A 56,428-nucleotide genomic window follows, 5' to 3' on the forward strand; every position below is an offset into this window, starting at 1 on the left:
TCGACCAGCTCTGGTCCGAGAACGAGCACTTCGAGTTCTACTGGTTCCCGCACACCGGCAACACCAACACCAAGCGCAACAACCGCAGCGCGGACCCGGCGCGGCCCGTGGGTCGGCTGGCCGGCTGGTTCGAGGACGAGTTCCTCTCCAACGGCCTCTTCCACGGGGTGCAGTTGCTCGGCCGGGCGGTGCCCGCCGTGGTCCCGACGGTCGCCCGCATCTCCAGCACGGCGCTGTCCGCACGGACGTACACGGACATTCCCTACAAGGTCTTCACCTCCCCGCGCCGGGTGCGTTTCGTGGAGATGGAGTACGCCGTGCCGCGCGAGGCCCTGGTGGACACGGTGCGGGAACTGAAGGCGATGGTCGACCGCTCCGGCCTCAGGGTCAACTTCCCGGTCGAGGTCCGCACCGCTCCGGCCGACGACATCGCCCTGTCCACCGCCTCCGCCCGGGACAGCGCCTACGTGGCGGTCCACATGTTCCGGGGCACGCCGTACCAGGCGTACTTCACCGCCGCCGAGCGCATCTTCACCGCGCACGAGGGCCGCCCGCACTGGGGCAAGGTGCACACCAGGGACGCGGAGTACTTCGCCAAGGCCTACCCGAGGTTCGGCGAGTTCACCGCGCTGCGGGATCGGCTCGATCCGGACCGGCTGTTCCAGAACGACTATCTGCGGAGGGTTCTGGGCCAGTAGCCGAGGACGCGGTCGCGGACGGTGCCGGCGCCGCGGCACCCCCGCTCGCGGGCGTCCGGGCCGGATCCGGGGAGGAGGACGGCGTCGGAGTGGGCGAAGTGGCCGTCCCGTCACCGGAGTTCGGGCCGGAAGAGCCCGACCGGCCCGAGGGCTCAGAGGGCTCAGAGGACTTCTCGGGCGCGGTGCCGCCGGTGACGGCGCCGCTGACCGTCGTGGCGGAACCGCCACTGAAGCTGCCGTTCAGGACCAGTTCACAGGTCGTGACGCCGGCCATGGCCACCGCGACCACCGGGCGGCGCCGGCTCCGCACCCGGGCCCGGTGGACGGTGCCCTCGGTGAACTCGCCGGGCGCCGGGGACCCTTGCACCCGGGGCCGGGGAGTCACCGTCGCGTCGCGCAGCTGTTCCCCGGTGCGCTTGAGGAAGTGCTGGAACAGCGTGCCGTCACAGGTGGCGATCACACTGACGACGCCGGCGCCGAGGATCGTGCCCTACACCCCGGCGCAGGACGCGAGTTCGGCGGCCACCACCGCGGCCACCGCGCTGCCCGCGACCTGGGGCACGCTGAGGTCGATCCGCCTCGGACGCCCCGTCACCCCCTCTCCCGCACTCGTCCGGTCGCCGGAACCGGGCCTTTCACGCATTCCCCAACCTTGCCTGCCCTTCCCGTACTTGTTCGACCAACCGCACGAGAAAGGGACGTACGGACGAAACCATTAGTTCCGTTTCTACGGAATGCGTGAAGTACGCCACGTTCAAGATCGCCCCGGAATGGGCAATCGGCGGCCGGGGAAGGCTCGTTGCCAGAAGTTGGGCGGCGCGCCAATCCACGCACGTGGCCCGAATGGAGTACTGTTGCGAGCCCTGGGTCCGGTCTCCCGCCAGGGCGTCCGCGGCCTTACGGGACCGCCGGGAGGGGGCTAGTTGCACAGGGTGACGGAGTTGGTCACTTAGCGTTGCGAATAGGTAACCGTGCCATAACGGCGTACCCGGGCCCGTGCCCGACACGCCGGGCAACTCGGCAAGGTTGTGGCAGGCTGCACCCGGGCAGGCCACACTCGACTAGCGGAAGCAGCGACGCACGTGACGTCGGCAGGCACCACCCGGGAGGTCCCCATGCCCGAACTGCGTGTCGTGGCCGTCTCCAATGACGGCACACGACTGGTGCTCAAGGCTGCCGACTCTACGGAGTACACGCTTCCGATCGACGAACGGCTCCGTGCCGCCGTGCGCGGCGACCGGCCCCGGCTCGGCCAGATCGAGATCGAGGTCGAGAGCCATCTCCGGCCCCGAGACATCCAGGCGCGGATACGGGCGGGCGCGACCGCGGAAGAGGTCGCCCAGCTCGCCGGGATCCCCGTCGACCGGGTGCGGCGCTTCGAGGGTCCGGTACTGGCCGAGCGCGCCTTCATGGCCGAACGAGCCCGCAAGACGCCGGTCCGCCGGCCGGGCGAGAACTCCGGTCCCCTGCTCGGCGAGGCAGTGCAGGAGCGGCTGGTGCTGCGCGGCGCCGACAAGGACACCGTGCAGTGGGACTCCTGGCGGCGCGACGACGGCACCTGGGAGGTCCTCCTCGTCTACCGGGTCGCGAGCGAACCCCACTCGGCGAGCTGGACCTACGACCCGCCCCGGCGGCTCGTGCAGGCCGTCGACGACGAGGCACGCTCGCTGATCGGCGAGTCCGACGACCTCGCCGTACCGGAACCCAGCTTTCCGTTCGTTCCGCGGATCGCGCGGCTGCCGCGCGACCGCCCGCTGGACCGTACCGGCGACCGGGACCGGCCGAGCCTGCCCGCACAGTCGTCCGAACCGGTCGAGGAGACGGCCGGCGAGCGGGACTCGCTGACCAGCCTGCTGGAGGCGGTGCCCAGCTTCCGGGGCGACATGGTGGTCCCGGAGCGCCCCGCCGAGGCCGTCCCGGAGGAGCCGCCCGCACCGGAACCGGCGGCGGAGGAGCCGCCGGCCCCCGCGGCCTCGGCCGGCTCCGCCTACGCGGACGTCCTCATGCCCCGCTCCGTCGGCAGCCACCGCGACCGGCTGATCGGCGCCACCGACCGTCAGGCCGAGGCCGACGGCGTCCGCCCCGGCCGCCGGGCCGCGGTGCCGAGCTGGGACGAGATCGTCTTCGGGACGCGGCGCAAGAAGCAGGAGTAGCAGGACCCGTACGACCGTACGAAGAGGGGGGCACGCGCGCGTGCCCCCCTCTTCGGCTCCCGCTACTGCGGGTCGGGGCCGACCGCGACCGGACGGGACGGGTCCGCGGACCACTCCGACCACGAACCGACGTACAGCGCCGCCGGAATGCCCGCCACGGCCAGCGCCAGTACCTCGTGCGCGGCCGAGACACCCGAGCCGCAGTAGACGCCCACCGGGGCCGCCTCGGAGGCGCCCAGCGCCTTGAAACGGTCACTCAGCTCCCCGGCGGGCAGGAAACGGCCGTCCGGGCCGACGTTCTCGGAGGTCGGCGCGGAGACCGCGCCCGGGATGTGGCCGCCGATCCGGTCGATCGGCTCCACCTCTCCCCGGTACCGCTCCCCCGCGCGGGCGTCGAGCAGCACACCCGTGCGGGCCAGCGCGGCCGCCCCGTCCGCGTCGAGCAACTCCAGCGCACCGGGCGCGGGTTCGAAGTCACCCTCGGCCTCTTCCACCGCGTCAGCCGAGAGAGCACCGCCCCAGGACGGCAACCCGCCGTCCAGGACCCGCACGTCCGGGTGACCCGTCCAGCGCAGCAGCCACCAGGCGCGCGCCGCCGCCCAGCCGTGCCCGCCGTCGTAGACGACCACCGGCCGGTCCGCGGACACACCCGCACGGCGCATCGCGGCTCCGAAGACGGCCAGGTCGGGCAGGGGATGCCGGCCGCGCTCGCCGGGCGCGGCGGCCAGTTCCGCGTCGAGGTCCACGTAGCGGGCGCCCGGCAGGTGCCCGGCGGTGTACTCGGCCCGGCCGTCGAAGGCCGCGCCGCCCTGCGTGGTCAGCTGCCAGCGCACGTCCAGCAGGACGGGCGGATTGGGGCCGGCCAGGTCGTCGGCGAGTTCGCTTGCGGTGATGATGGCTTCCATGACCCCATCCTTACGTCAGGGGTGGCCGCATCGTCCAGGTACGACTACTGTGCTCGGCCGGACGGGCTCGATCACCGGGCGTGCGGGATCGGGCACATGCTGTACGGCCGATGGACACCCGGCAGCAATCAGCCGGAAACGGGCGAGAAACGGCAGACCAGACATCCTCGCGGCGAGGGCCGCCGCTGCCTGGCCGTGGGCCGCCACGGAGGGTGCGAGCATTGGCACGGGGCGTGCCCGCGGCTGCGGCCCAGCCGGTCCGGAGAGCGGAAGCGACACGGCCACCGCGAGGGGCCGGGGAGAGAGTGACGATGACCGAGGTACGGGGATCGGCCGGCCCGAACGGCGGTACACACGTTCTGCGCACGCCCGGCACCCCCTGCTGGGTGAGTCTGATGGTGCACGGCTTGACCGCGACCGAGGAGTTCTACGAGGCCCTGTTCGGCTGGGAGTTCCAGCCCGGGCCGCAACAGCTCGGCCCCTACGTCCGGGCGCTGCTCGACGGACAGGAGGTCGCGGGCATCGGGCAGCTGCCGCCGGATCGCCGGCTGCCGATCGCCTGGACGCCGTACTTCGCCTCGGCGGACGTGGACCTGACGGCCGAGACGGCCCGGCTGTGCGGCGGCACGGTGGGCGTCGGCCCGCTGGACGCGGCAGAGGCCGGGCGGATGGCCATCGGCTCCGACCCGGCGGGCGCGGTCTTCGGCATCTGGCAGGCCTCCGCCCACCTCGGCACGGCCGTCACCGGTGTCCCCGGCACGCCCGCCTGGAACGAGCTGCTCACCTTCGAGACCGCGAGCGTCGCCAAGTTCTACCGGGCGGTCTTCGGTTACGCGGAGGAGCCCGTGGTGTCCGCCGACTTCGACTACGTGACCCTGCACGTCGAGGGCCGCCCGGTGGCCGGCATCCACGGGGTCGGCCTCTCGCTGCCCCGGGACCGGGGGCCGCACTGGCTGACGTACTTCGAGGTGGCAAACGCGGACACGACCCTGCGCGAGGTCGCCGAGCTGGGCGGGCAGGTGCTGAAGCCGGCCCGGGACAGCGCACACGGCCGGGTCGGCACGGTGGCCGACCCGGAGGGCGCGGTCTTCTCGGTGATCGAGAACCCGCGCTGAATCAGGTGGTGACGGGCAGGACGTCCGGGGAGAGGGCCGCCGCGCGGGCCGACGTGGCGGTCATCCGGCGCCGGTGGTGGCGGCGGCACAGCACCTCGTAACCGACCTTCCCGGCCGACTCGTTGACATCGCCCACCACCACCTGGGCGCCCTCGACGACCATCTCGCCGCCGACGGTGCGGGCGTTGTGCGTGGCCCGGGCGCCGCACCAGCACAGGGCCTCCACCTGGAGCACCTCGACCCGGTCGGAAAGTTCCACCAGCCGCTGGGAGCCGGGGAACAGCTTGGAGCGGAAGTCGGTGGTGATGCCGAACGCGTAGACGTCCAGGCCCAGATCGTCCACCACGCGCGCGAGCTGGTCGATCTGCTCCGGCACCAGGAACTGTGCCTCGTCGGCGATGACGTAGTCCGCGCGACCGCCCTGCGAGAGGTGGTCGACCAGGTAGGAGTACAGGTCCTGGCCGTCCTCGACCTCCACGGCGTCGGTGACCAGGCCGAGGCGGGAGGACAGCTTGCCGTGGCCGGCGCGGTCGTCACGGCTGAATATCATGCCGACGAGACCGCGGGCCGACCGGTTGTGCTCGATCTGCAGAGCCAGCGTCGACTTCCCGCAGTCCATCGTTCCGGAGAAGAAGACCAGCTCGGGCATGGGAGGTTGAGCACCTTTCGGGTGGTGGGAGCAAGGGTCGCTAGGAGCGTACTTCGAGCAGTGGGACGAGCTGCTCGACGGGGGTCATCGAACCGTGGTTGCCGACCATCGCCGACTCCTTGGGCTCCCGCTCGGAGGCGATGATCAGGACGTCGTCGTGCGCGGCGGCGACGACGTCGCCGATCCGCCCGTACACCCGTTCGTCGAACCGGTCCGGCGGGCCGAACCAGCCGGCCGCGATCGCCTCGTCCCGGGAGGCCACCCAGAACTGCTCGCCGAGTACCTCGCGCCAGCAGGTCAGGACGTCGTTCGCGGCGCCGGGGACCGCGTACACGTGCCGTGCCCGGCCCTCGCCGCCGAGCAGGGCGACGCCGGCCCGCAGCTCCCAGTCCTCGTCGAAGTCGATGCGGTGCTGCTCGTCGAACGGCACGTCGAGCATGCCGTGGTCGGCGGTGACGTACAGCGCGCTGCGGGCCGGGAGCTGCTCGGCGAGCCGCTGCACCAGCCGGTCCACGTGCATCAGCTGGCCGCGCCAGGTGTCGGAGTCGACGCCGTAGCGGTGCCCGGCGCCGTCCAGTTCGGCGTAGTACGTGTACACGAGCGAGCGGTCGGCGGCGGCCAGTTGCTCCGCCGCGAAGTCCATCCGCTCCTCGCCGGTGAGCCGCCCGTGAAACGTTCCGCCGCTCAGCGCGACCTTGGTGAGCGGGGTGTGTTCGAAGTGCGGGGAGGACACCTGGGCGGAGTGCACACCGGCGTCGGCGGCGAGCTGGAAGACGGTGGGGTACGGCTGCCAGGCGGCCGGGTCGGTCCACGGCTGCCAGCGCAGCTGGTTCATCAGCTCGTCCGTGGCCGGGTTGCGGACGGTGTAGCCGGGCAGGCCGTGCGCTCCGGGCGGCAGGCCGGTGCCGACGGAGGCGAGGGAGGTGGCGGTGGTCGCCGGGTAGCCGGCGGTGATCGGCCGCCCGGTGCCGCCGCGTGAACTGCCGAGCAGCGAGGCCAGGAAGGGCGCCTCGTCCGGGTGGGCCAGCAGCTGCTCCCAGCCCAGACCGTCGACCAGGAAGACGCAGTTGCGGTCGGCCGCGGTCAGTTCCGTGATCGACGCGGTCATTCCGGGTACGGCCATGCCGGCGGCCAGGGTGGGCAGCAGGTCGGCGAGGGAACCACTGCCGTACTCGGGCAGCGGTGCGGAGCCGAGGGCCAGCGGTTCCGGGTGATCCCAGGCGGCGTACGCCATCAGTGCGCGACGTCCGCGGTCGCCTCGGAGATGGCCTGGGCGAAGGCGAGCGCCTGGCGCACCGTCTCCGGGCCGTCCCCCGCCTCGCTGACGCGCAGGCTCAGGTCGTCCGCCGTGGAGCTGCCCGTGTAGCCGTGGTCGGCCTCGCAGTTGGGGTCGCCGCAGGCCGCGGGCTCCAGGTCGATGCGGGAGACGGCGCCCCAGCCGATGGTCAGCACGATCTCGCGGGGCAGGGTGCCCGGCGTGTACTGCTCCGGGTTGGCCACCACCCGGCTGACCACGACCGACGAGATCCGGCCGAGCTTGACCGACTCGGTGGAGGTGGTGGCGTACGGCGTCGGGGAGGTGGTGTCGGCGGCCTGCTCGTCGGTGTGGCTGACGATGAAGCGGTTCCCGGTGAGGACGAGCACGGTCACATGGCGCCGCACCTCGTTCTGGTCGAACGTCGTCTCCTGGTGGACCAGATACGACCGGATCGGCTCACCGCCCACGGCGGCCTCCACCGCCTCGGCCACGAGGGCCGGGTAGTAGCCGCTGCGCTCGATCGCGACGCGCAGCCCCTGGGTCGTCGTACTGGTCTTGGCCATGGCGTCCATCCTAATCCGTGGGCAAGGGGGGTCCGGGCCAGTCGGCGCACCCTGGTGCGAAGCCACCACGGAGCGGGGTTCGAGCGGTCAGTAGGCCGGCAGGGTGCGCGGGCCCAGGTCGTCGCGGGCGGGCGGGGGCGCCAGGCGGACGGTGGCACCGAGCACGCTGACGCCGTGCCGGGCGACCACGACCGGTTCCAGGGTGACCGCGACCACCTCGGGATGGTCGTCGACCAGTCTGGATACGCGCAGCAGCAGCTCCTCCAGGGCGGGCGTGTCGACGGGGGCCGAGCCCCGCCAGCCGAACAGCAGGGGTGCGGTCCGGATCGACCGCACCAGCGAGGTCGCGTCCCGGTCCGTCACCGGGACCAGCCGGTGGGCCGTGTCCCCGAGCAGCTGTGAGGCGGCTCCGGCCAGCCCGAAGGAGAGCACGGCCCCGGCCGCCGGGTCGATCACGGCCCGTACGACGGTGTCGACGCCCCGGGGGGCCATCCGCTGCACCACCGGGCGCAGTTCCGCCGGCGACCCGAACAGCTCGGTCAACTCGGTGTACGCCCGGCGCAGTTGCTCCTCGTCCGCCAGGTCGAGCCGTACTCCGCCCAGGTCGGCGCGGTGCCGCAGGTGCGGGGCGGTGGCCTTGAGGGCGACCGGGTAGCCGAGGTCGGCGGCGGCCCGGGCGGCGGCCTCCGGAGTGCGGGCCGGCAGGGCCCGGTGCACGGCGACGCCGTACTTGCCGAGGAGCGCGCAGGTCTCCTCGGTCCCGAGGGTGAGTCCCTCCCCGCGCTCCAGCAGCGTGCCGATCAGTCCGGCGGCTCCCCTCTCGTCGATGTCGTCGTACTCGGGCACCTTGCCGGGATCGGTGGCCTCCCGCCGCCACTGCGCGTACTTCACGGCTTCGGCGAGCGCCCGCACGGCACGCTCGGCGGCGGGGTAGGCGGGAATCAGCCGGGAGCAGGAGTGCGGGGCACGCGGCCGGGCGGTCTCGGTGACGGCGGCGGGCGGTGTCCGGCCGGCTCCCGCGGACGGCGTCCGGGCCGCCGTCTGCGTCGGTGCGGGGCGCAACCGGTGGGTGCCGCCGGAGGCGCCGGGTGCCATGACAGGTGCCTGCGGTGCGGTGCGGCCCGCGGCCGAAAGCGCCTCCGCCAGCCCCCCGAGCTCCACGTGCACGACCAGGACCGGCTTCCCGTGCGCCCCCTCGGCCGCCGACCGCAGGGCCTCCGCCAGTTCACCGTCCCCGACCGCCCCCTCACCGATCGTCGGGATGGCGGTGACGACCACCGCGTCGCACGACTCGTCGGCCAGCGCCTCCGCCAGCGCCCGGTGGAAGTCGGCGGGGGTCGCCGTGGTCGTCAGGTCCAGCGGCGGCGCGGGCCGCAGCCCCTCCGCCAGGCACCGGTCGTAGGTCAGCAGCCCCAGCGACTCGGAGTTCCCGAGGATCGCCACCCGGGGCCCGGCCGGCAGCGGCTGCCGGGCGAGCAGCAGCCCCGCGTCGACCAGCTCCGTGATCGTGTCTACGCGGATCACCCCGGCCTGCCGGAGCAGCGCGGACACCGTGGCGTGCGGCAGCCGGGTGGCCCGTACCGCGTGCCCCTGCGGCGCCGAACCGGCGCTCTGCACCACGACCAGCGGCTTCGCCGCCGCCGTGCGCCGCGAGAGGCGGGTGAACTTGCGCGGGTTGCCGATGGACTCCAGGTACATGAGGACGACATCGGTCTCGGCGTCGTCGTACCAGTACTGAAGGACGTCGTTGCCGGAGACGTCCGCGCGGTTGCCGGCCGAGACGAAGGTCGACACGCCCGTGGTGCCGGTGACGCCGCCGCCGCGTCGGTGCAGCCGGGACAGCAGGGCGATCCCGATGGCACCCGACTGGGCGAAGAGGCCGATGCGGCCGGGGCGGGGCATCTCGGGGGCGAGCGAGGCGTTCAGCCGGACGTCGGCGGCGGTGTTGATGATTCCGAAGGCGTTCGGCCCGATGATCCGCATGCCGTACGTGCGCGCGTGCCGGACGAGTTCGCGCTGGCGTTCACGGCCGTCCGGGCCGCTCTCCGCGTATCCGGCGGCCAGCACGACGAGCCCCTGGACGCCGTGTTCACCGCAGTCGGTGACGACGTCCGGGACCTGCTCGGCGGGTACGGCGACCACGGCCAGGTCGACCGGTCCGTCGATGTCGCGCACGGAGCGGTGCGCGGGTACCCCGTCGACCTCCTTGAGATCGTCGGGGAAGGCCTGGTTCACGGCGTGCAGGCGGCCGGTGAAGCCGGCGTCCCGGAGGTTGCCGAGGACGCTGCGGCCGACGCCGCCGGGCGCCCGGCCGACGCCGATCACGGCCACGGAACCGGGGGTCAGCAGGCGCCGTACCGAACGGGCCTCCGCCCGCTGCTCGCGCGCGCGTTGGACGGCGACGGAGCGGTCCGTGGGCTCCAGGTCGAACTCCAGGCGGACCACGCCGTCCTCGAAGCTGCGCTGCTGGGTGTACCCGGCGTCCGTGAACACCTTGATCATCTTGCTGTTGGCGGGCAGCACCTCGGCGGCGAACCGGCGGATGCCGCGCTCCCGCGCGACGGCCGCGATGTGCTCCAGGAGGGCGGAGGCGACGCCCCGGCCCTGATGGGCGTCCTGGACGAGGAAGGCGACCTCCGCCTCGTCGGCGGGCGCGGAGGCGGGCATCCCGTCGGCGCCAATGCGGTCATAGCGTACGGTTGCGATGAACTCGCCGCCGATGGTGGCCGCGAGTCCCACCCTGTCCACGAAGTCGTGGTGCGTGAAGCGGTGGACGTCCTTGGCGGAGAGCCTGGGGTAGGGCGCGAAGAAGCGGTAGTACTTCGACTCGTCCGAGACCTGCTCGTAGAAGCTGACCAGGCGGCCGGCGTCATCGACGGTGATGGGCCGGACGCGCGCGGTACCACCGTCGCGCAGCACGACGTCCGCCTCCCAGTGGGAGGGGTACGCGTGCCGGTCGTGTCGGTCCGCCGGGGTCTGCATGGGCCCCAGAGTACGGCTCGCGTCCGACAGTGGCGCGAGGCAGTCTGTGGAGGACGGAAGCCGGACCGAGGCCGCGGTCCGACGACACACCCGCGGGGACTCACGTCCGCTCCGGGCATGCTTCACGATATGGGAAACTGGTCTAGACAACCCTGAACACCGAAGGGCAGCATCACATGGCTGAGCGCCGCGTCAACGTCGGCTGGGCCGAGGGCCTCCACGCCCGCCCCGCTTCCATCTTCGTCCGAGCCGCCACGGCCACAGGCGTCCCGGTGACGATCGCCAAGGCCGGGGGCGACCCCGTCAACGCGGCCTCCATGCTGGCTGTCCTGGGCCTGGGTGCCCAGGGCGGCGAGGAGATCGTCCTCGCCTCCGACGCCGAGGGCGCGGACGCCGCGCTCGAGCGCCTGGCCAAGCTGGTCGGCGAAGGTCTCGAGGAGCTCCCCGAGACCGTCTGAGCGTCACCGCACCCGCACGAACGAGGCCGCGCCGCCCCCGCCAGGGCGGCGCGGCCTCGCCGTTCCCGCCGCGCGGCGGGAAACCGAGCCGCCTCGGCCACCTTTTGCGAACGGGGCGTTTATGCGGAACCCGGCCGCGCACCGGGCGCGGTTAATTCCCCGCCGGGCACGGCGATGACACGCTCCGGAAATTCCGGGCGCGCGCGAAATAAAGGCGGCGGAGTCCGGCCGAGGGCGTCGGAAATACTGCTCCACCGAATAACATCTCTTTGTATACGGCGCCCGTGTTAATGCCGCAGGCCCGACATGTTTACGGGATGTTGCGAAGTCCTCACACCGGCCGCCCGGTCCGTGCCGCCGGAAAAGCGCGGCCGGTGGGAGACCGTGGACCGCTCGGCGTGCAGCGCGGTGATCGCCCGCGCGCGTTCGCCGTCGCCGCGTGTCACCGCGTCCACGATGGCGCCGTGCTCGGCCCAGGACTCCACGGGGTTGGCGGGTGAGTCGACGACGTACATCCAGGCGATCTTGTGCCGCAGCTGGGTGAGCGTCGAGGTCAGGGCGTGGCTGCCGGTGGCCTGGGCGAGCGTCTCGTGGAACCAGCCGCCCAGGGAGCGCAGGTCCTCGCTGCCACCCCTGCGGGCGCGTTCCTGGCCCAGCCTGACCAGTCCGCGGAGCACCTTGAGGTGGGCCTCGGTACGGCGCTGGGCGGCCCGGGATGCGCCGAGCGGCTCCAGGAGCAGGCGCATCTCCAGCAGGTCGGCGGCCTCCTGCTCGGTCGGTTCCGCCACGCACGCGCCCGCGTGCCGGCGCGTCACGACGAAGCCCTCGGCCTCCAGGGTGCGCAGGGCCTCGCGGACGGGGACGCGCGAGACACCGTAGCGGCGGGCCAGGAGTTCCTCGGTGAGCCGGCTGCCGCGCTCGTAGACACCCGCGACGATGTCGTCCCGGATCGCCGTGCATACCGAGTGCGCCGGAATACGCATGTCCGACCTCCGCCTTAATCCCCGTGAAACGCCGCCGAGTGGCGTCCGTTCCGTGACTCTATTGCAATGAGCGGGAATTTCCGACGGCGGCCCTGAATCCATGCATATTTTTTGGACATCGGGTTCACGAAAACGACGAAAGCCCCGGCTCGGGAGCCGGGGCTTCGGCACACTCGCCGCGTGACGTCACACGGTCGTCGCCGCGTTCGGGTCAGACGTCGACACCGTGCTTGCGGAGGTAGGAGACCGGGTCGACGTCCGAGCCGTACTCCGGGGTCGTGCGGGCCTCGAAGTGGAGGTGCGGGCCGGTCACGTTGCCGGTCGCGCCGGAGAGGCCGATCCGCTCGCCCGGGGTGACCTTCTGCCCCACCGAGACTCCTATCGACGACAGGTGGCCGTACTGGGTGTACATGCCGTCGGCCATCTTGATGACGATCTGGTTGCCGTACGAGCCGCCCCATCCGGTGGAGACGACCGTGCCGGTACCGACCGCGTGCACCACCGTGCCGGTGGCGGCGTGGAAGTCGATGCCGGTGTGGGCGCCGGAGGACCACAGGGAGCCGCCGGTCCGGTAGCCGGTGGAGACGTACGAGTCGGAGATCGGCGCGACGAAGGCGTTGAGACGCTTGCGCTCGGCCTCCCGCGCGGCACGCACCTCGGCCTCGCGCTCCTTCTTGGCCTTGGCCGCCGCCTTCTTGCGCGCGGCCTCCTCGGCCGCCTTGCGCTCGGCGGCCGCCGTCTGCGCGGCGGCCTGGGCGTCGATCTGCTCGGCGACCGAGTCGCTGACCGTGATCACCGGAGTGAGGCCGGTCTGCTCGACCGAGTTCTCCGCGGCGAGCGCCGGGGCTGCCGAGACGGTGCCGATGACACCTGTGGTGGTGAGGGCCGCGATACCGGCGGCCTGCGCGGTGGTGCGCTTCACCCGGCCGGGACGACGGTGCTTCCCGGAGGCGCACATGAACGCCATGTAGAGGCTGGTCCTTTCCTTCCCTCTCGCCTACCGGGTTAGCTGACGGGTTCGGAGCAGGAAGGTCTCCTACGGGCGCCCTCGCGGCTCGCGCGGGCGTCCGATTCACCCCAGGGACTGCATGGGTCCCCGGCTCCCCTGGCTCGCGCCGTACGGGGACTCGGCGATGACTGTCCGGTGCCGCGGGCGCGGCTCGGTGCCTGGCGGACAGTCCGGAAGAACCTATGAGGGCGTCCTCGCAATCCTCAAACGGATCGCGGTTTTTGTCGCGCATCCCACAGGGCAGACAGGCAACCTCCGCCCCAATTCGGACATTTCAGAGCCCCGGTGACCCGAGGGTCACCAGGGCTCCGGGCGCACGCGTCCCGCTACTCCGCGGCGACGACCGTCACTTCGCCGATGCCGAGGGCCTCGACGGGCTCCTTGATCTGCGCCGCGTCGCCGACCAGGACCGTCACCAGGTGGTCGACCGGGAAGGCGCTCACGACCGCCGCGGTGGCCTCCACGGTGCCGGTGGCGGCCAGTTGCCGGTAGAGGGTGGCCTGGAAGTCGTCCGGCAGATGCTGCTCGACCTGGTCGGCCAGGGTGCCGGCGACGGCCGCCGCCGTCTCGTACTTGAGCGGCGCCACGCCGACCAGGTTCTGCACGGCGACGTCACGCTCGGCGTCCGTGAGGCCCCCGGAGGCGAGGGTGCGCAGCACCGTCCACAGGTCCTGGAGCGCCGGGCCGGTGTTCGGGGTGTCCACGGAGCCGCTGATGGCGAGCATCGAGGCGCCGCTGCCGTCGGGGGCGGAGCGCAGCACCTGCCCGAAGGCACGGACGCCGTAGGTGTAGCCCTTCTCCTCGCGCAGGACGCGGTCCAGGCGGGAGGTGAGGGTGCCGCCCAGGCAGTAGGTGCCGAGCACCTGGGCGGGCCAGACGCGGTCGTGCCGGTCGGCGCCGACGCGGCCGATGAGCAGCTGCGTCTGGACGGCCCCGGGGCGGTCCACGATGACGACACGGCCGGTGTCGTCCGCGGTGACCGGGGGCACCGGCCGGGGCTGGGCGGCCGTGCCGCGCCAGGCGCCCAGGGTCTCGCCGAGCAGTTCGTCCAGGTCGATGCCGGTCAGGTCGCCGACGACGACCGCGGTGGCGGTGGCGGGCCGCACATGCCGGTCGTAGAAGGCGCGTACGGCGGCCGCGTCGATCTTCTCGACGGTGTCCTCGGTGCCCTGGCGCGGCCGGGACATCCGCGCGGCCGACGGGAAGAGCTCCTTGTAGAGCTGCTTGGCGGCCCGGCGGCTGGGGTTGGCCAGCTCGTGCGGGATCTCGTCGAGGCGGTTGCGGACCAGCCGCTCGACCTCGCTGTCGGCGAAGGCGGGTGCCCGGAGCGCGTCGGAGAGCAGCCCGAGGCCCTTGCCCAGACGGGAGGCCGGGACCTCCAGGCTGAGCCGGACGCCCGGGTGGTCGGCGTGCGCGTCGAGGGTGGCGCCGGCCCGCTCCAGCTCGGCGGCGTACTCCTCGGCGGAGTGCTTGTCGGTGCCCTCGGAGAAGGCGCGCGCCATGATCGTGGCGACGCCGTCCAGGCCGGCCGGCTCGGCGTCCAGGGGTGCGTCCAGGAGCACCTCCACGGCGACGACCTGCTGTCCGGGGCGGTGGCAGCGCAGCACGGTGAGCCCGTTGTCCAGGGTGGAGCGCTCGGGGGCCGGGAAGGCCCAGGGCCGGGCCTCGCCGGCCTGGGGCTGCGGGTGGAAGTCCATGGTGGCGAGCTCGCTCACTTCGCCGCCTCCTCGTTGTTGTCGCCGGCTTCGACCGTGGCCTCGGCCTCGGGGTCCTCGGGTACGTCGGCGTCCTCGACCGTCTCGGGGGACTTGGGCTCATAGACGAGCACCGCGCGGTTCTCGGGCCGCAGGCGGGCCTTGGCGACCTCCTGGACCTCCTCCGGGGTCACCGTGAGGACGCGCTGGACGGCGGTCAGGGCAAGCTGCGGGTCGCCGAACAGGACGGCGAACCGGCACAGTTCGTCGGCGCGGCCGGCGACGGTGCCCAGCCGGTCCAGCCACTCGCGCTCCAACTGGGCCTGGGCGCGTTCCATCTCCTCGGGCGTGGGGCCCTCCTCCGCGAAGCGGGCCAGCTCCTCGTCGATGGCGGCCTCGATGACCGGGACCTCGACGTCACCGGAGGTCTTCACGTCCAGCCAGCCCAGGGAGGGCGCACCGGCCAGGCGCAGCAGCCCGAAGCCGGCGGCGACGGCCGTACGGTCGCGCCGTACGAGGCGGTTGTACAGACGCGAGGACTCGCCGCCGCCGAGGACGGTGAGAGCCAGGTCGGCCGCGTCGGAGGCGCGCGTGCCGTCCTCCGGGAGCCGGTAGGCGGCCATCAACGCGCGCGCGGGCACCTCCTCCACGACGACCTCGCGCAGCTGCTCGCCCATGATGTCGGGCAGCGAGCCGTCACGCGGGGCGGGCTTGCCGTCGTGCGCCTGGATGGAGCCGAAGTACTTCTCGATCCAGGCGAGGGTCTCCTGGGGGTCGATGTCGCCGACCACCGAGAGCACCGCGTTGTTGGGCGCGTAGTAGGTACGGAAGAACGCCCGCGCGTCCTCCAGGGTGGCCGCGTCCAGGTCCGCCATCGAGCCGATCGGCGTGTGGTGGTAGGGGTGGCCCTCCGGGTAGGCGAGCGCGGTGAGCTTCTCGAAGGCGGTGCCGTAGGGGACGTTGTCGTAGCGCTGGCGGCGCTCGTTCTTGACGACGTCCCGCTGGTTCTCCATCGACTCGTCGTCGAGGGCGGCGAGCAGCGAGCCCATACGGTCGGCCTCCAGCCAGAGGGCGAGCTCCAGCTGGTGGGCGGGCATGGTCTCGAAGTAGTTGGTGCGCTCGAAGCTGGTGGTGCCGTTGAGCGAGCCGCCGGCGCCCTGTACGAGCTCGAAGTGGCCGTTGCCCTTCACCTGGGCGGAGCCCTGGAACATCAAGTGCTCGAAAAGGTGAGCCAGGCCGGTACGTCCCTTGACTTCGTGCCGGGAACCGACGTCGTACCAGAGGCAGACCGCCGCGACCGGGGTCAGGTGGTCCTCGGAGAGCACCACGCGCAGACCGTTGGCCAAGCGGTGCTCGGTCGCTGTCAGGCCTCCGGAGCCTGTCTCGGCCGTGGTCGTGTGACCCATGGGCATGTACGTCCCTTCGCTCGCGTCACTCACTCGCGGAAGCCGTCTCGAACCGCGGTTTTTCTGCCAGTCCTGCCACTGTATGCAAGCGTGCCGGAACCCGGCGAAGTTCCCGCACCACGTACGCCCACAGCGGATCGCGTAGCCTGCGTCCGACCCGCTCCCGAAAGCCTCCGTGGCACCGGGGCGGGCCGCGGAGACCGGGTCCTGGCCCGGGTTGTCAGTACCGCGGTCCACAATGGTCAGCGTCAGATCCCGTTCACGCATGAGCAAGGAGCCGGCAGCGATGGCCCGCCGCAGCACGAAGACCCCGCCGCCCGACGACTCGTACGAGGAGAGGATCCTCGACATCGACGTCGTGGACGAGATGCGCGGCTCCTACCTCGAGTACGCGTACTCGGTCATCTACTCGCGCGCCCTGCCGGACGCCCGCGACGGCCTGAAGCCGGTGCACCGCCGGATCGTCTACCAGATGAACGAGATGGGCCTGCGCCCCGAGCGCGGCTACGTGAAGTGCGCGCGCGTGGTCGGCGAGGTGATGGGCAAGCTGCACCCGCACGGCGACGCGTCGATCTACGACGCGCTGGTGCGCATGGCCCAGCCGTTCTCGATGCGTGTCCCGCTGGTCGACGGCCACGGCAACTTCGGCTCCCTGGGCAACGACGACCCGCCGGCCGCCATGCGGTACACCGAGTGCCGGATGGCCGAGGCGACCAGCCTGATGACCGAGTCGATCGACGAGGACACGGTCGATTTCACGCCGAACTACGACGGGCAGGAGCAGGAGCCGGTGGCGCTGCCCGCCGCGTTCCCGAACCTGCTGGTCAACGGCTCGTCGGGAATCGCGGTCGGCATGGCCACGAACATGCCGCCGCACAACCTCGGCGAGGTCATCTCGGCCGCCCGGCATCTGATCCGGTACCCGAACGCGGACCTGGACACGCTGATGAAGCACGTCCCGGGCCCCGATCTGCCCACCGGCGGCCGCATCGTCGGCCTGGAGGGCGTGCGGGACGCGTACGAGACGGGCCGCGGCACCTTCAAGATCCGCGCCACGGTGGCGGTGGAGACGGTCACCGCCCGCCGCAAGGGCCTGGTCATCACCGAACTGCCCTTCACGGTCGGCCCCGAGAAGGTCATCGCCAAGATCAAGGACCTGGTCAACTCCAAGAAGCTGCAGGGCATCGCCGACGTCAAGGACCTCACCGACCGCGAGCACGGGCTGCGTCTGGTCGTCGAGATCAAGAACGGCTTCGTGCCCGAGGCGGTCCTGGAGCAGCTCTACAAGCTGACGCCGATGGAGGAGTCCTTCGGCATCAACAACGTCGCCCTGGTGGACGGCCAGCCGCTCACGCTCGGCCTGAAGGAGCTGCTCGAGGTCTACCTCGACCACCGCTTCAACGTGGTCCGCCGCCGCAGCGAGTTCCGCCGCACCAAGCGCCGCGACCGCCTCCACCTGGTCGAGGGCCTGCTCACGGCCCTGGTCGACATCGACGAGGTCATCCGGCTGATCCGCTCCAGCGACAACAGCGCGGAGGCCAAGCAGCGCCTGATGGAGCGCTTCTCGCTCTCCGAGATCCAGACGCAGTACATCCTGGACACCCCCCTGCGGCGCCTGACCAAGTACGACCGCATCGAGTTGGAGGCGGAGAAGGAGAAGCTCACCGCGGAGATCGCCGAGCTGACCCGGATCCTGGAGTCGGACGCGGAGCTGCGCAAGCTGGTCTCGGCCGAACTGGCCGCGGTGGCGAAGAAGTTCGGCACCGAGCGGCGCACGGTCCTGCTGGAGGCATCGGGTGTCCCGGCGAGCGTGGTGCCGCTCCAGGTGGCCGACGACCCGTGCCGGGTGCTGCTCTCCTCGACGGGCCTGCTGGCGCGCACGACGAACGGCGAGCCGTTCCCGGAGGACGCCGACGGCAAGCGGGCCAAGCACGACGTGATCGTGTCGGCGGTGCCGGCGACCGCCCGTGGCGAGATCGGCGCGGTGACCTCGTCCGGCCGTCTGCTCCGCGTCAACGTGGTCGACCTGCCCCAGCTCCCGGAGACGGCGAGCGCCCCGACCCTCGCGGGCGGCGCGCCCCTGTCCGAGTTCCTCTCCCTGGTGGACGGCGAGACGGTGGTCTGCCTGATCACGCTGGACGAGTCCTCTCCGGGTCTCGCCCTCGGCACCGAGCAGGGCGTGGTCAAGCGCGTGGTCCCCGACTACCCGTCCAACAAGGACGAGTTGGAGGTCATCACCCTCAAGGAGGGCGACCGGATCGTCGGCGCGGTGGAGCTGCGCACCGGTGAGGAGGACCTGGTGTTCATCGCCGACGACGCGCAGCTGCTGCGCTACCAGGCCTCCCAGGTGCGCCCGCAGGGCCGTCCGGCGGGCGGCATGGCGGGCATCAAGCTCACCGAGGGTGCGAAGGTCATCTCCTTCACGGCGGTGGACCCGGCGGCCGACGCGGTGGTCTTCACGGTGGCCGGCTCCCGCGGCACGCTCGACGACTCGGTGCAGACGACGGCCAAGCTGACCCCGTTCGACCAGTACCCGCGCAAGGGCCGCGCCACCGGCGGGGTGCGCTGCCAGCGGTTCCTGAAGGGCGAGGACTGCCTGGCCTTCGCCTGGGCGGGGCCGGTCCCGGCGAAGGCGGCCCAGAAGAACGGGACGCCGGCCGAACTCCCGGAGATCGACCCGCGCCGGGACGGCTCGGGCGTGTCCCTGCCGAAGACGGTGTCGGTGGTGGCGGGCCCGGTCTAGGGCTGGTAGCCCTGCTCAGGGTCTTCCTCCAGGCCCTGTACGTAGCGCAGGACGCCCCACATGCCGTGCTCGTCGGCGTGTGGGGAGTCGTTCGTGCACGCGTCCAGTTCCTTGCGCAGGGCGTCCGCGTCGATGCCGGAGCCGATGAGCACGACCTGGGTCAGCCGCTCCTCGGCGCGCCCCCAGGGCTCCGGGTAGAACCGCAGGAACCGTCCCACGGCGTGCACGGCGTACCGGTTCCCGGTGTCGTACGGCCCGAAGTCGACGTACCCCTTGATCCGGTAGAGCCCCTCGGGCCGGCTGTCGAGGAAGGGCATGAGGCGACGGGGGTCGAGGGGCCGGCCGGAGACGAAGGACAGACTGTCGTAGCGGTCGTGCAGGTGTCCCGCGTGCTCACCGGCTTCTCGATGCTCGTGCAGGTCGTCGAAGGACAACTGCCCGACGCGCTCCTCGCCGGGCCGGCAGTCGAAGAGGAACTCCGGGTCGACTCGGCCGTAGGTGGCGGGCACGACGGCGGCCCCGTGGTCGCTGAGCGACCGCACGAGGCCGAGGACCCGCTCGCCCCCCTGCTCGGCCCGGTCCAGCTTGTTGACGACGACCAGGTCCGCGAGGGCGAGGTGCCGGTCGATCTCGGGGTGTTTCGCGCGCGTGTCGTCGAACTCGGCGGCGTCCACGACCTCGACGAGACCGCCGTAGACGATGCCGGGGTGCTCGCTGGCGAGCAGCATCCGGACGAGCTCCTCGGGCTCGGCGAGACCGCTCGCCTCGATGACGATCACGTCGATGCCGGTGGCCGGGTCGGCGAGCCGTTCCAGGTACCGGTCCAGTTCGCTGGTGTCGACGGCGCAGCACAGGCAGCCGTTGCCGAGCGAGACGGTGGAGTCGCCGAGGGCGCCGGCCACGGCCATCGCGTCGATCTCGATGGCTCCGAAGTCGTTGACGATCGCCCCGATTCGGCTGCCTCCGCTGCGGTGCAGCAGGTGGTTGAGGAGCGTGGTCTTCCCGGAGCCCAGGAATCCGGCGAGCACGACGACCGGGATCTGCTGGGGGCTGCGGTGGTGCTCCAACGGGGACCTCTTCCGTGCGGGCGGGGGTGTGGGCCGCTCCAGGATAGGAAACGACCCGCCGCAGGGGCCCACCGAGCCGCGGCCGTCACCCCCGGCTCCGGATCCGCGTACCGTGCCACCGTACGGATGATCTTCGAGTCCGCCGCCTGTTCCAGGATGTCGGCGCTCCAGCCGACCGCGCGGGCCGCCGTGAACGTCGGGGTGAACATCTCCCGGGGCAGACCGCAGAGTTCCATGACCACGCCCGCGTAGACCTCGACGTCGGCGTGGGAGCGTGTCACCGATGCCTTCCGGCGCCGTCCGGTCGTCGGCGGCTGGACACCCGTCGTCCCCACGGACCGGTGGACCGGCGTCGAGGCCGTGCGCGGCGGCGAGCGGCTGATCGCCGCGGTGAAGGGCCGCACCCGGGAGAGGGGTATCGACGCCGACACCGCCTACGGCCGGCTGCCGCGCCGCACGACGGCCGGATCCCCGCGCATCCGCGCTACGCGCTGGTCGTGCCGACCGCCGCCCTGTGGCACGCCGCCCGCGTGCCGGCCCGCGTGCCGGCCCGCGTCCAAAGACTGGTGCGGATCGACCTGTACGGGGTGGCGGACGACGGAGAGGTCCACCTCCACCTCGTCCGCCCCGCCGGCACCGGCACTCCTCTGCCGATTCACGGCGCCGGTGGACGGGACGGTGAACCGCGGACGAATTCTGTTCCCGCGTTCGGTCAGGGAGCGGTCGGCGGCCCCGTGGTGGCCTTCCGGCACGCTTAGGATCATCGGCGCCTCGTTCGTACGACTGTCTGGAGGCCCGGCGTGCCCGAAGCCGCACGCGAAGCCGATCCTGGTTCCATATCGGCCCCGCCCTCGCCCGGCCCCGTCGGCCGGCGGCGCGCCGTGCTGCTCGCGGGCGGCGCCCTGGTGGCCGCCGGCGCGGTGGGGGCGGTCCTGCTGGCCGCCGGGGGGTCCGGCGGCAGCGCCCACCGGGAGACGGCGGCCGACGGTCTGCCGCACACCACCGTCGAGATCGCGGCCGCCGGCTGCGGACGCGGCTGGACCCGCCCCGAGCCCGGCCGCCAGGTCTTCGACCTGCGCAACACCTCCAGCTCGGCGGCCGAGGTGTTTCTCACCGACCCGAGGACCGGCGCCGTCTACGGCGAGGTCGAAGGCCTCGCTCCGGGCACCGAGCGCCCGCTGCGGGTGACGTTGGGCAACGGTTCGTACGCCTTCAAGTGCCTGCCCGACGACGCGGACGCCGTCACCGGGCCGACGGTCCGGCTCACCGGCGCGAAGGTGAGGAGCGGTCCGGCGGCCGTGCCCGTGAGCCAGCAGGACCTCATCCCGCCCACGCTCGCCTACCAGAAGTGGATCCAGGCCCGCACAGTCGAACTGGTGCAGAGGACGGACGCGTTGCGCGACGCCGTCGACCGCGGCGACCTCGCGGCCGCCCGTGCCGCGTGGCTGCCCGCGCACCTGGTGTACGAGCGGATGGGCGCCGCCTACGGCACCTTCGGCGACGCCGACGATGAGATCAACGGAACCACGGCCGCGCTGTCCGGCGGGGTGCGCGACAAGGGCTTCACCGGGTTCCACCGGGTCGAGTACGGGCTGTGGCACGGCGAGTCGGCGAGCGGCCTGCGCGGCCCCACCGACCAACTCGCCCAGGCAGTACGAGCGCTGCGTGACAGCTGGCCCACCCAGCGGATGGACCCGGCCGACGTCGGCCTGCGCGCGCACGAGATCCTGGAGAACACCGTGCAGTTCGAGCTGACCGGCCGCACCGACTACGGCAGCGGCACCAACCTGGCCACCGCCCGCGCCAACCTCGACGGCACCCGCACCCTCCTCGGCTTCCTGCGCCCGCTGCTGAAGACCCGGGACACCGGCCTGGCCGGACTCGACTCCTGGCTGGACCGCACCCAGAACATCCTGGACGGCTTCGACCACGACGGCCGCTGGACACCCTTGCACCGGCTGACCCTCGCCGAGCGGGAGAAGGTCGACGCGAACCTCGGTGAACTGGTCGAGCGGCTCGCCGACGTGGCCGCCCTCACGGACGTACGGAGGACCTCGTGAAGCACGTGAACGACGTCGGGCGCCGGGGTTTCCTGGCCGGCGCGGCGGCGGTGGCCGGCGCCGGCCTGGTCGCCGCCGACCACGGCACCGCCTCCGCCGCCGCACCCTCCGGAGCGCCGCAGCGCGTGGCCTTCCACGGTCCGCACCAGGCGGGCATCACCACCCCGGCACCCCGCGCCACGGCGTTCGTGTCCTTCGACACCACCGCCGACAACCGCAGCGAACTGGCCGCGCTGCTGCGCACGCTCACCGACCGGGCCCGCTTCCTCACCGCCGGCGGCACCCCGGACGAACTGGGCATCACCGCGCCGCCCGCCGACTCGGGCACACTCGGCCCGGACATACCCACCGACCAACTGACCGTCACCGTCGGCGTCGGCGCCTCCCTCTTCGACGACCGTTACGGACTCGCCGCCCGCAGGCCCCGCCGGCTGACCGCCATGCCGTCGTTCCCGGACGACGACCTCGACGCCGCCTGGTGTCACGGTGATCTGAGCGTGCAGTTCTGCGCAGCCAACACGGACACGGTGCTGCACGCCCTCCGCGACGTCGCCCGGCACACCCGCGGTGGCATGCAGGTGCGCTGGCGGATGGACGGGTTCGTCAGCCCGTCCCGCCCCTCCGGCGTTCCGCGCAACCACTTCGGATTCAAGGACGGCATCGCCAACCCGGACGTCACCAGCTCCCGGGAGACGGACCGCCTGGTGTGGGTGGGCGCGAGCGACGGCGAACCGGACTGGGCCAGGGGCGGCAGCTACCAGGTCGTACGGCTGATCCGGATGCTGGTGGAGTTCTGGGACCGGGTCCCGATCACCGAGCAGGAACGGATGTTCGGCCGGGCCCGCGACACCGGTGCGCCCCTGGACGGGCGACACGAGAAGGACACGCCCCAGTACGCCCAGGATCCCAAGGGCGACATCATCCCCCTGAGCAGCCACATACGGCTGGCCAACCCGCGCACCACCGCCAGCGCCGACCAGCGGATCCTGCGCCGCGGCTACAACTACGACCGGGGTATGGACGCCAACGGCAACCTGGACATGGGGCTGCTGTTCTGCTGCTACCAGCAGGACCTGGCGCGGCAGTTCGAGACCGTGCAGAAGCGGCTGGCCGGGGAGCCGCTGGTCGACTACGTCTCGCCGTTCGGCGGTGGCTACTTCTTCGCGTTGCCCGGGGTGCGGGACGCCTCCGACTGGCTGGGACGCCGCCTGCTGACGTGACCGGGCGAGCGCACCCGGATCAAAAGAAGGTCAAGAGACCATGAGGATCTCCTGACCATTCGTTCGTGCGCCCTTCATTGCCGCTCCCTCGACCGGTCGTCAGCATTGCCCAGGATCCGGCCATAGACGTCATGGTCACGCATGGGCCAGGCAGTGGAACTCGGTGCTCCCGGAAGGCGACACAGCATGCTCGGCATTGGAAGAACCTTCGGCCCGCGACGTCGGCTGACGCGCATAGGCGCCCTGATCGGCGCGGCCGCCCTCGCCACGGCGGGCGGCGCCGTCCCCGCGGCGGCGGCCTCGGCGCACGGCGGCCACGGCCACGGCGGCACGCACACCGCCACGCCGATCAAGCACGTGGTGGTGATCTACGACGAGAACGTCTCGTTCGACCACTACTTCGCCACCTACCCGCAGGCGGCCAACACCGACGGCACCGCCTTCAAGGCGGCCCGGCACACCCCGAAGGCCGACAACCTGCTCAACTCCGGGCTGCTGACGAAGAACCCGAACCTGTACACGCCCAAGCGGCTCACCCCGGCGCAGGCGATGACCTGCGACCAGAACCACTCCTACGGTCCCGAGCAGTACGCGGCCGACGGCGGCAAGGCCGACAAGTACGTCGAGAACACCGAGGTCAGCAAGTGCACCGGGCTCTACGGCGAGCCCGGCCTGGTGATGGACTACTACGACGGCAACACCGTCACCGCGCTGTGGAACTACGCGCAGCAGTACTCCCTCAACGACCGCTCCTTCAGCTCGGTCTACGGCCCGTCCACGCCCGGCGCGCTCAACCTCGTCTCCGGTCAGACGCACGGTGTCATCTCCACCGACCCGTCCACCGGCACGGAGAACCCGAAGCAGACGTCGACCCCGGACTCGTACACCGTGATCTCGCCCGACGCCAAGGGCGTCGGCACGGTCACCAACGACCCGGACCCGGCCTACGACGACTGCTCCGACAAGGACCACACCAGCACCAACGCCCTCGCGGCAATGCGGGGCAAGAACATCGGTGACCTGCTCAACGCCAAGGGCGTGAGCTGGGGCTGGTTCCAGGGCGGCTTCCGCCCGTCGACCGCGTGGGACGGCACGTCCGGCTCCTACGCCAAGTGCGACACCACGCACAGCAACGTCGGCGGCGCCGCCGTGGTCGACTACAGCCCGCACCACTCGCCGTTCGAGTACTACAAGTCGACGTCCAACCCGCACCACCTGGCCCCGAAGAGCATCGCCGAGATCGGGCACAACGGCCGGGCCAACCACAACTACGACCTCACGGACTTCGACGCCGCCCTGAAGGCCGGCAACCTGCCCGCGGTCAGCTTCCTGAAGGCCGCCGAGTACCAGGACGGTCACGCGGCCTATTCCGACCCGACCGACGAGCAGCAGTTCCTGGTCAAGGAGATCAACGAGCTGCAGCAGTCGCCCGAGTGGAAGTCCACCGCGGTCGTGGTCGCCTACGACGACTCCGACGGCTGGTACGACCACGTGACCTCCGAGGTCCTCAACGGCTCCACGAACTCCACCGTGGGCTCCAACGGCAAGGCCGTCGACGGTCCCGACTGCCAGGCCGGCCCGGCTGCCAAGGGCGGCTACGCGGACCGCTGCGGCCCCGGCACCCGGCAGCCACTGCTCGTCATCTCCCCCTACAGCAAGGTGAACTCGGTCGACCACACCGCCACCGAGCAGACCTCGATCACCCAGTTCATCGAGAACAACTGGCACACCGGCGGCATCGGTGACGCCTCCTTCGACCGGCGCGCGGGCAGCCTGGCCGGCATGTTCGACTTCCGGCACCCCAACGACAAGCAGGTGCTGCTGAACACCGACGGTTCGGTCAGGTCGGTCAAGCCCATCCCGCACCACTACGGCCGTGCGGCGTCCGCCGGATCCACGCACGCCCCTTACCCGGCGTACGTCCAGGACCTCAAGGCCCAGAACGTCGCCGCCAGCAGCTCCACCTCCCCGGCCCTGCCGATCGCCGTCGGCGCCGGTGTCCTGACCGCCGGAGCCATGACCACCGCGTTCGCGCTGCGCCGCCGCAAGGCACGTGCGGGGGCTCCGACGGCCGCCGTGTAGGCGCCGCCCTCCCGCGACGACCCCGACGGTCCCGGCCAGGTACAGGCCGGGACCGTCGCGTCCTGCGTGTCATCTCCTCCCGCTCGTCGGCGATCCGGGGCCCGAGCGCCGTGGCCGGACCGGATCTCGTCCGTCCCCGCCCTCGTCGCCGTCCGCGATCGGATGTGCCGTACGCCCGGCCGGGCACACGCGCCGCGTACGCGGGTGCCCGGGGCCGAGCGCCGTCAGCGGCCCCGGAGGGCCGCGCGAGCGGCGTCCAGGTCGGCGCCGCGCGGGCGGTTGTGCGGGAGCCTGCCGAGCACGGCCGCCATGCCGCAGGTGTTCGTGACGGCGGAGAAGACCAGGCCGCCCGCGACACCGGCCGGGATCAGCAGGAGAGCCGGGTGCACGAACGCCCCGAGGGCGACGCCAAGCAGAACCAGGGTGCCGGCGGTGAAGCGCACCTGGCGTTCCATGCTCCAGCCGGCCCGCGTGTCGCAGGCCGCCGGCATGTGCAGGTCGTGCCCCTCGGCGGCCCAGGCATTGGTGCCGCCGGCGAGGGTGGCCGTGGTGATGCCCTGCTCGGCCAGGAGCTTGCAGGCGTTCTCGGAGCGGGCGCCGGAGGCGCAGACGACGAGGACGTCGCCACGCTCGGCGGCGTGCCGTATCTCCGGCAGTGCCCGCCGGAGGTGGTCGAGGGGGATGTTCACGGCGCCGGGCAGGTGCCCGGAGGCGTACTCGGGGGGCGTACGCACGTCGATGACGGTGAGTTCGTGCAAGCGGGTGCGGGTCTGGTCGGTGCCGAGGGCGACGGGGGCGGGGGAATGTGTCATGGCAGGTGTGATCCTTGGTGGTCGACGCCGTCCCGAACCGGGACGTACAGTACCCGGAGGGGTATTTTTCGAGGAGTGGTCGTGGAACTTGATCTCGCGGGTGCGGAGCTGAAGTCCGTGCTGAACCGGCTGCGCCGGGCACAGGGTCAGATCTCCGGTGTGATCCGGATGATCGAGGAGGGGCGGGACTGCGAGGAGGTCGTCACGCAGCTCGCCGCCGCCTCGCGCGCACTGGACCGCGCCGGGTTCGCGATCATCGCGACGGGCCTTCAGCGCTGTGTGACGGACATGGAGTCCGGCCGTAAGAACGGCGAGGACCCGGAGGCGATGCGGGCCCGGCTGGAGAAGCTGTTCCTGTCCCTGGCGTGAGCGCGCGTCACGGTGTGCCTCACACCAGCGCGTCGACGAGCATGAAGGCGGCCACGGACAGCAGCACCAGGGCGAAGGTCCGCTGAAGCGTGTGGCCCGAGACCTTCGAGGCCAGTCTCTTCCCGTCCCAGGCTCCGAGGATCGCGGCCCCGACGAAGGGGCCGACGACCGTCCAGTCCAGACCCTCGACCGTACCCGCCCGACTCGTCAGCGCGGCCAGCGAGTTGACGGTGATGACCAGCAGGCTGGTGCCCACCGCGTCGCGCATCCGCATGCCGAGCACGCCCACCAGCGCCGGTACGGCGAGGAAACCGCCGCCGACGCCGAGGACACCGGTGACCGCGCCGAGTCCGGCCCCGGCCGCCGCGGCGCGCCCCGGCCGTACGGTCACGGCGCCCTCCGCGGCCTGCCGGGACCGCAGCATCCGCACGGCGGCCGCTCCCGCGACCAGGGAGAAGGCCGCCGTCAGTGCGGCCGCCGGGACGTGGGCGGCGAGCGCGCCGCCGAGCATCGCCGGGCCGATCCCGGCCGCCGCGAACAGCAGCCCCGTCCGCCATCGGACGTGCCCTTCCCGGGCGTGCGCGACCAGCGCGGTGACCGACGTGAGCGTGACGATGACCAGGCTCGCGGTGGTCGCCGCGACGGGGCTGAAGCCGAGCAGGTAGATCAACGCGGGGACGGCCAGGACGCTGCCGCCGCCCCCTAGCGCGCCGAGCGCCACGCCGATGACGGCGCCGGCGGCGAGGGCGAGTACGACCGCGCTCACGCGACGGTGCCGTTCCGGCCGCGCCCGTCGACCACCGGCAGCCCCGCCTCCGCCCAGTCCCGCATCCCGCCGATCACGTCCACGGCCGCCGAGCCGCGGGCGACGAGCAGTTCCACGGCCCGCTGTGAGCGATGCCCGGAACGGCAGATCACGACCAGGGGCCGCGCCTGGGCGCGATCGGGCAGCCCAGCCCCGGCGGCCAGCGCGGACAGTGGCAGGTGCACGGCGTGCGGCGCGTGCCCCGCCTGCCACTCATACGGCTCGCGCACGTCCACCAGGACGGCGCCGTCGGCGCCGTCGGGGCCACCGTGCCCGGTGCGCACGGCCGCCTCCTGCACGCTCACACGCCCGGAGCCACCCCGGGCACGTCGGAATATGCTCATCTCGGTCTCTCGCTCCTGTGTCCCCTGTCGGTACGGAAGTCCGGCCGCCGCGTCAGGGCGTACGGACGGTGAGCCCCGCCTTGCCGGCGGCGTCGAAGGAGTCGTCCACGGCGACGACGTCCCGCCCCGCGGCATCCAGCAGGGAGGCGGCCACGGCGGCGCGCATCCCGCCCGCGCAGTGCACCCACACCTCGCCGTCGGGCACCTCGTCCAGGCGGCGGTGCAGGGCGTGGACGGGGATGTGGACCGAGCCCTCGACGAACCCGCCGGCCCGCTCCGAGGATCGGCGCACGTCCAGGACGACGACGTCCGCGATCCGCCCCGCGAGGTCGGCGAAGGTGCCCCTCGGGAAGGAGGCCGGCACCTCGCCCTCGCGCACCCAGCGGGCCGGCCCGCCCGTGGCCGCCGCTGCCGGGCGGTCGATGCCCACCCTGACCAGCTCGCGCTGGGCCGCCGCGAGTTGCTCGGGCGACTCGGCGAGCAGCGTGACCGGCTTGCCCCACGGAATCAGCCAGGCCAGATAGGTGGCCAGCTGTCCTTCGGCCTCGAAGTTGAAGGAGCCCGCGACATGCCCTTCGGCGTAGGCGACGCGGTTGCGCAGGTCCACCACCCACTCCCCCGCCGCCAGCCGGGCGGCGATCTCGTCGGCGTCGGCGACGGCGGGCGGGGTCAGGTCGACGGGCGTGGGTCCGGCGGCGTTGGCCGGGCCCATGTGCGTGTAGTAGGCGGGGATGTCGTCCAGGCTCGCCAGCAGGTCGGCGACGAAGGTGTCGACGTCTCGGGTGAGGGCCTCGTTGGACGCCTTCTCCTTGCCGATGGTCGTGTCGCTGCCCTCCGCCTGGGAGGACGAGCAGAAGCTGCCGAAGCCGTGGGTCGGCAGCACGGCCGTCTCATCCGGCAGCTCGGCGGCCAGCCGGTGCGCGGAGGCGTGCTGGGCGCGGGCGAGGTGTTCCGTCAGCCGGGGCTCGACCAGGTCGGGGCGGCCGACGCTGCCGATCAGGAGCGAGCCGCCGGTGAACACGGCGACCGCCGTGCCGTTCTCCTCCAGCACGTAGGACGTGTGGTGCGGGGTGTGGCCCGGTGTGGCCAGCGCACGCACCGCCAGGCCGGCATCGGTGTCGACCTCCGCACGGTCGCCGTCGTGCACCGGCACCCGCTCGAACGAGACGCGAGCCCCGGCAGGCACGAGATAGGCGGCGCCCGTGACCCGGGCGAGCTCCAGGCCGCCGGTGACGTAGTCGTTGTGGACGTGCGTCTCGACGACATACGCGATCCGCACCCCGCGCCCGGCCGCGGCCGCGATGACCTGGTCGACGTCGCGGGGCGGGTCGACGGCCACGGCCGTGCGCTCACCACCGGCGAGATAGCTGCGGTTGCCGAGCCCCGACACCTCGATCGTGTCGACGAAGAACATGAGGTACTCCCATCCGACGAAGAATTACCCCCGGGGGTATATGTTCGACGGTAGCACGAGTACCCCGGGGGGTATTTTTGGGAGTAAGGAAACCCCGGCCGCCACCACACGAGCACGTCGTCCACCCGACGGGACGCGCGCCTCGTCCACCCGAGCGGACACGAAGGCAGGCATCACCGCCCTGTGTCACGACCGCACGGCTCGCCTGGACACCGCCTTCGCCACCGCCGCTGCCCGCACCCGATACGCCCTCGCCGCCCAGGACTTTGGCGTCCTCACCGAGATCGACGTCACCGCGACTCCTAGGGCCGAGCCCGCCCGCGCGACTCGCGCGCTCACGCCTGACGTGGTACGGGACGCGCCAGACGGAGAAGTTCGGCCAGGCGTCGGCCACCACGACGGTGACGTCGCTGCCGGCATCCAGCTCGCGGGCGCGCAGGGCCGCGCTGACACCGGCGTCGGTGCCGCTGATGGCGACGACGCGTCTACTGGCCACCGGGTGCCTCCGCCAGAAGAAGGGGACCGCGGGGCTCGCCCTGACAGACGTTCACCGTCGCGATGGACATCACGCCGCGGCGGGCGACGGTGGCGGGGTTCTCGTCGATGTCGAGCTCGACGATCTCGGTCCTGTCGCCGTGCTCGGCGGCGATCGCCTCCGGGGAAGGGGCGAGCTGGCGGCACTTGCCGCGCAGGCGGCCCAGAAGTCGACCAAGACCGGCTTCTCGTTGTCGAGGACGTCTTGTCCGAAGGAGTCATCGGTGACGTTCCTGAGAGCCGTGGTCTTCCTTCGGGACGGCAGACCGCAGCCACGGCCGGCTCGCCCGCGGTGCCGGTGTCGGTCAGTGCGGCGAGGCAGCGCTCGGCGTCCAGTGCGGCCGCGCAGCCGGAGCCGGCCGCGGTGATCGCCTGCCGGTAGGTGTGGTCGACCACGTCGCCCGCGCCGAAGGCGCCCGGGATGTTCGTGCGGGTGGAAGGGGAGGCGGCCTTGAGGCAGCCCTCGCCGTCCAGGTCGAGCCGGCCGGTGACCAGTTCAGTGCGCGGGTCGTGGCCGATCGCGACGAACAGGCCTGTCACGTCCAGGGTGCGGGTCTTACCGGTGAAGACATCCCGCAGCACGACTCCGGTGAGCCTGCCGTCCCGCTCCGTGAGGCCGGCGATCTCGCTGTCGAAAACGAAGGAGATCTTGTCGTCGGAGAACGCCCGGTTCTGCATGACCTGGGAGGCCCGCAGAGTGGAGCGGCGGTGGACGACCGTCACGGAGGCCGCGAAGCGGGAGGGGAAGGTGCCCTCCTCCATGGCCGTGTCGCCGCCACCGACCACCACGATGTGGTGCTCGCGGAAGAAGAAGCCGTCGCAGGCCGCGCAGTACGACACCCCGCGGCCGGAGAACGCGTCCTCACCCGGCAGACCCGGCTTGCGGTGCTACGAGCCGGTCGCCACGATCACGGCCCTCGCCCGGTGGACCGTCCCCCCGCTGCCGGTGACCGTCTTGACGGCGCCGCTCAGGTCCACCTCGGTGACATCGTCGGGGACGAGTTCGGCGCCGAAGCGTTCGGCCTGGGCCGGCATGTCGTCCATCAGGTCCGGGCCCATGATGCCGCCAGGGAAGCCGGGGAAGTTCTCCGCCTCGGCCGTCTGCACCGGCGCGCCGCCGGCCGTGACCGCACCCTCGAAGACCAGCGGCTCGAGCCAGGCACGGGCGGTGTAGAGGGCTGCGGTGTATCCGGCGGGGACGGAGCCGATGACGATGACGTCACGTACGCCGCCGGTTGCGGTGCTCACGCCTGGGGCTCCGGTGCGATCTCCCTGATCAGGCCCTCGACCAGCACCTTGATGTCGTCGCGGATCGGGCGGACGGCCTCGACGCCCTGGCCCGCCGGGTCCTCCAGGTCCCAGTCCAGGTACCGCTTGCCGGGGAAGACGGGGCAGGTGTCGCCGCAGCCCATGGTGATGCAGACGTCGGACTCCTTGACGGCGTCGACGGTGAGCATCTTGGGAACCTCGGCGGAGATGTCGATGCCGACCTCGGCCATGGCCTGGACGGCGGCCGGGTTCACGCCCGCCCCGGGGTCGGAGCCGGCCGAGCGGACCTCGACGCGGTCCCCGGCCAGGTGGGTCAGCCACGCGGCGGCCATCTGGGAACGGCCGGCGTTGTGGACGCAGACGAACAGCACGGAGGGCTTGTCGGACATCAGAGGTCTCTCTTGTCTCGCAACAGAACGGGCACGACATATCAGCGTCCGGTGGTGTCAGTCACCGCTGATGTGACAGTATCAGTGCATGCTGACGTCAGTCGACACTGATCTGATCCGGGTTCTGGCCGACCCGCTCAGGCTCCAGATCGTGACCCTGCTCGCCCAAGAGACGCTGTGCACCACGCATCTCGTGGAGGAGACGGGCGCGAGACAGACCAACCTCTCCAACCACCTGAAGGTGCTGCGCGAGGCCGGGGTCGTGGAGACGGAGCCGTGCGGCCGGTTCACGTACTACAAGCTCCGCCCGGACGTCATCGCCTCACTCGCCGGTCAGTTCGCCGACCTGGCCGAGTCCGCCCGCGCCGCCGCACAGAACAAGAGGGCCTGCCCGTGACTGCCGCCGAAGCCGCCCCTACCGAACAGGCCGCGCGGGCGGCGCCTGCGGCCGGGCCTGCGGCGCCCGCGCCGGGTGCGACCCGGCCCCGTACCCCGCTGGCCGCCCGGGCCGCCGCCGAATTCACCGGCACCGCGGCGCTGGTGGCGGTCGTGGTCGGCTCCGGCATCCAGGCCACCGAGCTGACCGAGGACGTCGGCCTGCAGCTGCTGGCCAACTCCACGGCCACCGTCTTCGGCCTCGGCATCCTGATCCTGTTGCTCGGCCCGGTCTCCGGCGCGCACTTCAATCCCGTGGTCACGCTCGCCGAGTGGTGGACCGCCCGCCGCGGCGGCGCCGGGGTCACCTTGCGCGAGGTGGCCGTGTACCTGCCCGCGCAGATCGCGGGCGCCGTCGCGGGCGCCATCCTGGCCGACGCGATGTTCGGCGAGCCACTGGTGAAGTGGTCCACGCACGACCGGTCGGCGGGTCATCTGCTGCTGGGTGAGGTCGTCGCGACGGCCGGCCTGATTCTGCTGATCTTCGGCCTGTCCCGGGCGGACCAGCTGCGCTTCGCGCCCCTCGCGGTCGCCTCCTACATCGGCGCCGCGTACTGGTTCACCTCGTCCACGTCCTTCGCCAACCCGGCCGTGACGATCGGCCGCGCCTTCACCGACACCTTCGCGGGCATCGCGCCGGGTTCGGTTCTGGGCTTCACCGGCGCGCAACTCGTGGGCGCCGTGGTCGGACTGGCCCTGGTCGCGGTCATCTTCATGCCCGGCCGACCGGCGGAATGAGCCACCGCACACAGGTGGTGGTGATCGGCGGCGGCCAGGCCGGGCTCGCCGCCGGCTACCACCTGCGGCGTCTCGGCCTCGACTTCGTCGTCCTCGACGCCCTGAGCACGCCGGGCGGCGCCTGGCAGCACGCCTGGGACTCCCTGCACCTGTTCTCCCCGGCCGCCTACTCCTCGCTGCCCGGCCGTCTCATGCCACCCCAGCCGGGCGAGACCTGCCCCGACGCACGGCATGTGGTGGAGTACCTCGCCGACTACGAGAAGCGCTACGAGCTGCCCGTCGAGCGCCCCGTACGTGTCCTCGCCGTCCGCCGGGACGGCTCGCTTCTGCGGGTGGAGACCGGTACCGGCACCTGGCATGCCGGTGCGGTGATCAGCGCGACCGGCACCTGGTGGCGGCCCTTCCTCCCCGCCGTCCCCGGCCAAGCGGTGTTCGGGGGACGCCAGTTGCACACGGCCGAGTACCGCAGCCCCGCCGACTTCGCGGGCCGGCGCGTGATCGTGGTCGGCGGCGGCAACTCCGGCGCCCAGATCGCCGCAGATCTCGCCCACGACACGGACCTGACCTGGGTCACCCGGCGTCCGCCCCGCTTCCTCGCCGACGACGTCGACGGACGCGCCCTGTTCGACACGGCCACTGCCCGCCGCCGCGCCCTCGACGAGGGCCGCACCGACACGGGCGGCGTCGCGTCGCTGGGCGACATCGTCGCGGTCCCGCCGGTGCGCGAAGCCCGTGACCGCGGCCTGCTGAAAGCGGCCCCGATGTTCTCCCGGCTGCTTCCCGGCGGCGTCGAATGGGCCGACGGCAGCCGCTCGGATGCCGACACGATCATCTGGTGCACCGGCTTCCGGCCCGTTCTCTCGCATCTCGCCCCGCTCCGGCTCCGGGGGCGGCGCGGCCATATCGCCACCGCCGGGACGCGCGCGGCCGACGAGCCCCGCCTGCACCTGCTCGGCTACGGCGACTGGACCGGCCCCGCCTCCGCCACCCTCATCGGCGTCGGCCGCCCGGCACGCGATGCCGCACGGGCGGTCACCGAACTCCTCCGGCCCTGAACGCAAGCCCCCGAGGCGGGGTCAGGACAGGGCGGCGACGACCTCGCGGGCCCGGGCGGCGATCCCGTCGGGCACCGGCACGCATCCCACCCGGTACGGGAGGTCCTGGCCCGCCTCGCCGACGGGGCCGGCGAGGAAGGAGTCCAACGTCGGCAGGACGGAGGCCCCGTTGCCGCTCTCGCACACGACCTCGTAGGTCACCAGGACGATCCGATACGCCCCGGCCGGGCGCGGCAGTCCGGCGCCCGGCGCCAGGTCGTTGCCCGCGCCGGTCACCCGCGCCCCGGCGATGCCGCCCGGTACGGCTTCGACGGTGGGCACCACGGGTGTGCCCGGGCCCGTCCTGACGGCGGCCACCTGGAGGCGGTGGGCCGTCTCGAACGTCGCGTCCACGTAGCCGATCACCCCCTGGTACGGCTCACCGCGGTCGCGAGCCCGTCCCGACGGTTGCCATGCGTCGGTGGTGGCGGGAGACGGATGCGTGACGGCGGGGCGGCGAGCTCCTTCTCGTGCGTGACCTGAAGGATCAGCGCGGAGCGAGGAGCCGTCCCATCGCGGCGAACACCGACGGCTCGACCCGGTAGTACACCCAGGTGCCGCGCCGCTCGGAGGTCAGCAGGCCGGCGTCCTTGAGCTTCTTCAGGTGGTGAGAGACGGTCGGTTGAGAGACGCCGACGTCGGAGATGTCGCAGACGCACGCCTCGCCGCCCTCGTGGGAGGCGACCGCGGAGAAGAGCCGCAGTCGCACCGGGTCGCCGAGCGCCTTGAACATCCGCGCCGCAACCTCCGCTTCCCCTGCGGTGAACGGACGCTCGGTGAGCGGCGGGCAGCAGGGCGCCACGCCGTCGGAGGCTCCGGACTCGACCAGCGGCAGCACCTGGACATTCGACATGCATCTATGTTGACACATGCCGAAGCAAGGCGGGAGGCGGCGGCCCTGTCGCCGGCGGGGCCGGACGCCGGGCCGGGCGCACGGCACCCGTGCACGCCGAGGCGGATCCGACGGCGTGACGCCGGTCACCCTCCCGTCTAATTCGAAGAATGTCTATGTTGACGCATGTCGATGCAGATGTCATGCTGGCCCGCACAAGTCATCGACAGATGTCGAAACAAGGGAGGAACCTCGTGGCTGTGTCCACCAACAGCGCGTCCACCACCGGCCGGCTGCCGGTCGCCGTCATCGGTGCCGGCCCCGTGGGTCTGGCCGCCGCAGCGCATCTCATCGACCGCGGTATCGAACCGCTGGTCCTGGAGGGGGGTCCCACCGCCGGTACCGCCGTCCGGGACTGGGGACACGTACGGCTGTTCTCTCCCTGGGCCGAGGTCACCGACCCGGCCGCCGAGAAGCTTCTCGCCCCCACCGGCTGGGTCCGCCCCGAGGGCACCGCCTACCCGACCGGCGGCGACTGGGCCGAGCAGTACCTGCAGCCGCTCGCCGACGTCATCGGCGACAGGGTCCGTTACGGTGCGACGGTCACCGGTGTCGCCCGCGCCGGCCGTGACCGCATCGTCGACTCCGGCCGCGACGAACAGCCCTTCACTCTCCACATCCGGCACGCCGACGGACGCGAGGAGCGGATCACCGCCCGCGCCGTCATCGACGCCTCCGGCACCTGGTCCGCCCCCGGCCCTGCCGGCGCCGACGGTCTGCCCGCCCTCGGCGAGAAGGCCGCGGCCGACCGGATCACCTACCGCGTCCCCGACCTCGCCGACCCGGCCGTACGCGCCCGCTACGCGGGCAGGCGCACCGCGGTCGTCGGTTCCGGCGCCTCCGCCTTCACCGCCCTCGCCCTCCTCGCCGACCTGGCCAAGGAGGAAGAGGGGACGCACGCGGTGTGGATCCTGCGCCGCGGCATCGGCGCGAACACCTACGGCGGCGGAGAGGGCGACCAGCTGCCCGCACGCGGCGCACTCGGCCTGCGCGCCAAGGCCGCCGTGGAGGCCGGCCACGCAAGCGCGGTCACCGGCTTCCGCACGCAAGCGGTGGACCGGGACAGCGACCGGCTGGTCCTGGTCGCGGAAGACGGCCGCCGCCTCGACCCGGTCGACGAGGTGATCGTCCTGACCGGCCTGCGACCCGACCTGTCCTTCCTCTCCGAGGTCCGCCTCGGCCTCGACGAGCGCCTCCAGGCCCCGACCGCCCTCGCCCCGTTGATCGACCCCAACGTCCACTCATGCGGAACCGTCCACCCGCACGGCGTCAACGAGCTCTCCCACCCCGAGCAGGGCATCTACCTGGTCGGTATGAAGTCCTACGGCCGCGCCCCCACCTTCCTCACGATGACCGGCTACGAGCAGGTCCGCTCGGTCGCCGCCGCCGTCGCGGGCGACCGGGAGGCCGCAGAGCGCGTCGAGCTGGTCCTCCCCGAGTCGGGAGTGTGCGGCGGTGCGGGCCTCTTCGACGAGCCCGACAACGCCGAGCAGCCGGGCGGCGGATGCTGCGCCGCCCCCGCCACTCCCCGGACCGGCATCGGAGCCCCGACCGCCTCCTCCGGCGGCTGCTGAAACCCCGCTCTCCGCGAGTCGGAGCCGATTCGCAGCCGGCAATCGCCAACCCCGAGGATGAGATTCCCCAGCTCTTCAGAGACTTGCGCGCTGACTGCAGAACCGCCTGTCCTCCCTGAACGTGATTCGACCGTCCTTGTTTGACCTGCCGGCTGTCAACGTTGACTGGATCAGCATGCATGCGACACGACTACGGTGGCGTCATGCGCGATCAACAACCCGCTCCCGGCAGTCCCGCGCGGCGGCTGACCACCAAGGAGACCGCCGAACTGCTCGGGGTGAAGCCCGAGACCGTGTACGCCTACGTGAGCCGCGGTCAGCTCAGCAGCAGGCGTGCACCCGGTGGCCGCGCCAGCACCTTCGACGCCGGCGAGGTCGAGGCGCTCGCCCAGCGCAACAGGCGGGATGCCGCGGGGACTTCGGGCTCCGGCGGGGAGCTGTCGGTGCGCACCCGGATCACCCTGATCGAGAAGGACCGCTACTTCTTCCGGGGCGTCGACGCCGCCGAACTGGCCGTGCGGCACTCCTACGAGGAGGTGGCCGAGTGGCTGTGGACGGGCCGGATGACCCCGGGTGCGGCCCTCACCGCCCCGAAGGCCACCGTCGCCGCGGCCCGTCGGGCCGTCGACGCGCTGCCGGAGCACACCTCCCCGACCGACCGGCTGCGGGTCGCCACGATCGCCTCGGCCGCCGAGGACCCGCTGCGCTTCGACCTGTCCGAGGACGCCGTCCTCGGCACCGCGCGCGTGCTGATCCCCACCCTGGTCGCGGCGTTGCCCGTGCAGCGCGAGGGCCGGTCCGACGACGGCCCGCTGGCCCACCGGCTGTGGCGCCGGCTGACCGGCGTCGACCCCGGCGACGCCGCGCTGCGCGTCCTGGACACGGCACTCGCCCTGCTCGTCGACCACGACCTGGCCGCCTCCACGCTCGCGGTCCGGCTCGCCGCCTCCGCACGCGCCCACGCGTACGCCGCCGTGTCGGCCGGGCTCGGTGTCCTCGAAGGCCCCCTGCACGGTGCCTCCAGCGGCCTCGCCCACCGGATGCTGCTCGACGTCCTCGCCCAGGGCACCGCCGTCCCCGTGATCGCGGACGAGCTCCGCGCGGGGCGCCGCATCCCCGGGCTCGGCCACCGGCTCTACCAGGGCGAGGATCCCCGCGCGCGGGTCCTGTTCCGCCTTCTGGAGGACGTTCCCCGCGCGGAGCCCGCCCTGCTCGCGGCCCGGGACGTGGTCGCCACGACCGCGCGGCACGCTCCGCTGCACGCCAATGTCGACCTGGCGCTGGCCGTGTTCACGGCCTCCTGCGGCATGCCCGCCACGGCGGGCGAGACGATCTTCGCCGTCGCACGGACGGCGGGATGGATCGCGCACACCCTGGAGGAGTACGGGGAACGCCCGCTGCGGATGCGCCCCAGCGGTCACTACGTCGGCCCGAAGCCGCCGCAACCGCTGCCGCAGCCGGAATAGCCCGCTGAGGGGGAGCGGGCGGGGCCGGAAGTCGCCGACCCCAGAGTCAGGTTAGGCTCACCTCTGTGAGTAGGTGCACAACCGTCTCCCGGCTGCTCGACGAGCCCGTCTGCGGCACCGCTGCCACCGCGACGACATGGCTGCTGCTGGAACAGCCCGGCCCGTGGGGTCCCAAGGCGCTCACTTCGAGCCATCTGGACCCCGCGCTGGGCCGTGCCCTGGAGGCCGCCGCCCAGGGGACCGGCGTGCGGATCGCGCTCATCCGCCGCCCCGGCCGCCACGCCGATCCCGGCACCCCCGGGATGCGCCAGGTGTACGTGGCCCACACGGTTCCCGGGAACGTCTGGCTGCACGGCGCCGCCACCCGCGACCCGGAGCGGTTGCTCGGCCTGGACTTCGCCGCGCTCGGCGCGGGGGACCACCGTTCGTTCGGCTCCGCGCTCGGCGGCCGGCCGCACGCGGGCGGCCCCCTCGCGCTCGTCTGCACCAACGGCAAGCGCGACCGCTGCTGCGCCCTGCTCGGCCGCCCGCTCGCCGCCGATCTGGCCGCGTCCGGAGTGACGGGCACCTGGGAAGTCACTCATCTGGGTGGTCATCGCTTCTCGCCGACGGTGCTCGTGCTGCCGCACGGCTACGCGTACGGCCGCGCCGAGGCCCATGCCGTCAAGAAGGTCCTGCACGGTGTCCAGGAGGGCCGTGTGGTGCTGGAAGGCTGCCGGGGGCGCTCCGCATGGGAACGGCCCGGCCAGGCGGCCGAACTGGCCGTGCGCGAGGCGGCGGGCGAGTACGCGGCGGACACGCTGAGCGTCGTACGGACCGCGGGCGCGGCCCCGCGCTGGGACGTCACCGTCGCCCACACCGACGGCCGCCGCTGGCGGGTGGGCGTGGCACAGGGCACCTCCCTGCCGCCCCGTCCGGAGAGCTGCGGGGTGTCGGTGCTCGGGTCGCCGGCCCGGATGGACGTGGTCTCGCTGCGACAGCTGGGGACGACGACGGCTCTGGCGAGCTGACGCGGCCTCGGCGGGTGTGCCGGCGCGGCCCCGACGGCCGATTCCCCCATGAAACAGTCAAGAGATCCACGCCACACCCCCTACGGCCCGGCCCGCCCGCCCACGTACCGTCGTGGGCATGAGCCCCACTCCCCCCGCACGCCGCCTGCGCTTCGGTCTGCCCCGCCGGGCGTTCTCGCAGGTCCTGCTGATGCAGGTGGTGATCGCCGCGGGCGTCGCGGTGCTGGCGACCGGGCTCTTCCTGGCGCCGCTGAGCAAACAGCTGGACCAGGAGGCGATGCGCCGGGCGCTCGCGATCGCGCAGACCACGGCCCAGGACCCGCAGATCGCCGAAGGCGTCCTCACCACCCGGCCGACCACGACCGGCCCGGTCCAGCGGGAGGCGGAACGGATCCGGAAGGCCACCCGTGCCGAGTACATCGTGGTGATGGACCTGCGGGGATTCCGCTGGTCGCACACCACGCCCTCGGAGATCGGCCGGCATGTCTCGACCTCCCCGGACGAGGCGCTGGCCGGCAAGGACGTCATGCAGATCGACAACGGCACCCTGGGCCGCTCCGCGCGCGGCAAGGTGCCCTTGTACGACTCGCGCCACCGGATCATCGGGGCGGTCTCGGTGGGCATCGCGTACGACAGCGTCCGGGCACGCCTGCTCAGTGCCATCCCCGGGCTGTTCGCCTATGCCGGCGGCGCCCTCGCGGTCGGTGCGCTGGCCGCCTGGCTGATCTCCCGGCGCGTCCAGCGGCAGACCCGCGACCTGGCCTTCTCCGACATCTCCGCCCTGCTCGCCGAGCGCGAGGCGATGCTGCACGGCATCCGGGAGGGCGTCGTCGCGCTCGACCGCGGCGGCCGCATCCGGCTGCTGAACGACGAGGCGAGACGACTGCTCGGCATCGGCGACGAGGCCGTCGGCCGGTCTCCCGACGAGGCCCTCGGCGAGGGCCGTACGACCGATGTCCTGGCCGGCCGGGTGACGGGCACCGATCTGCTCACCGTGCGCGGCCAGCGGGTCCTGGTCGCCAACCGCATGCCCACCGACGACGGCGGCGCCGTCGCCACCCTGCGCGACCGCACCGAGCTGGAGCAGCTCGGCCGCGAACTCGACTCCACACACGGGCTGATCGACGCCCTGCGCGCTCAGGACCACGAGCACGCCAACCGTATGCACACCCTGCTCGGGCTGCTGGAACTGGAGATGTACGACGACGCCGTGGACTTCGTCGGGGAGGTGGTGGGCGACCACCGGGTCACCGCCGAACAGGTCACCGAGAAGATCCACGACCCGCTGCTGGCCGCCCTGCTGGTCGGCAAGGCCACCGTCGCGGCCGAGCGCGGGGTCGCCCTGTGGGTGTCGGACCGCACCTGGCTCCCGGACCGGCTGATCGACCCCAGGGGTCTGGTCACGGTCGTGGGCAATCTCGTGGACAACGCCGTGGACGCGGTCGCCGGCACTCCGCACGCGCGCGTGGAGGTCGAGTTGTGCGCCGAGGGCCGCGCGGTCCTCCTCCGGGTGCGTGACACCGGGCCCGGGATCCCGGCGGAGCAGCGGGAGCTGGTCTTCACCGAGGGGTGGTCCACCAAGAAACCGCCCGCGCACGGCAAGCGCGGTATCGGACTCTCGCTGGTGCGCCGGCTCGCCGAACGGCAGGGCGGCAGCGCGGTCGTGGGCGAGGCGGGCGGCGGGGGCGCGCAGTTCACGGTCGCGCTCCCGGAGGCACTGACGGATGCGGAGCCGGTGCCGGCGCTGGCCCCGGCCGACGAGGAGACGCGATGATCGAGGTCCTGGTGGTGGACGACGACACCCGGGTCGCCCGGGTGAACGCCGCCTACGTCGGGAAGATGCCGGGCTTCCGGGTGGCCGCGGAGGTGCACAGCGCGGCCGAGGCGCTGGGCCGGCTGGCGGCGCTGCCACGTGTCGACCTGGTCCTCATGGACCACTACCTGCCCGACGACACGGGTCTCGCGGTGGTCCAGGAGATGCGCCGGCGCGGCCACCAGACCGACGTGATCATGGTGACGGCGGCAAGGGACGTGGCGACCGTACAGGCGGCGATGCGGCACGGCGCTCTGCAGTACCTCGTCAAGCCGTTCGCGTTCGCCGGGCTGCGCGCCAGGCTGGAGGCGTACGCCGAGCTGCGGCGCACCCTGGACGGCGGCGGCGAGGCCGAACAGGCCGAGGTGGACCGGATGTTCGGCGCCCTGTCCTCGAGGTCCGAGCCGGACCTGCCCAAAGGGCACTCCCCCACCACCGCCGAGCTGGTGCGCCAGTCCCTGATGAGCGCCGGGATCCCGCTGTCCGCTCAGGAGATCGCCGAACGGACCGGGGTGAGCCGCCAGACCGCCCAGCGCTATCTGAAGCTCCTGGAACGCACGGGACGGGCCCGGCTGACCCTCAAGTACGGCGACGCGGGCCGCCCCGAACACCGGTATGTGTGGGCGACCCGCGGCTGAGGCGTTTTACTCGGCGGCCTCGACGAACTCCGTGGTGTACGTCTTGCTCAGGTCGACATCGGCGTTCTGGATGTTCGTGTTGAACGCCTTGAGCACCTTCTCCACGGTCTCCGGGCCGTTCTCGGGCATCACGCCGTCGTCGGTGAACATCGGCAGCGTGCTCTCGATGGACTGCGTGTAGAGCGCCTTGTCGCCCTGGGCGTAGTCGGCGGGCATCTTGGCCGCGATCTCGGCGGGGCTGTGCGTGGACATCCACTTGAGCGTCTTGACGAATGCGTTGACGAGCTTCTGGACGGTCTCCTTGTGACCGTCCACCCAGTCCGTCTGCATGTACAGGCTTGACGACGGGTACGGGCCGCCGAGCGCCTTCTGGGAGCCTTCCGGCGTCCGCATGTCCAGCAGGACCTTGCCCGCCTTCTTGTCCAGGATGGTCGCCACGGTCGGATCGGTCGTCATGCCGCCGTCGATGGAGCCCTGCTGGAGCGCCGAGATGAAGGTCGCGCCCGCTCCGACGGCGACCGGCGAGAAGTCGCTGACCTTCACCCCGTTCTTGACGGCGAGGTACTTGGTCAGGAAGTCGGTCGAGGACCCGAGGCTGGTGATGCCGAGCTTCTTCCCCTTGAAGTCCTTCGGCGAGGTGATGTCGCCGGCCGCCTTGGTGGAGACGACCTCCACCTCACCGGGAGCGCGGGAGAACTGCACGACGGACTCCACCGCCTTGCCCTTGGTCTGGAGGTCCAGCGTGTGGTCGTAGAACCCGACCGTCCCCTGCACCTGCCCGGCGACGAGCGCGGTCTCGGCCTGGACACCGGCCGGCTCGGTCAGCAGCTCCACGTCGAGACCCTCGGCGTCGAAGTAGCCGAGCCGCTGGGTGAGCATGGCCGGCATGTAGATGACCTTGTCCAGGCCGCCGACCATGATCTTGACCTTCGTGCCCTTGCCGTCACCCTTGCTGCCGGAGGCGGTGCTCGCCGCGTCGTTGGCGCAGGCGGTGAGGGAGGACAGGGCGAGCAGGCCGGCGGCGGCCAGGGTGGAGTATCTGGCGGACTTGCGCATGACGGTTCACGTCCTTGTGAGAGGGCGGTGCGGGCAGGAGGCGAGGGGACAGGTCAGCTGTCGGAGTCCGACGGCTTCCAGCGGAAGATGCGGCGCTCGGCGAACGTGAGCAGCCCTTCGGCGGCGAGTGCGACGACGGCGAGGATGACCATCGCGGCGTAGACACCGGCCGCGTTGAAGGTGCCCTGCGACTGCGCGACGAGCAGGCCGATGCCCTTGGTGGCACCGATGTACTCGCCGACGATGGCGCCGATCAGGGCGAAGCCGAAGCTGACGTGGAGGCTGGTGAAGATCCAGGAGGTGGCGGAGGGAATGACGACCTGGAGGGTCACCCTGCGGTCGCTCGCGCCGAGGATCCGGGCGTTGGCGACCAGGTTGCGGTCGACCTCGCGGGCGCCCTGGAAGGCGTTGAAGAACACCGGGAAGAAGACCAGGACGACGGCGGAGGCGACCTTGGACGAGGCGCCGAGCCCGAACCAGATCACGAAGATGGGGGCGAGCACGATCCTGGGGATCGAGTTGAGCACCTTGATGTAGGGACCGAGGACATCGGCGAGGAACGCGATACGGCCCAGGGCTATACCGCAGACCACACCGGCGACGACCCCGATGACCCAGCCGAGCAGCGCCTCGTAGAGCGTGTACCAGATCTGCTCGCCCAGGGAGCCGAGGGCGGTGCCGTGGTTCACCCACGTCCAGATCTGGTCCCAGATCTTCGACGGCATCGAGAAGTTGAACGGATCGATGACCTCGGCCCGGGACAGCACCTCCCACAGCCCGAGGACGGCCACCAGGAGCAGCACCCGCACGGCGAACACGATCACCTTGCGTCTGCGGGCGGCCTGGGCCCGCGACCGCGCGCGGTCCGGGGCCTTGGCCGTCTCGACGACCGGTGTGCTGAGGATCTCAGGCGACATGAGCGGCACCCCTCTCGCGGGTGATGCGGACCTCTTCGCCGAGGGACTCCCAGATCTCGCGGTAGATCTCGATGAACCGCGGCTCCAGACGCACCGACTCGACCTTGCGGGGGCGGGGCAGGTCGATGTCGAAGACCTGCTTGACGGTCGCGGGCCCGGCGGTCATGACGACGACCTTGTCGGCCAGCGCGATGGACTCCTCCAGGTCGTGGGTGACGAAGACGACCGAGGCGCCGGTGCCCTCCCACAGCTCAAGGAGTTCGTCCGACATCAGGGCCCGGGTCTGCACGTCGAGCGCGGAGAACGGCTCGTCCATGAGCAGGATCTCGGGGTCGTTGACGAAGGTCGCCGCGAGCGCCACGCGCTTGCGCTGACCGCCGGAGAGCTGGTGCGGATAACGGTCCTCGAAGGCGGCGAGTCCGACCCGGGCCAGCCAGGCGCGGGCCTTCTCCTTCGCCTCCGCCTTCGGCACGCCCCGGAAACGGGGACCGGCCATCACGTTCGACAGCACGGTCCGCCAGGGGAAGGTGGCGTCCTGCTGGAAGACGAAACCGACCTTGTCGCCGACGCCGGCCACCGGTGCGCCGGCCACCAGCACCTCGCCCCGGCTGGGCTCCTCCAGCCCGCTGACCAGGGTCAGCGTGGTGGACTTGCCGCAACCCGTCGGCCCTACGACGGCCACGAACTCACCACGCCCCACGGTGAGGTCGAGGTCGTGGACAGCCGTGTGCAGACCCCCCGACGGGGTCTTGAAGATCTTGCTCGCGCCCCGCAGCTCGATGGCGGGGCTGGTGTCTGCGCTCATGAGCCGGGACGGTAGGTGTGGCCCGGACCACAACAGCAGTCTTCTGGGCGCAAGCCGTTCTTTTGCTCGCAAGCACCTGTTGTGCTCGTTTTGCGCGCGCTAGAACTGCGCAGACGAAACACGGGCTTAACGCTCGCCGGCCTTGAAGGAGAGGCCTGATGATTGACGTCCTGGTGGTCGATGACGACTTCCGCGTCGCTGAGATAAACGCCAAGTACGTGGGGAAGGTTCCCGGCTTCCGGGTGGCCGCCCGCGCACACAGTGCCGCCCAGGCCCTGGCCGCCGTGGAACGCGGCACCATCGACCTGGTCCTGCTGGACCACTATCTGCCGGACCGGACCGGCCTCGAACTCGTCCACCTGATGCGGGAACAGGGCCACGGCACCGACGTCATCATGATCACGGCCGCCAGCGACGTGACCACCGTCCAGAGGGCGATGCGGCTGGGCGCCCTGCACTACCTGGTCAAGCCGTTCACCTTCGCCGCCCTGCGCACCCGCCTCGACTCCTACGCGGCGCTGCGCCGCACCGTCGACCGGGTCGGCGGCCGGGGGCTGACCGGCCAGGAGCAGGTCGACCGGATCTTCGGCGCGCTGCGCACCTCGCCTGCCCCGTCCGCGCCCGGGCTGCCCAGCGGCCACTCCGAACCCACCACCGACCTCATCTGCGGCGTCCTGCACCGCGCCGAACATCCGCTCTCGGCCCACGAGGTCGCCGCCGAGACCGGCCTCAGCCGGTCCACCGCCCAGCGCTACCTCCGCCACCTGGAACAGGCGGGCCGGCTCCGCCTCTCCCTCAGGTACGGCGACACGGGCCGCCCGGAACACCGGTACGCCTGGGTGGCGCCGTAGCGGCCGCGACGCGGGTCAGACGGCCCCCGCCCCGGTCAGCGACCGCACCTCGGTCTCCGCGTGCTTGGCCTCGTCCGGCACCTCGTCCGAGGTGACCGTGCCGAGCCACCCGGCGAGGAAGCCGAGCGGGATGGAGACGATCCCCGGGTTCTGCAACGGGAAGTACTGGAAGTCCACGGCCGGGAACAGCGCGCCCGGGCTTCCGGACACGACCGGGGACAGCACGACCAGGCCCACGGCCGGGATCAGCCCGCCGTATACGGCCCACACCGCGCCGCGGGTGGTGAACCCCCGCCAGAACAGCGAGTACAGCAACGCGGGCAGGTTGGCCGAGGCGGCCACCGCGAACGCCAGCCCCACCAGGAAGGCGACGTTCATGTCGCGGGCCAGCAGGCCCAGAGCGATCGCCACCACCCCGATGCCGACCGCGGACGTCCGCGCCACCGCCACCTCGCCGCGCTGCTTGGCGCGCGGCCTGCGCAGCGAGGCATACAGGTCGTGGGCGACGGACGCCGAGGAGGAAAGGGTGATCCCGGCGACCACCGCCAGAATCGTCGCGAACGCGACGGCGGCGACCACCGCGAACAGAACGGTTCCTCCGGTGGAGCCCTCGCCGCCGCCCAGGTCAAGCGCCAGCAGGGGGACCGCCGTGTTTCCCGCCTCGTTCGACGCACGCACCGCGTCCGGGCCGACGACGGCGGCGGCCCCGAACCCCAGCACGATCGCCATCAGATAGAAGCCGCCGATGAGCCCGATCGACCAGACCGTGGACCGACGGGCCGCCCTGGCCGTCGGCACCGTGTAGAAGCGGGACAGGATGTGCGGCAGCCCGGCCGTACCCAGCACCAGCGCCAGCCCCAGGCTGATGAAATCGAACCGCGCGCTCCAGCCGCCGCCGTACTTGAGGCCCGGTGCCAGGAACGCCTTCCCGTGTCCACTGCGTTCCGCCGCCGTGAGCAGCAGCCTGTCGACATTGCCGTGGAAGTGCAGCATCACCAGCACGGTCAGCACCACCGTCCCGCCCAGCAGCAGGACCGCCTTCACGATCTGGATCCAGGTGGTCGCCCGCATCCCTCCCAACGACACATAGATCACCATCAGCGCGCCGACCCCGATGACCGTCCACACCTGCGCGGCCTCGCTGGTCCGTCCGAGCAGCAGCGCCACCAGGCTGCCCGCTCCCACCATTTGCGCCACCAAATAGAAAACGGACACGGTGATCGAGGAAGTTCCCGCGGCGATCCGTACCGGCCGCTCCCGCATCCGTGCCGCGACCACGTCGGCGAGCGTGAACCGCCCGCAGTTACGCACCAGTTCGGCCACCAGGAACAGCACGACCAGCCAGGCGACCAGAAAACCCACCGCGTACAGCAGCCCGTCGTAGCCGAAGAGTGCGATGAGCCCGGTCACGCCGAGGAACGAGGCCGCCGACATGTAGTCGCCTGCGATGGCAAAGCCATTTTCCATCGGGGAGAAGAGCCGCCCGCCGGCATAGAACTCCTCCGCGGAACCATGCCGCCGCCGGCTCACCCACGTCGTGATCCCGAGCGTCACCGCGACGAACGCGCTGAACAGCAGCAGAGCCAGCGTCTGGTGATGCCCCGTCATCATTCAACACCCCGCGCGCCCCGGGTCAGCTCCTGCGTGTCCCAGCGCAGCTCCAGCGCGGCACGGTCCCTGCGCAACCGCGCGTGCCGGGCGTAGGCCCACGTGAGCAGGAACGTGGTGAGGAACTGCCCGAGGCCCGCGACCATCGCCACGTTCACCGCCCCCGCGACGGGCCTGGCCATCAGCCCCGGCGCGCTCGTCGCGGTCACCACGTACCCGACGTACCAGGTGAGGAAGACGGCGACGCCCGGCACCACGAACCTCCGGTAACGGCTGCGCACTTCCTGGAAGGCCGCACTGCGCTGCACCTCCAGGTACACGTCGCGGGCGCGGACCGCCGCCCCCTCCCGCTCCGTCCGCGCGGCCGGTACGGCCGGAGCAGGCACCCCGGTGCCGTCCAGCTCGCCCCAGCCGGACGCCAGGGCGTCGTACCAGGGGTCCTCGTACCTGACTTCTCGGGAGGCCGCGCCGAACTCGCCCTGGCGCTCGTGCTGCTCGGCCGAACTCTCGGGACCGCCCCCGCCGTCGCGGTGACGACCATTGCTTGACTGCATGCCCCAGGATGGACAGATCGGTAAGATACCCGACACTTCTTCCCGCGGCTCTTCACCCCATCAGGTGACTCAATCCGCTGGTGGCCGCACCAGTCCCTTGCCGTAGGCGTAACGCACCGCCTGGGCCCGGTCCTTGAGCCCCGTCTTGGCGAACAGGTTGTTGATGTGAGTCTTCACGGTCGCGGTGGAGACATGCAGGCGGCGCGCGATCTCCTGGTTGGTGAGCCCCTCGGCGATCAGCACCAGGACCTCGGTCTCCCGCGCGGTCAGCCCGTCGGGTGCCTCGGTGGCCACGGCCGCCGCCGGCTCGGGCTGCGACAGCCGCTCCAGCAGCCGCCGTTGGATGCTCGGGGACAGTCCCGCGTCCCCGGAGAGCACGCTGTGCACCGCCCGCACGATCTCGTCGCCGCCCGCGTCCTTGGTGAGATAACCACGGGCACCGGCCTTCAGCGCCGGGAACAGCGACTCGTCGTCGGCGAACGTGGTGAGCACCACGACCTGCGTCCCCGGGTACTCCGTCCTGATCCGCCGGGTCGCCTCCACTCCGTCACAACGCGGCATCCGCAGATCCATCAGCACCACGTCCGGAGCGAGTTCGGCGACCAGTCGCACGGCCTCCTCCCCGTCGCCCGCCGCGCCCACGACCTCGACGCCGGCCAGCAGGCCGAGGAGCATCACGATGCCCTCCCTGACGACGGTCTGATCGTCCGCGACCACCACCCGCGCGGGCTTCTTCTCCCCCTCCGTCATACGGGCACCCTCAACGTCACCGCGAACCCCTCGTCGTCACGCCCCGCCTCCAGCGAACCGCCCATCAACTCGGCCCGCTCCCGCATACCCAGCAGACCGTACCCGCTGCCCGCGGCGGTGAGATCGCCCGGACGGCCGCCCGAATCCCTCACGTCCAGGGTCACTTCGTGCTCCTGGTAGTCCAGCCGCACGTGGACCTTGGCACCGTGGGCATGCTTGCGGACGTTGGTCAGCGCCTCCTGGGCGACGCGGCGTACGGCCTGCGACGCCTCCGCCGACAGAGCCCGGCGTTCACCCGTGACAGTGACCTCGGCACCGTCGGTCGAAGCGACGATCTCCGAGAGGAACTCCTCCAGCGGGGTCAGCTCACCGCGCAGCGCGGACAGCGCCTGGCGGGTCTCGGCCAGTCCGTCCCGGGCCATTGCCCGGGCGGCCACGACCCGTTCGAGAACCTGCTCCCGGTCGGCACCGCGCTCGATCAGCAACCGCGCCGCCTCCAGGTGCACCATCTGGGCCGAGAGGCTGTGGGCGAGCACATCGTGGATCTCCCGCGCGATCCTGGCCCGCTCCGCCAGCGCCGCGGACTCCGCCTCGGCCGCTCTCGCCGCGCGCTCCTGGGCCAGCAGTCGCTGAGCGTGGCCCCGGGCCTCGGCGTCGAGTCTCATCACGTAACCGGCGAGAGCCAGGCCGACGACGGTGGCAGCGGTGGTCAGCCACACGTCGTTGTTGAAGGCCGAGTACGAGGCCAGGGCCACCGTCGTGACGGGGACCGCGATCGCGATCGGCAGCCGCTCCAGGGCGGAGATGCCGCAGCCGCACCAGATCACCAGGGCCGGTCCCCGGAATCCGTTGGCCTCCGCCGCGACCGCGATGGCCAGGAGGACGCCGATGAGGACCAGGGACGGCAGGAGGCGGTGGGCGTAGGTGGTCCGGAAGAAGCCCCAGGAGGCCACTGCGGCCACGACGACCCCCGCCACGGCCGCGGCGATCTCCCAGCCGCGGACGTGTGACTGGTTGAAGGCGCTCCACAGGAGCAGGGCGAGGACCATCAGTCGTACGGCCCAGGCGAGCATGCGCCGGGGCTGGGAGATCCCCGCGCGGCCCAGCGCCTCACGCGAGGGCCAGCTCATCCAGACGCTCTCCGTCACACGCCTTCCTTCCTGGTGACACGGGCCATGCCGTCACCGTACGCCCGGGCGGCGCCGCCGGTGGACGGGACGGGAGAGAGGGACTGCGCACGCCAGACGAGGATGCCGGCGCGAACCAGGAGAGTGACCGCCAGTCCGAGCATGAGGGCCGAGCTGTCCTGGTGGACGCCGATGAACGCGCCGAGGGCGACGAGACCGACGCGCACGGCTATCCCGAGGAACCAGACCATCGCGCTGGCCTTGGTGCTCCTGGCCCACACGACCCCGTCGGGCTCCGTCCAGACCCGGGTGGTCCAGGCCCACGCGGCGCCCGTCCCCAGTCCGACCAGCAGTTCCGTAGCGAGCAGCAGGGCGGACTCGGTGCGGTGATGGGCGTCGAGTATCCCGGGTTCGCGCAGCGCGACGACCGCGAGGATCACGGGCAGCACCCACCAGCGCCGGCCCGTGTCGATCGGGCGGGCGCGGAACTGGCGCACGATCACCACGACGACGACTGCCACGATCAGCAACGCATTGACGAGCCCGGCCATCAGAGCCTCCGTGAGCGGGAAGGGGCGGTGCCGGGAGCGGGAGCTGCCGACACCAACGACGCTACGGAAATGTGCAGGTCAGCAGATCGGAGCGTGGGTGGATCACGGGTGGAATCCACCGAGCGGGATCTCTCCACCCTCGGGTGGAGACCCCTGTGCGGGCCTGTCCGGATGGCTGATGCCCGCCGGTGCCGTGCGGTCGTTCGACAGACGGCGTTGTTCTCGTACGGCGGGTGGCCGTGCGGTGGTTCGGCAGGCGGCGGTGCGGTGGTTCGGCGGGTGGAGGATGCGGCGGACCGGGCGGTGTCTCGGGGGACGGCCGGTGGGCCTCTACCGGCTCAGGCCTGGGCTGTGGCGGCCCGAGGGACCGACCCGGGCGGGTGCGCTCCCGTCGGTCGGTTACCGGATCACGGGCGTGGCAGTCGGTCGTGCCCCCGTTGGAACACGCTCACCCCGCATGCACGCCACCGGCAGGCCTCGCCACCACGCGGCCTGCCGCCGCTGCCCGCGCTCGCCTCACTCACCCACGTCCGGCTCGCCGGCCCACCGCCGGCCGGCGGCTCACCGTCCCGGCGTCGGGCCCCGACCCCTCGGCCAAGGCCCGGCGCACCGGCTACGCGTCGATCCGCGACCGGTCCAGCGTCGCCGCCGAGCCGGAGATGAACTCCTTCCGGGGAGCCACGTCGTTGCCCATCAGCAGGTCGAAGACCTGCTCCGCGGCTTCGAGGTCGGAGAGGTTGATCCGTCGCAGGGTGCGGTGGCGCGGGTCCATGGTCGTCTCGGCCAGCTGGTCGGCGTCCATCTCGCCGAGACCCTTGTAGCGCTGGATGGAGTCCTTGTACCGGATGCCCTTGCTCTGGAAGTCCATGAGCTTGTCGCGCAGCTCGCGGTCCGAGTACGTGTACACGTACTTGTCCTGGCCCTTCTTGGGCTGGACGATCTCGACGCGGTGCAGTGGCGGCACCGCCGCGAAGACCCGCCCCGCCTCGACCATGGGCCGCATGTAGCGCTGGAACAGCGTCAGCAGCAGGCAGCGGATGTGGGAGCCGTCGACATCGGCGTCGGTCATCATGATGATCTTGCCGTAGCGGGCCGCGTCGATGTCGAAGGTGCGGCCGGAGCCCGCTCCTATGACCTGGATGATCGCGCCGCACTCGGCGTTCTTGAGCATGTCCGTCACCGAGGACCGCTGCACGTTGAGGATCTTGCCCCGGATGGGCAGCAGCGCCTGGAATTCCGAGTTCCGGGCCAGCTTCGCCGTGCCGAGCGCGGAGTCTCCCTCGACGATGAAGAGTTCGCTGCGCTCGACGTCGTCGCTGCGGCAGTCGGCCAGCTTGGCCGGCAGGGACGAGGACTCCAGGGCGGTCTTCCGGCGCTGCGCGTCCTTGTGCTGACGTGCGGCGATGCGGGTCCGCGCGGCGGCGACGACCTTCTCCAGGACGACCCGGGCCTGGGCGGCCGAGTCCCGCTTGGTGGAGGTGAGGAACGCCTTGAGTTCCTTGGTGACCACGTTGTTCACGATCCGGCGGGCCGCCGAGGTGCCGAGCACCTCCTTGGTCTGGCCCTCGAACTGCGGCTCGGCGAGCCGGACGGTGACGACGGCGGTGAGGCCCTCCAGGGCGTCGTCCTTGACGATGTCGTCCTCGGCGACACGCAGCAGCTTCTTGGCGCGCAGCACCTCGTTGAGGGTCTCGCGGACGGCCTGCTCGAAGCCGGCCATGTGGGTGCCGCCCTTGGGCGTGGCAATGATGTTGACGAACGACCTCAGGGTCGTGTCGTAACCGGTGCCCCAGCGCAGCGCCACGTCGACGCCCAGTTCGCGGGTGACCTCGGTGGGGGTCATCTGGCCGTGGTCGTCCAGGACCGGGACGGTCTCCTTGAAGGTCCCCTGTCCGGAGAAACGGAGGACATCGCAGACCGCCCTGTCGGTGGCCAGGTACTCGCAGAATTCGCTGATGCCGCCGTCGAAGCGGAAGGACTCCTCGCCCTTGCTGCCGTCCGCGCCCAGACCGTACTCGTCACGGACGACGATGGTCAGGCCGGGCACCAGGAACGCCGTCTGACGTGCCCGCTGGTGAAGGATCTCCAGGGTGAGCTTGGCGTCCTTGAGGAAGATCTGGCGATCGGCCCAGTACCGCACACGCGTGCCGCTGCGGGTCCTGGGGATCTTCTTGGTCTTGCGCAGCCCGCTCTTGGCCTCGAACTTCGCGTCCGGGCCGTCGCCCGCGAAGGCGCCCGGGACGCCGCGGCGGAAGCTGATCGCGTGCACCTGGCCACCGCGGTCCACCTCGACGTCGAGCCGCGCGGACAGCGCGTTGACCACGGAGGCACCGACGCCGTGCAGACCGCCGGAGGCCGCGTAGGAGCCGCCTCCGAACTTGCCGCCGGCGTGCAGCTTGGTCATCACGACCTCGACGCCGGACAGACCGGTCTTCGGCTCGACGTCCACGGGGATGCCGCGGCCGTTGTCCCGGACCTCGACGGAGCCGTCGTCGTGGAGGATGACCTCGATGTGGTCGCCGTAGCCGCCCAGGGCCTCGTCCACGGCGTTGTCGATGATCTCCCACAGGCAGTGCATCAGACCGCGACTGTCGGTCGATCCGATGTACATACCGGGGCGCTTGCGCACTGCCTCGAGGCCCTCAAGGACGAGCAGGTGCCGCGCGGTGTAGTTGGAGCCGTCCCGGTCTGCTCCTGCCAGCAGCGCTGTGGACGGCACGGACGTATCGGCGGTCACGCGGTTCGCTCCTCGCTGAATTTCACTGGTGCCCCTTTTGGGTAAGGGGCCGGCTTCGGTCGCCGTTCAGAGGGTACCGAGGCCTGGTAGAGCCGTTGTAACGCCACCCTCGTCCCGAACTCACCCTAGTCCAGGGTCGTATGCATGTTCGATCCCTCCATGGAGTGAAGTACATATCACGTTCCCTTCGAGGCATGAACCATTTAGGCTCCGGGCACGTCCTCACAAACAACCGGCAACCCCGCCGGGAGGATGAGACCGAATGAACCGCGCGAACCCGTAAGCACCGAAGACGACGCAATACGGCACATTCGCCGCCAACCGGCAGCAGACGGCCACCTCGAAAGATTTTTTCGAGGAGAAGCCCCGAGCGGGAACGTTTTCGGGCTGGTTGGATGTTGACCCTGGTACGACAGCTCGTCGAGCTAGAGAAGAGGCGACGTGACTACTGTTCTGACCCCCGCGAGCCACCTGACGGCCGCCGATCGCTGCGACCGCTGCGGCGCCCAGGCATACCTGCGCGTCGTGCTGCTCAGCGGCGGAGAACTGCTCTTCTGCGCCCACCACGGACGCAAGTTCGAGCCGGAACTCAAGAAGATCGCCGCTGAGATACAGGACGAGACGGAGCGGCTGACCTCCGTTCCGAACACCGCCTCCGAAGATGAGCGCTGACCTCTCGCACCCACGACGAGCCAGCTCCGGCCCTGACCGGTGAACGGGCGGCCGCTCCCCTGGGGAGCGACCGCCCGTCGTCATGTGCCCACAGCAGCCCTCAGGAGTGCGTGTGCGGCCTTCGTGACGCGCTGAGGACACCGTCGGGCCCCAGAGCCCGTACGACCTCTGAGACGCGCGTGTAGACCCCGGGACTGCCCGGGCGCCCACAGCCGCTGCCCCACGACACGAGTCCGATCAGCCGCCCCTGCGCCACCATCGGTCCCCCGCTGTCCCCCTGGCAGGCGTCGGGGCCGCCCAGGGCCTCGCCCGCACACACCATGGAATCCGCGCGGTAGGTGCCGTCGGCGCCGCCGGGATAGGCGCGCTCGCACTCCTCGTCGGGCAGCACGTGGATCCGCGCCGCGTACAGCCGGCGCGCGTAGTCGCCGCCGCCCGTGATGTCACCCCATCCGGAGACCAGGGCACCCGTCCCGGGCCGGTAGGCGCCGTCGCCCTCGGCGGCCATCTTGACGACGGCGGCGGCCGGCAGCGGCCGCGCGAGGGTGAGGACGGCGAAGTCGCCGGTGTTCGCGTCGGGGTCGTAGCGTGGATTGACCCGGGCGACGGTCACCGGGATCTCCTGGCCCTGCGTCGAGAGCAGGTCCGTGCGACCCGCGATGACCTTGAGGTCAGGCACCGGGCCGGCGGGTCCCCCGATCACGTCGTCGGCCAGGCAGTGGGCGGCGGTCAGCACCGTGGTCCGGCCGATCGCCACCCCTCCGCAGAACTGGCCGGCCCGGGTACCTCCGAACCGGTCACGACTGGACAGCGCGACCGTCCAGGGAGTCTGCGAGACGTCGACGGGGAACCCGCCCACGACGACGCTGTCAGCGGCTGCCGGAGGCTGGCCGGCCAGCGGTATCGCGGCGGCGACGGCCGCCAGGATCAGCGGCCGGATCAGGACCGGGGCAAAGGGACGGCGCATGCACGCTCCTCACTCTGGGTGGTACCGGGACACCCAGAGTCATCCAGCGCATCGCGACCCGCAGCCCGAAGGCCCGGCCCCCCGTAGGGAGACCGGGCCTTCGACGACGTACGGCTGCGGCCTAGTCGAGGTAGTCGCGCAGCACCTGCGAACGCGAGGGATGGCGCAGCTTCGACATGGTCTTGGACTCGATCTGACGGATGCGCTCGCGCGTGACGCCGTAGACCTTGCCGATCTCGTCGAGGGTCTTCGGCTGGCCGTCGGTGAGACCGAACCGCATGGAGACGACACCGGCCTCGCGCTCGGACAGCGTGTCCAGCACCGAGTGCAGCTGCTCCTGCAGGAGGGTGAAACTGACGGCGTCGGCGGGGACGACGGCCTCGGAGTCCTCGATGAGGTCACCGAACTCGCTGTCACCGTCCTCGCCCAGCGGGGTGTGCAGGGAGATGGGCTCACGGCCGTACTTCTGGACCTCGATGACCTTCTCGGGGGTCATGTCGAGTTCCTTGGCCAGCTCCTCCGGGGTGGGCTCACGACCCAGGTCCTGAAGCATCTGGCGCTGCACGCGCGCGAGCTTGTTGATGACCTCGACCATGTGCACCGGGATACGGATGGTGCGGGCCTGGTCGGCCATGGCGCGGGTGATCGCCTGACGGATCCACCAGGTGGCGTACGTGGAGAACTTGTAGCCCTTGGTGTAGTCGAACTTCTCGACCGCGCGGATCAGACCGAGGTTGCCCTCCTGGATGAGGTCCAGGAAGAGCATGCCGCGGCCGGTGTAGCGCTTGGCCAGGGAGACCACCAGACGGAGGTTCGCCTCCAGCAGGTGGTTCTTGGCGCGGCGCCCGTCCTCGGCGATGATCTCCAGCTCGCGCTTGAGCTTGGGGGCGAGCTTGTCGGCGTTGGCCAGCTTGTCCTCGGCGAACAGACCGGCCTCGATGCGCTTGGCGAGCTCGACCTCCTGCTCGGCGTTGAGCAGCGGGACCTTGCCGATCTGCTTGAGGTAGTCCTTGACCGGGTCGGCGGTGGCACCGGCCGCGGCGACCTGCTGCGCCGGCGCGTCGTCCTCGTCCTCGTCGGACAGGACGAAGCCCGCGCTCTCGGTGCCCTCGGGTTCCTCGCCGCCCGCCTTGGCCTCTTCGAGGACCTCTTCCTCGAGGAGTTCGGCGTCGTCCTTCTTGGCAGCGGTCTTCTTTGCCGGCACCGCCTTCTTCGCGGCGGTCGCGGTCTTCTTCGCGGCGGCCTTCTTGGCGGTGGGGGCGGCCTTCTTGGCGGCGGCGGCCTTCCTCACGGGCGCCTCCTCCTCGGCCGCGCCGTCAGCGACGGAAGGGGACACGGCAGGAGCGGCCGTGGCGGTGGCCTTCCTGGTGGTCACCGTCTTCGCCGCGACGGTCTTGGTGGCGGTGCGCTTGGCCGGACTCTTCGCTGCGACGCTCTTTCGGGTGCGCTTGGGCTCCGCGGCACTGACCATCAGCGTCACACCCTCTTCCTCAAGGATCTGGTTGAGGCTGCGCAGTACGTTCTTCCACTGAGTGGCCGGAATCTGGTCAGCTTCGAAGGCCCGACGCACATCGTCGCCGGCGATCTGCCCCTCAGCCTTTCCCCGCTCAATGAGAGCCATGACAGAGACGGACTCGGCGATCTCCGGCGGGAGCGTACGGGATGTGCTGGCCGACACGAACAACCTCTCGGAACGTTGGAAAACGGCTTCCGGCCCCGTCCTGGGCGGACTGGAGCCGACCGCCGGCTTGGGGATGGGCCGACGGCGCGGGCGGGGGGCCGAGAAGATATACAGCGCCATGAATGGCGTCCGTATTCCCTCCGCGGCTGTCACCTATTAGGTCATCGCGCTGTCCGCAAGAGCGTTACGCCCAATCTACGTGGCCCGAGTCACACCCCATAAGCGCTCAAAAACGGTCAGATAACAACAAAAGTAGCCGTCAGTGATCTCTTCAGGTTGCCGGACGACACCGCGTACGCCACTCGACCGCCACAGAGCCCGTCACAGGCCGCCCTTCCGTCGCGGCCTCCGTCCTGCGGCCGCTGCGCGCCCGTCCCGCCGCCGGACCCCGCCGGAGCCCTGAGGGATCCGGCGGGGTCCGGCGGAAGCGGGGTCACGGGCCGACGGCGCTACGGGAGCGCGGAACCGACCGAGCGCACCGCTCTCGATGCGGGTCAGTGCTCACGCGGGGCGGGAACCACGCGCTCGACCTCTGGGTGGACGGTGAGAAGCTGCCGCATGGCCGACTCGGCCGCGGTCCCGTCACCCGTGCCGAGCGCGTCGACGATCCGCGCGTGCTGGGCCAGGGACGTCTCGTTCGGCCGCTCACAGCCGGTGACGGGGCCGCCGGAGACCTGGAGGGCCGACGACACGATGCCGGAGAGGTGCTCGAGCATGCGGTTGCCCGCGATCTGGATGAGCATCGAGTGGAACTCGGCGTCCGCGCGCGAGAACGTCAGCGCGTCGCCCTGCGCCATCGCGTGGCTCATGATCTCGACCATGTCGGACAGGCGCTGCTGGACGTCCTCACGCCCGTGGCCGGCGGCGAGCCGGGCGGCGAGCGGCTCGATCGTCCAGCGCAGCTCGCTGAGCTCGCGGCGCTGGTCGTCGCGCTGCGGCCCGAAGGCCCGCCATTCGATGATGTCGGGGTCGAGGAGGTTCCAGTCACTGACGGGACGCACGCGCGTGCCGACGTTCGGGCGGGCGCTGACCAGGCCCTTGGCCTCCAGGACCCGGAGGGACTCACGGACGACGGTCCGCGAGACCTCGAATCGCTGGCCGATCTCCTCCGGCACCAGCGGGCGGTCCGCCCCCAGGTCGCCGGAGACGATCATCTGACCCAGCTGTTGGACGAGTTGACCGTGCAGTCCGCGGCCGCGGCTGCCCGCGGCACGTCGCCCCACACGGCCCAGCTCCGGGTCCGGGCCCTCCCAGGAGGGAGCGCCGACACGATCGGTGACGGGGGCATCCACGTACGGGTAGCGGTCGAGTTCGCCCGGGCCGACCAGACCAGAGTCTGCGGAGCGGGCGGCGGTCATCATGGTGTGCGCAAGGGTACTCACGGATCCTTTGTCGGCGCTGCCTCCAACTCCCTTGAGGTCTTTGGTGAAAAGCACACGAAAGGGTGATCGCTCACCCCATCGCAATTGACGCCTTATCAGAAAGAAATGGCCTTTCTGCGCGGAGTTGTG

Annotated in this window: 48 protein-coding genes, 3 pseudogenes and 1 riboswitch (1 of these 52 running past the window's edge); of the genes and pseudogenes, 19 read left to right on the top strand and 32 right to left on the bottom strand. The window is 71.7% G+C overall.

From position 1 onward, the window contains the following. On the top strand, positions 1 to 698 hold the 3' portion of the coding sequence (locus tag ACFXI4_RS20960; RefSeq protein WP_384992973.1) for a D-arabinono-1,4-lactone oxidase. It extends 631 nt beyond the left edge of the window; the window shows 698 of its 1,329 coding nt (coding positions 632-1,329); the start codon falls outside the window, past its left edge; its stop codon occupies positions 696 to 698. A gap of 1,115 nt (positions 699 to 1,813) precedes the next feature. Beyond that, the gene (gene sepH / locus ACFXI4_RS20965) at positions 1,814 to 2,851 is read left to right on the top strand and encodes a septation protein SepH (RefSeq protein ID WP_384992976.1); all 1,038 of its coding nucleotides are present in this window, start codon (positions 1,814 to 1,816) and stop codon (positions 2,849 to 2,851) included. 62 nt (positions 2,852 to 2,913) lie between these two features. On the opposite strand, the gene ACFXI4_RS20970 is transcribed toward sepH, so the two are convergent. Further along, positions 2,914 to 3,756: a sulfurtransferase gene (locus tag ACFXI4_RS20970; RefSeq protein ID WP_384992978.1), complete on the bottom strand. Its 843-nt coding sequence runs from the start codon at positions 3,754 to 3,756 to the stop codon at positions 2,914 to 2,916. 311 nt (positions 3,757 to 4,067) lie between these two features. Between ACFXI4_RS20970 and ACFXI4_RS20975 the strand changes: the two genes are divergently transcribed. Further along, positions 4,068 to 4,871, top strand: a complete 804-nt coding sequence (locus ACFXI4_RS20975) for a VOC family protein (protein ID WP_384992981.1) — start codon at positions 4,068 to 4,070, stop codon at positions 4,869 to 4,871. Between the two features lies 1 nt (position 4,872). Here the strand turns inward: ACFXI4_RS20975 and ACFXI4_RS20980 are convergent, their stop codons facing one another. The 4 genes from ACFXI4_RS20980 to ACFXI4_RS20995 form a co-directional block, all read right to left on the bottom strand. Then, positions 4,873 to 5,520 (bottom strand): thymidine kinase, encoded by a 648-nt coding sequence (locus ACFXI4_RS20980; RefSeq protein ID WP_384992983.1) that lies wholly within the window; start codon positions 5,518 to 5,520, stop codon positions 4,873 to 4,875. 40 nt (positions 5,521 to 5,560) lie between these two features. Beyond that, entirely contained in the window at positions 5,561 to 6,754 is a 1,194-nt protein-coding gene (locus ACFXI4_RS20985) for an alkaline phosphatase family protein (RefSeq protein ID WP_384992986.1), read from the bottom strand. Continuing rightward, on the bottom strand, positions 6,754 to 7,341 hold the full coding sequence (locus tag ACFXI4_RS20990; protein WP_362728005.1) for a DUF5998 family protein: 588 nt from the start codon (positions 7,339 to 7,341) through the stop codon (positions 6,754 to 6,756). The genes ACFXI4_RS20985 and ACFXI4_RS20990 overlap by 1 nt, the downstream gene beginning before the upstream one ends. A gap of 87 nt (positions 7,342 to 7,428) precedes the next feature. Next, on the bottom strand, positions 7,429 to 10,323 hold the full coding sequence (locus tag ACFXI4_RS20995) for a GNAT family N-acetyltransferase (protein ID WP_384992990.1): 2,895 nt from the start codon (positions 10,321 to 10,323) through the stop codon (positions 7,429 to 7,431). A 176-nt stretch (positions 10,324 to 10,499) separates the two neighbouring features. Here ACFXI4_RS20995 and ACFXI4_RS21000 point away from each other — a divergent pair, with 176 nt between their 5' ends. Continuing rightward, positions 10,500 to 10,781: an HPr family phosphocarrier protein gene (locus tag ACFXI4_RS21000; protein WP_351326770.1), complete on the top strand. Its 282-nt coding sequence runs from the start codon at positions 10,500 to 10,502 to the stop codon at positions 10,779 to 10,781. 287 nt (positions 10,782 to 11,068) lie between these two features. Here the strand turns inward: ACFXI4_RS21000 and ACFXI4_RS21005 are convergent, their stop codons facing one another. From ACFXI4_RS21005 to ACFXI4_RS21020, 4 genes are all read right to left on the bottom strand, one after another. Continuing rightward, positions 11,069 to 11,764: a GntR family transcriptional regulator gene (locus ACFXI4_RS21005; protein WP_384992992.1), complete on the bottom strand. Its 696-nt coding sequence runs from the start codon at positions 11,762 to 11,764 to the stop codon at positions 11,069 to 11,071. A gap of 211 nt (positions 11,765 to 11,975) precedes the next feature. Continuing rightward, a complete protein-coding gene (locus ACFXI4_RS21010; protein ID WP_384992995.1) occupies positions 11,976 to 12,731 on the bottom strand; it encodes a M23 family metallopeptidase in 756 nt (251 codons plus the stop codon). A 12-nt stretch (positions 12,732 to 12,743) separates the two neighbouring features. Further along, a riboswitch (cyclic di-AMP (ydaO/yuaA leader) is annotated at positions 12,744 to 12,907 on the bottom strand. Between the two features lie 192 nt (positions 12,908 to 13,099). Then, positions 13,100 to 14,488, bottom strand: coding sequence for a M16 family metallopeptidase (locus ACFXI4_RS21015; protein ID WP_384992997.1), 1,389 nt, complete (start codon positions 14,486 to 14,488; stop codon positions 13,100 to 13,102). After that, on the bottom strand, positions 14,485 to 15,879 hold the full coding sequence (locus ACFXI4_RS21020; protein WP_362725140.1) for a pitrilysin family protein: 1,395 nt from the start codon (positions 15,877 to 15,879) through the stop codon (positions 14,485 to 14,487). Before ACFXI4_RS21020 ends, ACFXI4_RS21015 begins: the two co-directional genes overlap by 4 nt. 280 nt (positions 15,880 to 16,159) lie before the next feature. On the opposite strand from ACFXI4_RS21020, the gene ACFXI4_RS21025 reads away from it, so the two are divergent. Continuing rightward, on the top strand, positions 16,160 to 18,616 hold the full coding sequence (locus tag ACFXI4_RS21025) for a DNA topoisomerase (ATP-hydrolyzing) subunit A (RefSeq protein ID WP_384993250.1): 2,457 nt from the start codon (positions 16,160 to 16,162) through the stop codon (positions 18,614 to 18,616). Here the strand turns inward: ACFXI4_RS21025 and ACFXI4_RS21030 are convergent. Together ACFXI4_RS21030 and ACFXI4_RS21035 are read right to left on the bottom strand one after the other, a co-directional pair. Beyond that, entirely contained in the window at positions 18,613 to 19,683 is a 1,071-nt protein-coding gene (locus ACFXI4_RS21030) for a CobW family GTP-binding protein (protein WP_384993001.1), read from the bottom strand. The genes ACFXI4_RS21025 and ACFXI4_RS21030 overlap by 4 nt on opposite strands. A gap of 92 nt (positions 19,684 to 19,775) precedes the next feature. Then, positions 19,776 to 19,952: pseudogene (locus ACFXI4_RS21035) on the bottom strand (citrate/2-methylcitrate synthase); the annotation flags it as partial. 531 nt (positions 19,953 to 20,483) lie between these two features. Here ACFXI4_RS21035 and ACFXI4_RS21040 point away from each other — a divergent pair. The 3 genes from ACFXI4_RS21040 (at position 20,484) to ACFXI4_RS21050 (ending at position 25,045) form a co-directional block, all read left to right on the top strand. After that, entirely contained in the window at positions 20,484 to 21,743 is a 1,260-nt protein-coding gene (locus ACFXI4_RS21040) for an EfeM/EfeO family lipoprotein (protein WP_384993004.1), read from the top strand. Continuing rightward, the gene (efeB, locus tag ACFXI4_RS21045) at positions 21,740 to 22,963 is read left to right on the top strand and encodes an iron uptake transporter deferrochelatase/peroxidase subunit (RefSeq protein WP_384993007.1); all 1,224 of its coding nucleotides are present in this window, start codon (positions 21,740 to 21,742) and stop codon (positions 22,961 to 22,963) included. The genes ACFXI4_RS21040 and efeB overlap by 4 nt, the downstream gene beginning before the upstream one ends. Before the next feature lie 186 nt (positions 22,964 to 23,149). Then, a complete protein-coding gene (locus tag ACFXI4_RS21050; RefSeq protein ID WP_384993010.1) occupies positions 23,150 to 25,045 on the top strand; it encodes a phospholipase C in 1,896 nt (631 codons plus the stop codon). Positions 25,046 to 25,269: 224 nt separating this feature from the next. Here ACFXI4_RS21050 and ACFXI4_RS21055 read toward each other — a convergent pair whose 3' ends face one another. Then, entirely contained in the window at positions 25,270 to 25,857 is a 588-nt protein-coding gene (locus ACFXI4_RS21055; protein WP_384993012.1) for a rhodanese-like domain-containing protein, read from the bottom strand. 81 nt (positions 25,858 to 25,938) lie between these two features. Between ACFXI4_RS21055 and ACFXI4_RS21060 the strand changes: the two genes are divergently transcribed. Further along, a complete protein-coding gene (locus ACFXI4_RS21060) occupies positions 25,939 to 26,226 on the top strand; it encodes a metal-sensitive transcriptional regulator (RefSeq protein WP_384993015.1) in 288 nt (95 codons plus the stop codon). Between the two features lie 19 nt (positions 26,227 to 26,245). On the opposite strand, the gene ACFXI4_RS21065 is transcribed toward ACFXI4_RS21060, so the two are convergent. From ACFXI4_RS21065 to ACFXI4_RS21090, 6 genes and pseudogenes are all read right to left on the bottom strand, one after another. Further along, a complete protein-coding gene (locus ACFXI4_RS21065) occupies positions 26,246 to 26,992 on the bottom strand; it encodes a sulfite exporter TauE/SafE family protein (protein WP_384993018.1) in 747 nt (248 codons plus the stop codon). Next, positions 26,989 to 27,375 (bottom strand): rhodanese-like domain-containing protein, encoded by a 387-nt coding sequence (locus ACFXI4_RS21070; protein ID WP_384993020.1) that lies wholly within the window; start codon positions 27,373 to 27,375, stop codon positions 26,989 to 26,991. Before ACFXI4_RS21070 ends, ACFXI4_RS21065 begins: the two co-directional genes overlap by 4 nt. A gap of 52 nt (positions 27,376 to 27,427) precedes the next feature. Next, positions 27,428 to 28,789, bottom strand: coding sequence for a rhodanese-like domain-containing protein (locus tag ACFXI4_RS21075; RefSeq protein ID WP_384993022.1), 1,362 nt, complete (start codon positions 28,787 to 28,789; stop codon positions 27,428 to 27,430). Between the two features lie 533 nt (positions 28,790 to 29,322). After that, positions 29,323 to 29,588 (bottom strand): annotated as a pseudogene (locus ACFXI4_RS21080) (thioredoxin family protein); the annotation flags it as partial. A 5-nt stretch (positions 29,589 to 29,593) separates the two neighbouring features. Then, a pseudogene (locus ACFXI4_RS21085) lies at positions 29,594 to 30,571 on the bottom strand (NAD(P)/FAD-dependent oxidoreductase); the annotation flags it as partial. Then, a complete protein-coding gene (locus ACFXI4_RS21090; RefSeq protein ID WP_362727017.1) occupies positions 30,568 to 30,981 on the bottom strand; it encodes an arsenate reductase ArsC in 414 nt (137 codons plus the stop codon). The pseudogene ACFXI4_RS21085 and the gene ACFXI4_RS21090, both read right to left, overlap by 4 nt. Positions 30,982 to 31,069: 88 nt before the next feature. On the opposite strand from ACFXI4_RS21090, the gene ACFXI4_RS21095 reads away from it, so the two are divergent. From ACFXI4_RS21095 to ACFXI4_RS21105, 3 genes are read left to right on the top strand one after another with little or no spacing between them, the layout of a single operon-like run. Then, positions 31,070 to 31,378, top strand: a complete 309-nt coding sequence (locus ACFXI4_RS21095; protein WP_362727015.1) for a metalloregulator ArsR/SmtB family transcription factor — start codon at positions 31,070 to 31,072, stop codon at positions 31,376 to 31,378. Continuing rightward, positions 31,375 to 32,154 (top strand): aquaporin, encoded by a 780-nt coding sequence (locus tag ACFXI4_RS21100; RefSeq protein ID WP_384993026.1) that lies wholly within the window; start codon positions 31,375 to 31,377, stop codon positions 32,152 to 32,154. The genes ACFXI4_RS21095 and ACFXI4_RS21100 overlap by 4 nt, the downstream gene beginning before the upstream one ends. Then, a complete protein-coding gene (locus ACFXI4_RS21105; RefSeq protein ID WP_384993028.1) occupies positions 32,151 to 33,209 on the top strand; it encodes an ArsO family NAD(P)H-dependent flavin-containing monooxygenase in 1,059 nt (352 codons plus the stop codon). Before ACFXI4_RS21100 ends, ACFXI4_RS21105 begins: the two co-directional genes overlap by 4 nt. A 21-nt stretch (positions 33,210 to 33,230) precedes the next feature. Here the strand turns inward: ACFXI4_RS21105 and ACFXI4_RS21110 are convergent, their stop codons facing one another. Both ACFXI4_RS21110 and ACFXI4_RS21115 read right to left on the bottom strand, forming a co-directional pair. Continuing rightward, positions 33,231 to 33,602, bottom strand: coding sequence for a hypothetical protein (locus ACFXI4_RS21110; protein ID WP_384993031.1), 372 nt, complete (start codon positions 33,600 to 33,602; stop codon positions 33,231 to 33,233). Between the two features lie 133 nt (positions 33,603 to 33,735). Next, positions 33,736 to 34,101 (bottom strand): ArsR/SmtB family transcription factor, encoded by a 366-nt coding sequence (locus ACFXI4_RS21115; RefSeq protein ID WP_384993034.1) that lies wholly within the window; start codon positions 34,099 to 34,101, stop codon positions 33,736 to 33,738. A 239-nt stretch (positions 34,102 to 34,340) separates the two neighbouring features. On the opposite strand from ACFXI4_RS21115, the gene ACFXI4_RS21120 reads away from it, so the two are divergent. The 5 genes from ACFXI4_RS21120 to ACFXI4_RS21140 all read left to right on the top strand — a co-directional run bounded on the left by ACFXI4_RS21120 (position 34,341) and on the right by ACFXI4_RS21140 (position 40,641). Then, complete coding sequence (locus ACFXI4_RS21120; RefSeq protein ID WP_384993253.1) at positions 34,341 to 35,714, top strand: NAD(P)-binding domain-containing protein; 1,374 nt, start codon at positions 34,341 to 34,343, stop codon at positions 35,712 to 35,714. A 203-nt stretch (positions 35,715 to 35,917) separates the two neighbouring features. Continuing rightward, a complete protein-coding gene (locus tag ACFXI4_RS21125) occupies positions 35,918 to 37,180 on the top strand; it encodes a citrate/2-methylcitrate synthase (RefSeq protein WP_384993036.1) in 1,263 nt (420 codons plus the stop codon). Between the two features lie 65 nt (positions 37,181 to 37,245). Continuing rightward, the gene (locus tag ACFXI4_RS21130; RefSeq protein WP_384993038.1) at positions 37,246 to 38,190 is read left to right on the top strand and encodes a sucrase ferredoxin; all 945 of its coding nucleotides are present in this window, start codon (positions 37,246 to 37,248) and stop codon (positions 38,188 to 38,190) included. Between the two features lie 118 nt (positions 38,191 to 38,308). Continuing rightward, positions 38,309 to 39,964 (top strand): ATP-binding protein, encoded by a 1,656-nt coding sequence (locus ACFXI4_RS21135; protein ID WP_384993040.1) that lies wholly within the window; start codon positions 38,309 to 38,311, stop codon positions 39,962 to 39,964. Beyond that, on the top strand, positions 39,961 to 40,641 hold the full coding sequence (locus ACFXI4_RS21140; RefSeq protein ID WP_384993043.1) for a response regulator: 681 nt from the start codon (positions 39,961 to 39,963) through the stop codon (positions 40,639 to 40,641). The genes ACFXI4_RS21135 and ACFXI4_RS21140 overlap by 4 nt, the downstream gene beginning before the upstream one ends. Positions 40,642 to 40,647: 6 nt before the next feature. Here ACFXI4_RS21140 and ACFXI4_RS21145 read toward each other — a convergent pair whose 3' ends face one another. Genes ACFXI4_RS21145 through ACFXI4_RS21155 form a run of 3 tightly spaced genes read right to left on the bottom strand, consistent with a single transcriptional unit; the run spans position 40,648 to position 43,419 of the window. Then, a complete protein-coding gene (locus ACFXI4_RS21145) occupies positions 40,648 to 41,697 on the bottom strand; it encodes an ABC transporter substrate-binding protein (protein ID WP_384993045.1) in 1,050 nt (349 codons plus the stop codon). Between the two features lie 53 nt (positions 41,698 to 41,750). Beyond that, entirely contained in the window at positions 41,751 to 42,614 is an 864-nt protein-coding gene (locus tag ACFXI4_RS21150; protein WP_362718322.1) for an ABC transporter permease, read from the bottom strand. Further along, positions 42,604 to 43,419, bottom strand: a complete 816-nt coding sequence (locus tag ACFXI4_RS21155) for an ABC transporter ATP-binding protein (protein ID WP_384993048.1) — start codon at positions 43,417 to 43,419, stop codon at positions 42,604 to 42,606. The genes ACFXI4_RS21150 and ACFXI4_RS21155 overlap by 11 nt, the downstream gene beginning before the upstream one ends. 158 nt (positions 43,420 to 43,577) lie before the next feature. On the opposite strand from ACFXI4_RS21155, the gene ACFXI4_RS21160 reads away from it, so the two are divergent. After that, positions 43,578 to 44,270, top strand: a complete 693-nt coding sequence (locus ACFXI4_RS21160) for a response regulator (protein WP_384993050.1) — start codon at positions 43,578 to 43,580, stop codon at positions 44,268 to 44,270. A 15-nt stretch (positions 44,271 to 44,285) separates the two neighbouring features. Here ACFXI4_RS21160 and ACFXI4_RS21165 read toward each other — a convergent pair whose 3' ends face one another. From ACFXI4_RS21165 to ACFXI4_RS21190, 6 genes are all read right to left on the bottom strand, one after another. Beyond that, complete coding sequence (locus ACFXI4_RS21165) at positions 44,286 to 45,878, bottom strand: cation acetate symporter (protein WP_384993256.1); 1,593 nt, start codon at positions 45,876 to 45,878, stop codon at positions 44,286 to 44,288. Next, on the bottom strand, positions 45,878 to 46,432 hold the full coding sequence (locus ACFXI4_RS21170; RefSeq protein ID WP_384993052.1) for a DUF485 domain-containing protein: 555 nt from the start codon (positions 46,430 to 46,432) through the stop codon (positions 45,878 to 45,880). Before ACFXI4_RS21170 ends, ACFXI4_RS21165 begins: the two co-directional genes overlap by 1 nt. Positions 46,433 to 46,501: 69 nt before the next feature. After that, positions 46,502 to 47,182 carry a response regulator gene (locus ACFXI4_RS21175; protein WP_384993055.1) on the bottom strand — a complete coding sequence of 227 codons (681 nt, stop codon included), beginning with the start codon at positions 47,180 to 47,182 and terminating at the stop codon, positions 46,502 to 46,504. Continuing rightward, positions 47,179 to 48,330, bottom strand: coding sequence for a sensor histidine kinase (locus ACFXI4_RS21180; protein ID WP_384993058.1), 1,152 nt, complete (start codon positions 48,328 to 48,330; stop codon positions 47,179 to 47,181). Before ACFXI4_RS21180 ends, ACFXI4_RS21175 begins: the two co-directional genes overlap by 4 nt. Further along, a complete protein-coding gene (locus tag ACFXI4_RS21185) occupies positions 48,327 to 48,860 on the bottom strand; it encodes a DUF1453 domain-containing protein (RefSeq protein ID WP_384993060.1) in 534 nt (177 codons plus the stop codon). Before ACFXI4_RS21185 ends, ACFXI4_RS21180 begins: the two co-directional genes overlap by 4 nt. Positions 48,861 to 49,473: 613 nt before the next feature. Next, entirely contained in the window at positions 49,474 to 51,597 is a 2,124-nt protein-coding gene (locus tag ACFXI4_RS21190) for a type IIA DNA topoisomerase subunit B (protein ID WP_384993063.1), read from the bottom strand. 441 nt (positions 51,598 to 52,038) lie between these two features. Between ACFXI4_RS21190 and ACFXI4_RS21195 the strand changes: the two genes are divergently transcribed. Then, positions 52,039 to 52,269 carry a hypothetical protein gene (locus ACFXI4_RS21195; protein ID WP_351326738.1) on the top strand — a complete coding sequence of 77 codons (231 nt, stop codon included), beginning with the start codon at positions 52,039 to 52,041 and terminating at the stop codon, positions 52,267 to 52,269. Between the two features lie 100 nt (positions 52,270 to 52,369). On the opposite strand, the gene ACFXI4_RS21200 is transcribed toward ACFXI4_RS21195, so the two are convergent. From ACFXI4_RS21200 to ACFXI4_RS21210, 3 genes are all read right to left on the bottom strand, one after another. Further along, positions 52,370 to 53,236 (bottom strand): serine protease, encoded by an 867-nt coding sequence (locus ACFXI4_RS21200; RefSeq protein WP_384993066.1) that lies wholly within the window; start codon positions 53,234 to 53,236, stop codon positions 52,370 to 52,372. Between the two features lie 121 nt (positions 53,237 to 53,357). Beyond that, the gene (locus tag ACFXI4_RS21205) at positions 53,358 to 54,914 is read right to left on the bottom strand and encodes an RNA polymerase sigma factor (protein ID WP_384993069.1); all 1,557 of its coding nucleotides are present in this window, start codon (positions 54,912 to 54,914) and stop codon (positions 53,358 to 53,360) included. Positions 54,915 to 55,411: 497 nt separating this feature from the next. Further along, positions 55,412 to 56,299 (bottom strand): FadR/GntR family transcriptional regulator, encoded by an 888-nt coding sequence (locus ACFXI4_RS21210; RefSeq protein WP_384993071.1) that lies wholly within the window; start codon positions 56,297 to 56,299, stop codon positions 55,412 to 55,414. Positions 56,300 to 56,428: the final 129 nt, after the last annotated feature.

The organism is Streptomyces sp. NPDC059224, from assembly GCF_042754285.1.
Taxonomy (GTDB): Bacteria; Actinomycetota; Actinomycetes; order Streptomycetales; family Streptomycetaceae; genus Streptomyces.

What these genes read in the sequence shown, in the direction of transcription:
- sepH (WP_384992976.1), top strand. Translation starts at nt 1,814, where the DNA reads ATGCCCGAACTGCGTGTCGTGGCCGTCTCCAATGACGGCACACGACTG.
- ACFXI4_RS20970 (WP_384992978.1), bottom strand. Translation starts at nt 3,756, where the DNA reads ATGGAAGCCATCATCACCGCAAGCGAACTCGCCGACGACCTGGCCGGC.
- ACFXI4_RS20975 (WP_384992981.1), top strand. Translation starts at nt 4,068, where the DNA reads ATGACCGAGGTACGGGGATCGGCCGGCCCGAACGGCGGTACACACGTT.
- ACFXI4_RS20980 (WP_384992983.1), bottom strand. Translation starts at nt 5,520, where the DNA reads ATGCCCGAGCTGGTCTTCTTCTCCGGAACGATGGACTGCGGGAAGTCG.
- ACFXI4_RS20985 (WP_384992986.1), bottom strand. Translation starts at nt 6,754, where the DNA reads ATGGCGTACGCCGCCTGGGATCACCCGGAACCGCTGGCCCTCGGCTCC.
- ACFXI4_RS20990 (WP_362728005.1), bottom strand. Translation starts at nt 7,341, where the DNA reads ATGGCCAAGACCAGTACGACGACCCAGGGGCTGCGCGTCGCGATCGAG.
- ACFXI4_RS20995 (WP_384992990.1), bottom strand. Translation starts at nt 10,323, where the DNA reads ATGCAGACCCCGGCGGACCGACACGACCGGCACGCGTACCCCTCCCAC.
- ACFXI4_RS21000 (WP_351326770.1), top strand. Translation starts at nt 10,500, where the DNA reads ATGGCTGAGCGCCGCGTCAACGTCGGCTGGGCCGAGGGCCTCCACGCC.
- ACFXI4_RS21005 (WP_384992992.1), bottom strand. Translation starts at nt 11,764, where the DNA reads ATGCGTATTCCGGCGCACTCGGTATGCACGGCGATCCGGGACGACATC.
- ACFXI4_RS21010 (WP_384992995.1), bottom strand. Translation starts at nt 12,731, where the DNA reads ATGGCGTTCATGTGCGCCTCCGGGAAGCACCGTCGTCCCGGCCGGGTG.
- ACFXI4_RS21020 (WP_362725140.1), bottom strand. Translation starts at nt 15,879, where the DNA reads ATGCCCATGGGTCACACGACCACGGCCGAGACAGGCTCCGGAGGCCTG.
- ACFXI4_RS21025 (WP_384993250.1), top strand. Translation starts at nt 16,160, where the DNA reads ATGGCCCGCCGCAGCACGAAGACCCCGCCGCCCGACGACTCGTACGAG.
- ACFXI4_RS21050 (WP_384993010.1), top strand. Translation starts at nt 23,150, where the DNA reads ATGCTCGGCATTGGAAGAACCTTCGGCCCGCGACGTCGGCTGACGCGC.
- ACFXI4_RS21055 (WP_384993012.1), bottom strand. Translation starts at nt 25,857, where the DNA reads ATGACACATTCCCCCGCCCCCGTCGCCCTCGGCACCGACCAGACCCGC.
- ACFXI4_RS21070 (WP_384993020.1), bottom strand. Translation starts at nt 27,375, where the DNA reads ATGAGCATATTCCGACGTGCCCGGGGTGGCTCCGGGCGTGTGAGCGTG.
- ACFXI4_RS21075 (WP_384993022.1), bottom strand. Translation starts at nt 28,789, where the DNA reads ATGTTCTTCGTCGACACGATCGAGGTGTCGGGGCTCGGCAACCGCAGC.
- ACFXI4_RS21090 (WP_362727017.1), bottom strand. Translation starts at nt 30,981, where the DNA reads ATGTCCGACAAGCCCTCCGTGCTGTTCGTCTGCGTCCACAACGCCGGC.
- ACFXI4_RS21095 (WP_362727015.1), top strand. Translation starts at nt 31,070, where the DNA reads ATGCTGACGTCAGTCGACACTGATCTGATCCGGGTTCTGGCCGACCCG.
- ACFXI4_RS21105 (WP_384993028.1), top strand. Translation starts at nt 32,151, where the DNA reads ATGAGCCACCGCACACAGGTGGTGGTGATCGGCGGCGGCCAGGCCGGG.
- ACFXI4_RS21115 (WP_384993034.1), bottom strand. Translation starts at nt 34,101, where the DNA reads ATGTCGAATGTCCAGGTGCTGCCGCTGGTCGAGTCCGGAGCCTCCGAC.
- ACFXI4_RS21125 (WP_384993036.1), top strand. Translation starts at nt 35,918, where the DNA reads ATGCGCGATCAACAACCCGCTCCCGGCAGTCCCGCGCGGCGGCTGACC.
- ACFXI4_RS21135 (WP_384993040.1), top strand. Translation starts at nt 38,309, where the DNA reads ATGAGCCCCACTCCCCCCGCACGCCGCCTGCGCTTCGGTCTGCCCCGC.
- ACFXI4_RS21140 (WP_384993043.1), top strand. Translation starts at nt 39,961, where the DNA reads ATGATCGAGGTCCTGGTGGTGGACGACGACACCCGGGTCGCCCGGGTG.
- ACFXI4_RS21145 (WP_384993045.1), bottom strand. Translation starts at nt 41,697, where the DNA reads ATGCGCAAGTCCGCCAGATACTCCACCCTGGCCGCCGCCGGCCTGCTC.
- ACFXI4_RS21150 (WP_362718322.1), bottom strand. Translation starts at nt 42,614, where the DNA reads ATGTCGCCTGAGATCCTCAGCACACCGGTCGTCGAGACGGCCAAGGCC.
- ACFXI4_RS21155 (WP_384993048.1), bottom strand. Translation starts at nt 43,419, where the DNA reads ATGAGCGCAGACACCAGCCCCGCCATCGAGCTGCGGGGCGCGAGCAAG.
- ACFXI4_RS21160 (WP_384993050.1), top strand. Translation starts at nt 43,578, where the DNA reads ATGATTGACGTCCTGGTGGTCGATGACGACTTCCGCGTCGCTGAGATA.
- ACFXI4_RS21165 (WP_384993256.1), bottom strand. Translation starts at nt 45,878, where the DNA reads ATGACGGGGCATCACCAGACGCTGGCTCTGCTGCTGTTCAGCGCGTTC.
- ACFXI4_RS21170 (WP_384993052.1), bottom strand. Translation starts at nt 46,432, where the DNA reads ATGCAGTCAAGCAATGGTCGTCACCGCGACGGCGGGGGCGGTCCCGAG.
- ACFXI4_RS21175 (WP_384993055.1), bottom strand. Translation starts at nt 47,182, where the DNA reads ATGACGGAGGGGGAGAAGAAGCCCGCGCGGGTGGTGGTCGCGGACGAT.
- ACFXI4_RS21185 (WP_384993060.1), bottom strand. Translation starts at nt 48,860, where the DNA reads ATGGCCGGGCTCGTCAATGCGTTGCTGATCGTGGCAGTCGTCGTCGTG.
- ACFXI4_RS21200 (WP_384993066.1), bottom strand. Translation starts at nt 53,236, where the DNA reads ATGCGCCGTCCCTTTGCCCCGGTCCTGATCCGGCCGCTGATCCTGGCG.